The 56,708-nt window shown below is 68.8% G+C and carries 51 protein-coding genes and 1 pseudogene (2 of these 52 cut by a window edge); 35 read left to right on the forward strand and 17 right to left on the reverse strand.

The features are described 5' to 3' along the window. The 3 genes in view from ABD989_RS00530 to ABD989_RS00540 are tightly spaced (at most 15 nt apart) and all read right to left on the reverse strand, a layout consistent with a single transcriptional unit that may run on beyond the window. A protein-coding gene (locus ABD989_RS00530; RefSeq protein WP_345312040.1) for a thiolase domain-containing protein crosses the window boundary here: on the reverse strand, positions 1-218 show its 5' portion. The gene continues 952 nt to the left of window position 1, outside the view; the window shows 218 of its 1,170 coding nt (coding positions 1-218); the start codon lies at positions 216-218; its stop codon lies off the left edge, out of view. After that, positions 218-1,261 carry a thiolase domain-containing protein gene (locus ABD989_RS00535; protein WP_345312041.1) on the reverse strand — a complete coding sequence of 348 codons (1,044 nt, stop codon included), beginning with the start codon at positions 1,259-1,261 and terminating at the stop codon, positions 218-220. Before ABD989_RS00535 ends, ABD989_RS00530 begins: the two co-directional genes overlap by 1 nt. A gap of 15 nt (positions 1,262-1,276) precedes the next feature. Then, entirely contained in the window at positions 1,277-2,305 is a 1,029-nt protein-coding gene (locus tag ABD989_RS00540) for a Zn-ribbon domain-containing OB-fold protein (RefSeq protein ID WP_345312042.1), read from the reverse strand. A gap of 57 nt (positions 2,306-2,362) precedes the next feature. Between ABD989_RS00540 and ABD989_RS00545 the strand changes: the two genes are divergently transcribed. After that, positions 2,363-3,415 (forward strand): LLM class F420-dependent oxidoreductase, encoded by a 1,053-nt coding sequence (locus ABD989_RS00545; RefSeq protein WP_345312043.1) that lies wholly within the window; start codon positions 2,363-2,365, stop codon positions 3,413-3,415. Between the two features lie 229 nt (positions 3,416-3,644). Here the strand turns inward: ABD989_RS00545 and ABD989_RS00550 are convergent, their stop codons facing one another. Next, the gene (locus ABD989_RS00550) at positions 3,645-4,439 is read right to left on the reverse strand and encodes a crotonase/enoyl-CoA hydratase family protein (RefSeq protein WP_246993834.1); all 795 of its coding nucleotides are present in this window, start codon (positions 4,437-4,439) and stop codon (positions 3,645-3,647) included. A 57-nt stretch (positions 4,440-4,496) separates the two neighbouring features. Here ABD989_RS00550 and ABD989_RS00555 point away from each other — a divergent pair, with 57 nt between their 5' ends. Both ABD989_RS00555 and ABD989_RS00560 read left to right on the forward strand, forming a co-directional pair. Continuing rightward, a complete protein-coding gene (locus ABD989_RS00555) occupies positions 4,497-6,134 on the forward strand; it encodes an acyl-CoA synthetase (protein ID WP_246993836.1) in 1,638 nt (545 codons plus the stop codon). Positions 6,135-6,150: 16 nt separating this feature from the next. Then, positions 6,151-7,281 carry an NAD(P)H-dependent flavin oxidoreductase gene (locus tag ABD989_RS00560; protein ID WP_246996929.1) on the forward strand — a complete coding sequence of 377 codons (1,131 nt, stop codon included), beginning with the start codon at positions 6,151-6,153 and terminating at the stop codon, positions 7,279-7,281. A 162-nt stretch (positions 7,282-7,443) separates the two neighbouring features. On the opposite strand, the gene ABD989_RS00565 is transcribed toward ABD989_RS00560, so the two are convergent. The 3 genes from ABD989_RS00565 to ABD989_RS00575 are packed head-to-tail and all read right to left on the reverse strand — an operon-like array spanning position 7,444 to position 11,299. Continuing rightward, positions 7,444-8,967 (reverse strand): AMP-binding protein, encoded by a 1,524-nt coding sequence (locus ABD989_RS00565; RefSeq protein WP_345312044.1) that lies wholly within the window; start codon positions 8,965-8,967, stop codon positions 7,444-7,446. After that, positions 8,964-10,085, reverse strand: a complete 1,122-nt coding sequence (locus ABD989_RS00570; protein WP_345312045.1) for an acyl-CoA dehydrogenase family protein — start codon at positions 10,083-10,085, stop codon at positions 8,964-8,966. Before ABD989_RS00570 ends, ABD989_RS00565 begins: the two co-directional genes overlap by 4 nt. A 26-nt stretch (positions 10,086-10,111) precedes the next feature. After that, entirely contained in the window at positions 10,112-11,299 is a 1,188-nt protein-coding gene (locus ABD989_RS00575; protein WP_345312046.1) for an acyl-CoA dehydrogenase family protein, read from the reverse strand. Between the two features lie 92 nt (positions 11,300-11,391). Between ABD989_RS00575 and ABD989_RS00580 the strand changes: the two genes are divergently transcribed. From ABD989_RS00580 to ABD989_RS00635, 12 genes are all read left to right on the forward strand, one after another. Beyond that, on the forward strand, positions 11,392-11,580 hold the full coding sequence (locus ABD989_RS00580; RefSeq protein WP_345312047.1) for a ferredoxin: 189 nt from the start codon (positions 11,392-11,394) through the stop codon (positions 11,578-11,580). A 92-nt stretch (positions 11,581-11,672) separates the two neighbouring features. Then, positions 11,673-12,557, forward strand: coding sequence for a 3-oxoacyl-ACP reductase (locus ABD989_RS00585; RefSeq protein ID WP_345312048.1), 885 nt, complete (start codon positions 11,673-11,675; stop codon positions 12,555-12,557). Between the two features lie 75 nt (positions 12,558-12,632). After that, complete coding sequence (locus ABD989_RS00590; RefSeq protein ID WP_345312049.1) at positions 12,633-13,397, forward strand: MlaE family ABC transporter permease; 765 nt, start codon at positions 12,633-12,635, stop codon at positions 13,395-13,397. A gap of 3 nt (positions 13,398-13,400) precedes the next feature. Further along, positions 13,401-14,252: an MlaE family ABC transporter permease gene (locus tag ABD989_RS00595; protein ID WP_246993849.1), complete on the forward strand. Its 852-nt coding sequence runs from the start codon at positions 13,401-13,403 to the stop codon at positions 14,250-14,252. Next, the gene (locus tag ABD989_RS00600) at positions 14,249-15,427 is read left to right on the forward strand and encodes an MCE family protein (RefSeq protein ID WP_345312210.1); all 1,179 of its coding nucleotides are present in this window, start codon (positions 14,249-14,251) and stop codon (positions 15,425-15,427) included. Before ABD989_RS00595 ends, ABD989_RS00600 begins: the two co-directional genes overlap by 4 nt. Next, the gene (locus ABD989_RS00605) at positions 15,420-16,508 is read left to right on the forward strand and encodes an MCE family protein (protein ID WP_345312050.1); all 1,089 of its coding nucleotides are present in this window, start codon (positions 15,420-15,422) and stop codon (positions 16,506-16,508) included. The genes ABD989_RS00600 and ABD989_RS00605 overlap by 8 nt, the downstream gene beginning before the upstream one ends. Beyond that, complete coding sequence (locus ABD989_RS00610; RefSeq protein ID WP_345312051.1) at positions 16,505-17,788, forward strand: MCE family protein; 1,284 nt, start codon at positions 16,505-16,507, stop codon at positions 17,786-17,788. Before ABD989_RS00605 ends, ABD989_RS00610 begins: the two co-directional genes overlap by 4 nt. Position 17,789: 1 nt before the next feature. Continuing rightward, complete coding sequence (locus tag ABD989_RS00615) at positions 17,790-19,094, forward strand: MCE family protein (protein WP_345312052.1); 1,305 nt, start codon at positions 17,790-17,792, stop codon at positions 19,092-19,094. Then, the gene (locus ABD989_RS00620) at positions 19,094-20,380 is read left to right on the forward strand and encodes an MlaD family protein (RefSeq protein ID WP_246993854.1); all 1,287 of its coding nucleotides are present in this window, start codon (positions 19,094-19,096) and stop codon (positions 20,378-20,380) included. Before ABD989_RS00615 ends, ABD989_RS00620 begins: the two co-directional genes overlap by 1 nt. After that, positions 20,380-21,804, forward strand: a complete 1,425-nt coding sequence (locus tag ABD989_RS00625; RefSeq protein WP_345312053.1) for an MCE family protein — start codon at positions 20,380-20,382, stop codon at positions 21,802-21,804. Before ABD989_RS00620 ends, ABD989_RS00625 begins: the two co-directional genes overlap by 1 nt. Continuing rightward, complete coding sequence (locus ABD989_RS00630; RefSeq protein WP_345312054.1) at positions 21,768-22,745, forward strand: hypothetical protein; 978 nt, start codon at positions 21,768-21,770, stop codon at positions 22,743-22,745. Before ABD989_RS00625 ends, ABD989_RS00630 begins: the two co-directional genes overlap by 37 nt. Then, positions 22,742-23,371: a hypothetical protein gene (locus ABD989_RS00635; protein WP_345312055.1), complete on the forward strand. Its 630-nt coding sequence runs from the start codon at positions 22,742-22,744 to the stop codon at positions 23,369-23,371. Before ABD989_RS00630 ends, ABD989_RS00635 begins: the two co-directional genes overlap by 4 nt. 188 nt (positions 23,372-23,559) lie before the next feature. Here the strand turns inward: ABD989_RS00635 and ABD989_RS00640 are convergent, their stop codons facing one another. Both ABD989_RS00640 and ABD989_RS00645 read right to left on the reverse strand, forming a co-directional pair. Beyond that, positions 23,560-25,020, reverse strand: a complete 1,461-nt coding sequence (locus tag ABD989_RS00640) for an aldehyde dehydrogenase (RefSeq protein ID WP_345312056.1) — start codon at positions 25,018-25,020, stop codon at positions 23,560-23,562. 59 nt (positions 25,021-25,079) lie between these two features. Beyond that, on the reverse strand, positions 25,080-25,385 hold the full coding sequence (locus ABD989_RS00645) for an antibiotic biosynthesis monooxygenase family protein (protein WP_246993863.1): 306 nt from the start codon (positions 25,383-25,385) through the stop codon (positions 25,080-25,082). 64 nt (positions 25,386-25,449) lie between these two features. Between ABD989_RS00645 and ABD989_RS00650 the strand changes: the two genes are divergently transcribed. After that, positions 25,450-26,280, forward strand: a complete 831-nt coding sequence (locus ABD989_RS00650) for an alpha/beta fold hydrolase (protein WP_372493168.1) — start codon at positions 25,450-25,452, stop codon at positions 26,278-26,280. A gap of 19 nt (positions 26,281-26,299) precedes the next feature. Here ABD989_RS00650 and ABD989_RS00655 read toward each other — a convergent pair whose 3' ends face one another. Beyond that, the gene (locus tag ABD989_RS00655; RefSeq protein WP_345312057.1) at positions 26,300-27,829 is read right to left on the reverse strand and encodes a DHA2 family efflux MFS transporter permease subunit; all 1,530 of its coding nucleotides are present in this window, start codon (positions 27,827-27,829) and stop codon (positions 26,300-26,302) included. Between the two features lie 44 nt (positions 27,830-27,873). Then, a complete protein-coding gene (locus ABD989_RS00660) occupies positions 27,874-28,341 on the reverse strand; it encodes a MarR family winged helix-turn-helix transcriptional regulator (protein WP_345312058.1) in 468 nt (155 codons plus the stop codon). An 83-nt stretch (positions 28,342-28,424) separates the two neighbouring features. Here ABD989_RS00660 and ABD989_RS00665 point away from each other — a divergent pair, with 83 nt between their 5' ends. The 4 genes from ABD989_RS00665 to ABD989_RS00680 all read left to right on the forward strand — a co-directional run bounded on the left by ABD989_RS00665 (position 28,425) and on the right by ABD989_RS00680 (position 31,207). Further along, on the forward strand, positions 28,425-28,919 hold the full coding sequence (locus ABD989_RS00665; RefSeq protein WP_246993869.1) for a glutathione peroxidase: 495 nt from the start codon (positions 28,425-28,427) through the stop codon (positions 28,917-28,919). A 64-nt stretch (positions 28,920-28,983) separates the two neighbouring features. Then, positions 28,984-29,223 (forward strand): phosphoribosylformylglycinamidine synthase subunit PurS, encoded by a 240-nt coding sequence (gene purS / locus ABD989_RS00670; RefSeq protein ID WP_345312059.1) that lies wholly within the window; start codon positions 28,984-28,986, stop codon positions 29,221-29,223. 5 nt (positions 29,224-29,228) lie between these two features. Continuing rightward, on the forward strand, positions 29,229-29,909 hold the full coding sequence (purQ, locus tag ABD989_RS00675; protein ID WP_345312060.1) for a phosphoribosylformylglycinamidine synthase subunit PurQ: 681 nt from the start codon (positions 29,229-29,231) through the stop codon (positions 29,907-29,909). Positions 29,910-29,920: 11 nt separating this feature from the next. Further along, positions 29,921-31,207 carry a M18 family aminopeptidase gene (locus tag ABD989_RS00680; RefSeq protein ID WP_345312061.1) on the forward strand — a complete coding sequence of 429 codons (1,287 nt, stop codon included), beginning with the start codon at positions 29,921-29,923 and terminating at the stop codon, positions 31,205-31,207. On the opposite strand, the gene ABD989_RS00685 is transcribed toward ABD989_RS00680, so the two are convergent. Then, positions 31,185-32,477 (reverse strand): outer membrane protein assembly factor BamB family protein, encoded by a 1,293-nt coding sequence (locus tag ABD989_RS00685; protein WP_345312062.1) that lies wholly within the window; start codon positions 32,475-32,477, stop codon positions 31,185-31,187. The genes ABD989_RS00680 and ABD989_RS00685 overlap by 23 nt on opposite strands. Before the next feature lie 223 nt (positions 32,478-32,700). On the opposite strand from ABD989_RS00685, the gene ABD989_RS00690 reads away from it, so the two are divergent. The 4 genes from ABD989_RS00690 (at position 32,701) to ABD989_RS00705 (ending at position 38,128) form a co-directional block, all read left to right on the forward strand. Further along, a complete protein-coding gene (locus ABD989_RS00690) occupies positions 32,701-35,241 on the forward strand; it encodes an ATP-dependent Clp protease ATP-binding subunit (protein WP_345312063.1) in 2,541 nt (846 codons plus the stop codon). Between the two features lie 137 nt (positions 35,242-35,378). Continuing rightward, positions 35,379-36,329, forward strand: coding sequence for a hypothetical protein (locus tag ABD989_RS00695; protein WP_345312064.1), 951 nt, complete (start codon positions 35,379-35,381; stop codon positions 36,327-36,329). Between the two features lie 112 nt (positions 36,330-36,441). After that, positions 36,442-37,032 carry a hypothetical protein gene (locus ABD989_RS00700; RefSeq protein ID WP_345312065.1) on the forward strand — a complete coding sequence of 197 codons (591 nt, stop codon included), beginning with the start codon at positions 36,442-36,444 and terminating at the stop codon, positions 37,030-37,032. A 64-nt stretch (positions 37,033-37,096) separates the two neighbouring features. After that, entirely contained in the window at positions 37,097-38,128 is a 1,032-nt protein-coding gene (locus ABD989_RS00705) for an alpha/beta hydrolase (protein WP_345312066.1), read from the forward strand. 40 nt (positions 38,129-38,168) lie between these two features. Here ABD989_RS00705 and kstR read toward each other — a convergent pair whose 3' ends face one another. Next, on the reverse strand, positions 38,169-38,825 hold the full coding sequence (kstR, locus tag ABD989_RS00710) for a cholesterol catabolism transcriptional regulator KstR (protein WP_246993885.1): 657 nt from the start codon (positions 38,823-38,825) through the stop codon (positions 38,169-38,171). A 126-nt stretch (positions 38,826-38,951) separates the two neighbouring features. On the opposite strand from kstR, the gene ABD989_RS00715 reads away from it, so the two are divergent. The 7 genes from ABD989_RS00715 (at position 38,952) to ABD989_RS00745 (ending at position 47,639) form a co-directional block, all read left to right on the forward strand. Further along, complete coding sequence (locus ABD989_RS00715) at positions 38,952-41,099, forward strand: acyl-CoA dehydrogenase family protein (protein WP_345312067.1); 2,148 nt, start codon at positions 38,952-38,954, stop codon at positions 41,097-41,099. 75 nt (positions 41,100-41,174) lie between these two features. Then, positions 41,175-42,239 (forward strand): acyl-CoA dehydrogenase family protein, encoded by a 1,065-nt coding sequence (locus tag ABD989_RS00720; RefSeq protein WP_345312068.1) that lies wholly within the window; start codon positions 41,175-41,177, stop codon positions 42,237-42,239. Continuing rightward, positions 42,230-43,390 carry an acyl-CoA dehydrogenase family protein gene (locus ABD989_RS00725; protein ID WP_345312069.1) on the forward strand — a complete coding sequence of 387 codons (1,161 nt, stop codon included), beginning with the start codon at positions 42,230-42,232 and terminating at the stop codon, positions 43,388-43,390. The genes ABD989_RS00720 and ABD989_RS00725 overlap by 10 nt, the downstream gene beginning before the upstream one ends. Before the next feature lie 5 nt (positions 43,391-43,395). Further along, a complete protein-coding gene (locus ABD989_RS00730; RefSeq protein WP_345312070.1) occupies positions 43,396-44,367 on the forward strand; it encodes a bifunctional MaoC family dehydratase N-terminal/OB-fold nucleic acid binding domain-containing protein in 972 nt (323 codons plus the stop codon). Beyond that, positions 44,364-44,780: a MaoC family dehydratase gene (locus tag ABD989_RS00735; protein WP_246993895.1), complete on the forward strand. Its 417-nt coding sequence runs from the start codon at positions 44,364-44,366 to the stop codon at positions 44,778-44,780. Before ABD989_RS00730 ends, ABD989_RS00735 begins: the two co-directional genes overlap by 4 nt. Then, positions 44,777-45,958: a lipid-transfer protein gene (locus ABD989_RS00740; protein WP_345312071.1), complete on the forward strand. Its 1,182-nt coding sequence runs from the start codon at positions 44,777-44,779 to the stop codon at positions 45,956-45,958. Before ABD989_RS00735 ends, ABD989_RS00740 begins: the two co-directional genes overlap by 4 nt. Positions 45,959-46,031: 73 nt before the next feature. Beyond that, complete coding sequence (locus ABD989_RS00745) at positions 46,032-47,639, forward strand: AMP-binding protein (protein WP_345312072.1); 1,608 nt, start codon at positions 46,032-46,034, stop codon at positions 47,637-47,639. A gap of 28 nt (positions 47,640-47,667) precedes the next feature. Here ABD989_RS00745 and ABD989_RS00750 read toward each other — a convergent pair whose 3' ends face one another. Further along, positions 47,668-49,035 (reverse strand): cryptochrome/photolyase family protein, encoded by a 1,368-nt coding sequence (locus ABD989_RS00750; RefSeq protein ID WP_345312073.1) that lies wholly within the window; start codon positions 49,033-49,035, stop codon positions 47,668-47,670. A gap of 78 nt (positions 49,036-49,113) precedes the next feature. Here ABD989_RS00750 and ABD989_RS00755 point away from each other — a divergent pair. The 3 genes and pseudogenes from ABD989_RS00755 to ABD989_RS00765 all read left to right on the forward strand — a co-directional run. Next, a pseudogene (locus tag ABD989_RS00755) lies at positions 49,114-49,273 on the forward strand (hypothetical protein); the annotation flags it as partial. A 108-nt stretch (positions 49,274-49,381) separates the two neighbouring features. Then, positions 49,382-50,146 (forward strand): SulP family inorganic anion transporter, encoded by a 765-nt coding sequence (locus tag ABD989_RS00760; protein ID WP_345312074.1) that lies wholly within the window; start codon positions 49,382-49,384, stop codon positions 50,144-50,146. Between the two features lie 135 nt (positions 50,147-50,281). Next, the gene (locus ABD989_RS00765; protein ID WP_345312075.1) at positions 50,282-52,057 is read left to right on the forward strand and encodes a neocarzinostatin apoprotein domain-containing protein; all 1,776 of its coding nucleotides are present in this window, start codon (positions 50,282-50,284) and stop codon (positions 52,055-52,057) included. Between the two features lie 43 nt (positions 52,058-52,100). Here the strand turns inward: ABD989_RS00765 and ABD989_RS00770 are convergent, their stop codons facing one another. Continuing rightward, the gene (locus ABD989_RS00770; RefSeq protein ID WP_345312076.1) at positions 52,101-52,739 is read right to left on the reverse strand and encodes a hypothetical protein; all 639 of its coding nucleotides are present in this window, start codon (positions 52,737-52,739) and stop codon (positions 52,101-52,103) included. Continuing rightward, complete coding sequence (locus tag ABD989_RS00775; protein WP_345312077.1) at positions 52,736-53,368, reverse strand: DUF2461 domain-containing protein; 633 nt, start codon at positions 53,366-53,368, stop codon at positions 52,736-52,738. The genes ABD989_RS00770 and ABD989_RS00775 overlap by 4 nt, the downstream gene beginning before the upstream one ends. Positions 53,369-53,648: 280 nt before the next feature. Here ABD989_RS00775 and ABD989_RS00780 point away from each other — a divergent pair, with 280 nt between their 5' ends. Beyond that, the gene (locus ABD989_RS00780; RefSeq protein ID WP_345312078.1) at positions 53,649-55,025 is read left to right on the forward strand and encodes an HNH endonuclease signature motif containing protein; all 1,377 of its coding nucleotides are present in this window, start codon (positions 53,649-53,651) and stop codon (positions 55,023-55,025) included. A gap of 222 nt (positions 55,026-55,247) precedes the next feature. On the opposite strand, the gene ABD989_RS00785 is transcribed toward ABD989_RS00780, so the two are convergent. Further along, positions 55,248-56,708, reverse strand: partial view of an MFS transporter gene (locus tag ABD989_RS00785; RefSeq protein ID WP_345312079.1) — the 3' portion only. The gene runs 126 nt beyond the window's last position; only the last 1,461 of its 1,587 coding nucleotides appear in the window; its start codon lies beyond the right edge, outside the window — the gene reads right to left on this strand; it ends in the stop codon at positions 55,248-55,250.

Genomic DNA, 56,708 nt, shown 5'->3' on the forward strand with positions numbered 1-56,708 from the left:
ATGGCCTCGGCCATCGCCAGCTCGGGCATCATCGAGCCCTCGAAGAGGTCCGGCGCCTTGCCGATGACGATGGCGTCGATCTCGTCCATCGTCACCTGCGCGTCGACCAGCGCGCGGTCGATCGCCTCGCGGATCATGCCCGCCATGGTGACGTCGGTGCGCTTGGCCACGTACTTGGTCTGCCCGGTGCCCAGCACCGCAGAACGATTGCGTCCCATCAGTTCTCGCCTCCTGCGAGTGTCACGACCATGTTCTGCTGAAGCATCGGCCCGCTGCTGGCGTGCGCCAGCGCGGTCGTCGCCTCACCGGTGAGGATGGCCTGCGCGGCATAGCCGATCCGCTGCAGACCGTTGGAGAAGAGCGAGTTGCCGGTGAGGGCCCCGCCCGAGGGGTTGATGCGCACCGAGTCCGGGAGTCGCAGCGCGTTGCGCACGATCAGTTCCTGGTGGGTGTAGGCGGCGTCGATTTCGGCGACGTCCACCGCGCGGCTGCGATCGCCGAAGGCATTGTCGCCGGCCAGGGCCGTCGACGGCGACACGGTGAGGTCGCGGGCGCCGAAGGTGGGGCTGTCGATCCGGTGGTCCCAGCCGGTGATGAACGCCGGGTTGGCGACCAGGTCGCGGGCCTTCTCCTCGGTGGCGATGATGACCGCTGCGGCGGCATCCGCGTACGGCGCGATGTCGTGCGCACGCAGCGGAGCGGCCACGTAGTCCGTGGCCAGCAGTTCGTCGGCGTCGCCGCCGTGGGTGCGGGCGGCCACCTCGGCCATGTCCCGCTCGGTCCAGGTACCGGCGTCCAGTCCGGCGCGTGCCTGCAGGCCGGCCATCGACCGGGCGTCGGGCAGTAGGGGAGCGACCGTGTACGGATCGGTCTGCAGGGCGAGGGTCTTGTCCGAGTTGCCCGCGGAGGCCTTGCCGAAGCCGTAGGCCAGGGCGATGTCGACCTCGCCGGTCAGGATCTTGATCCACGCCTCGTACAGCGCCCAGGCGCCGTCCATCTCGACGTGCGACTCGTTGATCGGCGGCACGGCGCCGATGGCGTCGATCGCGGAGATGAACGAGAACGCCCGTCCCGCAAGGTAATCCGACGATCCGCTGCACCAGAAGTCGATGTCCGACCGGGTGAGGCCGAGCTCGGAGTAGAGGTGGTTGAAGCAGGGCATCAGCATTTCGACACCGTTGGTGGTGCCGGTGGTGGAGGGCACCTTGCGGCTGTGCGCAAACCCCACGACGGCGATCTTCGGCAGTTCTGACTGACTCATATGGGTACGCCTCCTCTACAGGTGGTTCCGGTACGACTCGAACGGCGCGTCAGGCTCGCCGCTCGGTGCGAAGTGACTGACATTGCGCAGCGTGTGGTCCCACTCGGACTCCGGACGCCACACGGCCTTGACGCGCATGCCCATGCGGACGTCCTCGGCGGGGGTGTCCAGGATCAGGTGCAGGAACGGGATGTCGGCGCCGTCGAGCAGCACGTAGGCGGCCACGTACGGCGGCTTGATCTGCTGGCCCAGGAACGGGACGTTGACGATGCAGAAGGTGGTGATGGTGCCGGTGTCGGTGAGCTCCACCTGTCCGGTGGTGTGCGAGCCGTCGGCCGGGCTGGCCACGCGCGGCGGGAAGTACACCTCGCCGGTCGCGACGCGGCCGCCGAGCAGCTTGCCGTTCTTGAGGCCCTCGAGGTACCAGGACTCCACCTCGGTGGCCGCGTGCATCACCGACAGCGCGATCGGGGTGGTGATGACGACGTTGCCGTCGGCGTCGGCGATCGGCTCGGCGTCGGGGCTGTTCACCGCGTCCGACGGTGCGTCGCCGGGCACGAAGGCGGCGATGTCGTCGATGCGGCCGGTGCGGACCGGGCGCCACGTGGCGTGCACGCGCATGCCGGTGGACATCTGCTCGGGGCCGTCGACGTCGACCACGTGCAGGAGAGCGCCGTCGGCGCCGTCGAGCTTGATCAGTGCGAAGGCGAACGGCTTCGAAAGCGCCTGTCCGACAATCGGTTCCGGCTGCCAGGACCAGCTGACGACGGTGCCGCTGTTGCCCACCTCGACCAGTTCAGTGGTGGGCTGGCCGGTGGCCGGGTCGAACTCGACCGGCGGGACCAGGGTTCGGCCGTCGGAGGTGCGTCCGCCGAGGATGCGGCCGTCGCGCAGGGCGAGGGCGAACGGCGAGAGCACCGGTCCGAGGGAGCGGGTGTAGTCGAAGGAGATGGCGAGCTCGGATTCGAGGATCTTCGTGGTGGGAAGGGGGACCTCGACCTGCGGGCTCGATGGCACGTGTGGTGTCGATGCGCTGGTGGTCACTTTTCGAATTAGAACAGGTTCTAGTATGGCGTGCAAGCACATCACCGGAGGATGAGAATGAAACTTGGTCTGCAACTGGGCTATTGGGGCGCGGGCCCGATGACGGAGGCCGCCGCGCTGATCCGCGCGGCCGAGGACGTCGGCTTCGATTCGGTGTTCACCGCGGAGTCGTGGGGCTCGGACGCGTACACCCCGCTGGCGTGGTGGGGCGCCGCCACCTCGCGGGTGCGCCTCGGCACCGCGGTGGCACAGCTGTCCGCGCGACCGCCGACCTCGTTGGCGATGGCCGCGCTGACGCTGGACCATCTCTCCGGCGGTCGGCACATCATCGGGCTCGGCGTCTCCGGTCCGCAGGTGGTGGAGGGCTGGTACGGCCAGCCCTTCGAGAAGCCGCTGGCCCGCACCCGCGAGTACGTGCGGATCGTGCGCGACGTCCTGGCCCGCGAGGCCCCGGTGACCAGCGCCGGACCGCACTACCCGCTGCCGCTGCCCGCCGACGCCGCCGGCGCCGCCGGACTGGGCAAGCCGCTCAAGCCGATCACCCACCCGCTGCGCGCGGACATCCCGATCTGGCTCGGCGCGGAGGGGCCGAAGAACGTGGCGCAGACCGCGGAGATCGCCGACGGCTGGCTCGTCATTTTCTTCTCCCCGCGCATGGCCGGCCAGTACAACGAGTGGCTCGACGAGGGCTTCGCGCGCCCCGGTGCGCGTCGTTCCCGCGAGGACTTCGAGGTGGCCGCCACCGTGCAGTGCGTCATCACCGACGACGTCGCCGCCGCGCTGGATCGCTACCGGCCGTCGACCGCCCTGTACGTCGGCGGCATGGGCGCCAAGGAGCGCAACTTCCACGCCGAGCTGTACACGCGGATGGGCTACGGCGAGGCCGTCGCCGACATCGGCCGTCTGTTCCAAGCCGGCCGTAAGGTCGAGGCGGTCGCCGCGGTGCCCGACGAGATGGTCCGCGAGACCATGCTGCTCGGCACCGCCGACGAAGTGCGCGCGCAGATCGGCGACTGGGAGGCCTCCGGCGTCACCACCCTGATGGTCACCGCCCGCGACATCCCCACCATCGAGGCCCTCGGCACCCTGGTCGACACCCCCGCTCCCTGAGCGTCACTCGCGCCCGCTCCCTGAGCTTGTCGAAGGGTCGTCTCGTCTCGTCATCAGTGGAGCGCGGAGCGGTCGAGCTGTCGGAATGGGTTCGCCCCGCCGGTCTAGACCGGCGGGGCGAACGGATAGCAGCGGCGCGAGCCGAAACCGGCGGCGCTTCGGCCCTTCGACAAGCTCAGGGACCGCAAGCTCGACCGGCGGGGTCAAGCTCAGCCGGCAGGGCGGGCGACTACTGGCCCGTGAAGACCGGCTTCTCCTTGTTGGCGAAGGAGCGGGGGCCGATCTTGGCGTCGGCCGACTGGAAGACCTTCGCGCCCAGCTCGGCGTCGATCTTGAAGGCCTCTTCCTCGTGCAGGCCTTCGCTGTCGCGGATGGTCTTGAGGATGGCCTGCACGGCGAGGGGGCCGTTGGCGGCGATCTGGTCGGCGATCTCCAGGGCCTTGTCCAGCGCGGTGCCGTCGGGTACGACGTAACCGACCAGACCGTACTCCTTGGCCTCGGCGGCGGTGATGTGCCGGCCGGTCAGCAGGATGTCGCAGGCGATGGTGTACGGAATCTGGCGAACCAGGCGCACGGCGCTGCCGCCCAGCGGGAACAGGCCCCACTTGGCTTCGGAGACACCGAACTTGGCGCTCTCGGCGGCGACGCGGATGTCGGTGCCCTGCAGGATCTCGGTGCCGCCGGCGATGGCCGGGCCCTCCACCGCGGCGATCAGCGGCTTGGTGAGACGTCGTCCCTTGAGGAGAGCGGGGAGCTTGGTCAGATCCCAGCCGCCCTTGGCGAACGAGTCGCCGGGCGCGGAACGGTTCATCGCCTTGAGGTCGGCGCCGGCGCAGAAGTAGCCGCCGGCTCCGGTCAGGATCGCGACGCGGATGTCGGGATCGGCGTCGACCTGGTCCCAGGCCGCTTCCATGATGCGCATCATCTCGCTGGAGAGCGCGTTGCGCGCCTCGGGGCGGTTCATCGTGATGATGAGAACGTGCCCGCGCTTCTCGACGAGGCACTCGGGGGCAGTATCGGACATGGAGACCTCCTTGGTCAATCACTTGCCGCGCACAGTAACACGTTCTAGTTTTAGTGCATGGCCTACACCATTGGGGACCTCTTCGAGCACGCCGTCGACCTGATGCCCGAGCGCATCGCGCTGGAATCGGGCGACCGCAAGCGCACCTACGCGGAGTTGGAGGAGCGCAGTAACGCGCTGGCGCACACCCTGCGTGAGCTGGGGGTCCAGCCCGGCGATGCGGTGGGCCTGTACAGCAGAAACACCATCGAAGCCGTCGAGGCGATGCTGGCCATCTTCAAGGCCCGCGCGGTGATGGCGAACGTCAACTACCGGTACGTGGAGCACGAGCTGGAGCACCTGTTCACCGACTCCGGGATGAAGGTGCTCATCCACGAGCAGCAGTACACCGACCGCGTGCTGAACGTGTTATCGAAAACGCCCACCGCGATCACCGCGCGCATCGTGATCGACGACGAGACCCCGGCGATCGACGACGACGGACACCGCTACGAGGACGTTCTCGCGCGCGGCCGCACGGACCGGGATTTCGAAGAGCGCACCAACGACGACCTGTACATGCTCTACACCGGCGGCACCACGGGTAAGCCCAAGGGCGTCGTCTGGCGGCAGGAGGACGTCTGGCGCGTCCTCGGCGGCGGCATCGACTGGTACAGCGGCCGCCCCATCGAGGACGAGTGGGAGCACGCGCGCACCGGCGCCGACTCCGGGCAGCTGGTGCGGTTCGCGATACCGCCGTTCATCCACGGCGGCAGCCAGTGGGCCATCTTCCAGTCGCTGTTCGCTGGCGGCAAAGCGGTGGTCTACCCGGAGTTCGAGCCGCACGCCATCTGGCAGGCCGTTGCCGACCACGGGGTCAACGTCGTCTTCATCACCGGCGACGCCATGGCTCGCCCGATGATCGACGCCCTGGACGAGCGCGACTACGACACCTCCACCGTGGTCTCGGTGGCCTCGTCGGCCGCGCTCTTCTCACCCGCGGTCAAGGACCGCTACCTCGAACGCTTCCCGAACGCGGTGATCGTCGACGCCATCGGCTCCTCGGAGACCGGTTTCGGCGGCATGGGCATGGCGGTCAAGGGCAAGAGCCGCGTCGGCGCGCCGACGGTCAAGGCCGACCCGGAGACCCACGTTCTCCGCGAGGACGGCACCCCGGTGACCCCCGGCAGCGGGGAAGTCGGCGTGCTGGCCCGCTCCGGCCACATCCCGCTGCGCTACCACGGCGATCCGGTCAAGTCCGCGAAGACCTTCGTGGTCTACGACGGCGTGCGGTACTCGCTGCCCGGCGACCACGCCGTCCTCGAAGCCGACGGCACCATCACCATGCTGGGCCGCGGCTCGGGCTCGATCAACACCGGCGGCGAGAAGGTCTTCCCGGAGGAAGTCGAGGCCGCGCTCAAGGGCCATCCCGCCGTGCTCGACACCGTGGTGGTCGGCGTGCCCGACGACCGCTTCGGCCAGCGCGTGGCCGCCGTGATCGCCACCCGCGACGGCGCCCGCCCGTCCCTGAACGACCTGAACGCGACCGTTCGCACCGAGCTCGCCGGCTACAAGTGCCCGCGCAGCGTCTGGTTCGTCGAGGTCGTGAAGCGCTCTCCCGCAGGCAAACCCGACTATCGCTGGGCGGCGGAGATCGCCGCCTCCCGCGACCCCGATGACAGCTCCACCCCCGGCAATACCGCAACGAAAGTGTGAAATGACCGCACCCAAGATCCGTACCGCACTCACCGAGAAGTTCGGCATCGACTACCCCATCTTCGGCTTCACGCCGAGCCAGGACGTCGCCGCGGCCATCAGCCGCGCCGGCGGCCTGGGCGTCCTCGGCTGTGTCCGCTTCAACGACCCGGGCGAGCTCGACGAGGTCCTCGAGTGGATGCACGAGAACACCGACGGCAAGCCCTTCGGCGTCGACGTCGTGATGCCCGCCAAGATCCCCACCGAGGGCTCCAAGGTGGACCTGGACTCGATGATCCCGCCTGAGCACCGGGCCTTCGTGGAGCGCACGCTCGACGACCTCGGCGTCCCGCCGCTGCCGGAGGGCGAGGACCGCATCAACACCGGCGTCCTCGGCTGGCTGCACTCGGTGGCCCGCTCGCACGTCGACGTCTCCATGGAGCACGCCCGCAAGTACGGCCAGATCAAGCTGATCGCCAACGCGCTGGGCTCGCCGCCCGACGACGTCATCGCGCTCTCGCATGAGAACGGCGTCGCCGTCGCCGCGCTGGCCGGCTCCACCCACCACGCGCTGAACCACGTGAGCGCGGGCGTCGACATCGTCATCGCTCAGGGCTACGAGGGCGGCGGCCACACCGGTGAGGTCACCTCGATGGTGCTGTGGCCCGAGGTGGTCGACGCCGTGGGCTCGGCCCCGGTGCTCGCTGCCGGCGGCGTGGGCAGCGGCCGCCAGATGGCCGCGGCGCTGGCGCTGGGCGCGCAGGGCGTGTGGATGGGCACCTACTGGCTCACCGCCGCCGAGTACAAGCTGGGCGCATCCGGCGACGGACCGTCGACCGTCCAGAAGGCGCTCCTGAAGGCCACCTCGCGCGACACCGTGCGCAGCCGGATCTACTCGGGCAAGCCCGCGCGTCTGCTCAAGACCAAGTGGACGCAGGCCTGGGAGGCCGAGGGTGCGCCCGACGCACTGCCGATGCCGCTGCAGAACCTGCTCGTCGGCGAGGCGCACGCGCGCATCTCGGTGAGCGACGACCCCGAGGTGGTCGCCATGCCGGCCGGTCAGATCGTGGGCCGCTGCAACGACATCGTGCCGGTGGCGGACATGATCGCCGACATGGTCGCCGAGTACACCGAGGCCGTGGCCCGGATGGACAAGTCGCTGGGCTGACACCGGTGGCGGGACCGTCGTTCCCGCGAGACGATTCCGCTCCCGCGGGCCTGGAGAAGGCCCGCGGGAGCGGAATGCTTTCGCGGCAACGGAGACGTCTCGCGGGAGCGGACCCTTCGATGGGCTCAGGGAGCGACGATGTGGCTCAGGGAGCGGGCGCGGTCAGAGCCACCAGTCGGGTTCGCCGAGGGTGGCGGTGAGGCCGGCGCGGGAGGTCTTGAACGTCGCGGTCTCGCGGAGTTCGTCCACCAGCCACACCTGCGTCGGGTGCTGCTTGGGCCCCAGATCATCCTGTGCCGCAAGGAAATCCAGGAAGTCGACGCGGTCCAGGCCGGGCGCGACGAGCAGTGCGCCCACCTCGTCGCCGATCTCGGCGGCGACGCCGAAGACCAGCGCGTGTTGCACCGCCGGATGGCGCTGCAGAACCCGCTCGATGGGCGCGGTGCCGAGATTCTCCCCGTCCACGCGCAGCCAGTCGCCGAGGCGGCCGGCGAAGTGCACGAAGCCGCCGTCGTCCACCCAGCCGAGATCGCCGGTGCGGTACATGCCGCCGCGGAGGCGGTCCTCGGTGGCCGCGTCGTCGCGGTAGTAGCCGTCGAACAGGCCCGGTCCGGAGCTGTTGACGATCTCGCCGACCTCGCCCACCGCGACCGGTCGGCCGGTCGCCGGATCCACGACGGCCACCGGCTCGCGCAGCGGACCGAGCGCATCGTCGGGCGTCTCCGGGGTCCGCGTGATCGCCACGCCGCCCTCGGTGGAGCCGAAACCGTCGATCACCCGGGCGCCGAAGCGACGGGCGAACTCGGCGCGATCGGCGGCGGTGGCCTCGTTGCCGTACATGATGCGCAACGACGTCTGCGCGTCGTCGGGCTGTTCGGGCGTGGCCAGGATGTAGTGCAGCGGCTTGCCGACGTAGTTCGCGTACGTCACGCCGTAGCGCCGGAGATCGGCGCCGAAACCACTGGCGGAGAAGCGCTTTCGCAGAACGATCGACGCCGCGCCTGCCGCGGCCACCGACCAGCCCGCGATCAGGGCGTTGGAGTGGAACATCGGCATGGCCAGGTGCACCACGTCGTCGGCGCCGATGCCGAAGCGGTGGGCGAGCATCTTCCCGGCGGCGGCGAACTTGCGCTGACTGCAGCGCACGGCCTTCGGGTCCCCGGTGGTGCCGGAGGTGAAGATCAGCATCACCAGGTCGTCCGGATCGGCCTGCGGCACCGCGGGCGGACCCGGCGGAACGTCAGCGGCGGCCGTCGCCAGCAGGTCCTGCCAGACGGGGCCGTCGACGTCGATCACCGGCACTCCGGAGGCGGCCAGGTCGTCGCCGAGCAGGTCGCGGGTGGACGCATCCACCAGCACCGCCTGGCAATCCGACCGCTTGACGTCGGCGATCAACGCCGCCCCGCGGCGGGTGGGATTCAGGCCCACCAGCACGCAGCCGCCGAACGCGGCCGCGCCGAACAGGTAACTGAACTCCGGGGTGTTCGGAAGGAGGACCCCCACGTGCGGGGGCCGAGCCGGGTGGAGCAGCGCCCGCAGCGCGACCACCCGCAGCGCACTGGCTGCCAGATGGTCGCGCCACGAGACGAACTCGTCGCCGGCGTGCACGCCGCGATCGGTGACCCCGACGAGCGGGGCCAGCAGTTCGGTCAGCGTGCGGCGGTCGGTGACCGCGGGCTCGTTCACCCGAGGGCGCCGGCCGCGATCAGGTCGCCCAACTGGTCCAGGACCACCGGGGCCGAGCCGTAGGTGAACTCGTTCGCCTTGGCGCGCAGGAAGTACCGGTGCGCCGGGTGCGAGGTGTCCAGGCCGACCCCGCCGTGCACGTGTACGGCGGTGTGGGCCACCCGGTGGCCGGCGTCGTCGGCCCAGAATTTGGCCGTCGCGACGGCACCGGTGATCTCGTCCGCGGTGCACTCGGCCTGCCCGGACATCAGCCACGCTGCCTGCGCGGTGCTCAGCGCGAGTCCCTGGGCGTCGATGTAGCCGTCGGCCAGACGCTGCGCGACGGCCTGGAACGAGCCGATCGGCCGACCGAACTGTTCGCGTTCGCGGGCGTAGACGGCGGTGGCCTCCAGCGCGGCGGAGACCGCGCCGGACTGATCGGCGGCCACGCCGAGGCGCAGCAGATCGGCCACGTGGGTCACGGTGGCGCTGCCGCCGGACAGCACATCGTCGTCGGACACCACGACGCCGTCGAACTCCACCGTGAAGGTCGGCAGCAGGCCGGTGCTCGGGGTGGCGACGAGGTTGACGCCGGTCGCGGCGGTACGGACCACGGCGACCACGGGGCCGTCCGGTCCCATGGCGTTGACCAGCAGTGCGGTCGCGGCTTCGGCGTAGGGCACGTTGACCTTCACGCCGGAGAGCACGCCGCCGGTGATCGTCGTCGACGGCTCCAGCGCGGACACGCCGAGGTCTTCCTCGAACGCGGCGCTGAGGATCACCTCGCCGGTGCACGCCGGGCGCACCAGTTCGTCGATGAGGGCGGCCGAACCGAAGCGGCTGGTCGCGGGCACGGCGGCGACCGCGTGCGGGCCGTAGGGGACGCGAGCCAGGTGCCGGCCGAGCGCGGTGGCCACCGCGACGGTCTCCTCGGCGCCGAGGGCGTCGTCGCCGCTCACCTCGGGGGCGGCGGCCAGGCCGAGCAGGCCCGCGGAGCCCAGTTCACGCCACAGCTGCTCGTCGATCGGCGCCCTGGCGGCTTCCAGTTCGGCGACGCGTTCGGCGGTGCTGACCGCGGCGGCGATGTCGGCGGCCAGGGGGCCCACCTCGCCGGCGGCTTCGGAAGGATTGAAGTCCATGATGTCTCTCTTCGCCTGGTAGGTGGTCAGCGTCGGGCCGGGGGCAGCTTCAGGGCCAGCATGCCGATGATGTCGCGCTGGACCTCGTTGGTGCCGCCGCCGAAGGTCAGGATCAGCGAGGTGCGCTGGAAGCGCTCGAGGCGACCGGCGACGTGCACGCCGGGGCTGCCGGCACGGAGCGTGGCGGCGGGGCCGACCACCTCCATCAGGAGTCGGTAGGCCTCGGTGGCGAACTCGGTGCCGAAGACCTTGGTGGCCGAAGCATCAGCCGGCGACGGCGAGCCGCCCTGCGCGGCGATCGAAGCGATCTTCCAGTTGATCAGCTTCAAGTACTCCACCTTGGCGTGCACGCGCGCGAGGTTGCTGCGCACCCACGGGGTGTCGATCAGCGCCTGGCCGTTGGCGGCCGTGGTCTTGCGGGCGAAGTCGATGGTCTCGCGCAGCGCCGTCTGGATTGGGGCGGCACTGCACAGCGCGACCCGCTCGTGATTGAGCTGATTGGTCACCAGCGGCCAGCCGCCGCCCTCCTCGCTGACGCGCGCGGAGACCGGGACGCGCACGTCCTGGTAGTAGGTGGCCGAGGTGTCGACGCCGGACATGGTGTGCACCGGGGTGTACGAGAAGCCTTCGGCGTCGGTCGGCACGATCAGCATCGACAGACCCTTGTGCTTGGAGGCCTCCGGGTCGGTGCGACAGGCCAGCCAGACGTAGTCGGCGTACGGAATCAGGCTGGTCCACATCTTCTGACCGTTGATCACGTACTCGTCGCCTTCGCGCACCGCCGAGGTACGCAGTGCGGCCAGGTCGGTGCCCGCGCCGGGCTCGGAGTAGCCGATCGAGAAGTGCAGGTCGCCGGCCGCGATCTTCGGAAGGAAGAACTCCTTCTGCTCGTCGGTGCCGTACGCCATGATGGTCGGCGCAACCGAGTTGATCGTCAGGAACGGCACCGGCGCGCCGGCGATGGCGGCCTCGTCGGTGAAGATCAGCTGGTCCATCATGGACCGGTTGGCGCCGCCGTATTCGGTGGGCCACCCGAGGGCCAGCCATCCGTCGGTGCCCATCTGTTTCACCACGTCACGGTAGGCATCGCCCTCACCGAGCTCACCCTCACCGCCGGTCAGTGCGGCGCGGCGCTCCGGGGTCATCAGACCGGTGAAATATGCGCGCAACTCGCGACGCAGATCCTCTTGCTCGGGCGTGTAAGCGATACGCATTCAGCATCTCCTGCTTGGCTAGTTCTGAAACACGTTCTAACGTGTAATCACGGGATCCGTCAACCGGGTTGGCGGGCGAGGAGAGGAAACCAATGCGAGTCAAGTGCGATTTCGACCTGTGCGAGTCCAATGCGGTCTGCGTCGGCATGGCGCCCGACGTCTTCGAGCTCGACGACAATGACTACCTGGTGATTTTGCAGGAGGAGGTGCCCGCCGAGCGCGAAGAGGAGATGCGTCAGGTGGTCGCGAGCTGCCCGCGGTCGGCGCTGTCGCTGGACTGATCGACGACGCTCTCCTTACCGTTCGGTAGGGGCAGAGGTGAGAAATGTGTTAGAACATGTTCTACTTCTGAGGGAGCGTTGAAAGGATCCACATGACTGAGTCGTTGTCGGGACGGGTTGCCGTCGTCACCGGTGCTGGTGCCGGACTGGGCCGAGCCGAAGCCATCGGCCTCGCGGCCGACGGAGCCACCGTGATCGTCAACGATCTGGCCTCCGCGCTGGAGGCCAGCGACGTGGTCGATGTGATCGCCGCAGCCGGCGGGACCGCGGTCCCGGTGGCCGGCGACATCGCCGAAGCGTCGACCGCCGACGAGATCCTGAAAGTCGCCACCGAGCAGCTCGGCGGCCTGCACATCGTCGTCAACAACGCCGGGATCACCCGCGACGCGATGCTGTTCAACATGACCGACGAGCAGTGGGACGCGGTGATCCGCGTTCACCTGCGCGGCCACTTCCTGCTGAACCGGAACGCCGCCGCCTACTGGCGGAACCTGTCGAAGGAGACCGGCGCGCCGGTTTACGGCCGTCTGATCAACACCTCGTCCGAAGCCGGGCTGCTCGGCCCCGCGGGCCAGGCCAACTACGGCGCAGCCAAGGCCGGCATCACCGCGCTGACCCTGACCGCTTCGCGCGCGCTGGAACGCTTCGGCGTCACCGCCAACGCGATCTGCCCGCGCGCGCGCACCGCGATGACCGCACAGGTCTTCGGCGACGCGCCGGAAGGTCGGGTCGACCCGCTTTCGCCCGAGCATGTGGTGACGCTGGTGCGCTACCTGGCCAGCCCGGAAGCCGCCGATGTCAGCGGGCAGGTATTCGTCGTTTATGGTCCCAAGGTGATGTTGATGGCGGCACCCACGGTGCGCGAGGTATTCACCGCCGACGGCGACCAGTGGGAGCCGGCAGCCCTCGGCGGCGAGCTCGCATCGTTCTTTGAAAGCGCTGACAAGCAGACTTTCTCCGCGCAAGATCTCATGTAATTCACACCAATCGACCGGACCGGCCAGCATCAACGTGCGTGGTAGGTTGACCTGCACGCATGCCAAGGAGGGGACTTGCTGAATCGACTTGCCGTCCCAATGGGCGGCGTGGGCGACTTCGTCGCCCTCTCCGTCGAATCAGCCCGCGAGCTCTTTCGTCGCCCCTTCCAGGCGCGCGAAACCATCGAGCAGGCGTGGGCTATCGCACGCGTTTCGCTGGTGCCGACCCTGTTGGTCGCGATCCCGTTCACGGTGCTGGTCAGCTTCACGCTGAACATCCTGCTTCGCGAGATCGGTGCCCAGGACCTGTCCGGCGCCGGCGCCGCGCTCGGCACCATCACGCAGATCGGACCGATCGTAACGGTGCTGATCGTGGCGGGCGCGGGCGCCACGGCGATCTGCGCCGACCTCGGTGCCCGCACCATTCGCGAAGAGATCGACGCCATGCGCGTGCTGGGTATCAACCCGATCCACCGCCTGGTGGTGCCCCGCGTGATCGCCTCGACCGGTGTCGCCCTGCTGCTCAACAGCCTGGTCTGCACCATCGGTATCGCGGGCGGCTTCGTCTTCTCGGTCTACCTGCAAGATGTGAACCCGGGTGCGTTCATCGCGAACCTGACCCTGCTGACCGGGCTCGGCGAGCTCATCATCTCGATGGTCAAGGCCGCACTCTTCGGTCTGTTCGCAGGCCTCGTGGCCTGCTACCGCGGGTTGAACGTCAAGGGTGGCGCGAAGGGCGTCGGCGACGCGGTGAACGAGACCGTCGTCTACTCCTTCATGGCGCTGTTCGTGGTCAATGTCGTGGTGACCGCGGTCGGTCTGAAAGTGACGATGGGCTGAACCATGGTGTTACCGGGTACTACAAGGTTTCTGACTGCGCGCGTCGCGCTCAAGCGCGCCGGCGACGACTGGAACAAGATCGGCGATCAAGCCCTCTTCTACTGGGATTCGATCGCGTCGATCCCGCGAGCGCTGCGTCTGTATAAGAAGGAGACCCTCCGCCTGATCGCGGAGATCTCGATGGGCACGGGTGCGCTCGCCATGATCGGCGGCACCGTGGTGGTCGTCGGCTTCCTGACGCTGTTCACCGGTGGCACCATCGCCGTGCAGGGCTTCAACTCGCTCGCCGACATCGGCGTCGAGGCGCTCACCGGCTTCTTCTCCGCGTTCATCAACGTCCGCATCGCGGTCCCCGTGATCGCCGGAATCGCCTTAGCGGCGACCATCGGCGCCGGTGCGACGGCACAGTTGGGCGCAATGCGCGTCAGCGAGGAGATCGACGCCCTCGAGGTCATGGCAATCTCCTCCATTCCCTACCTGGTGAGCACCCGGATCGTCGCGGGCATGCTCGCGATCATTCCGCTGTACTCGCTGGCGGCCCTCGCGTCGTTCCTCGCGAGCCGGTTCGCCACCGTGGTCCTCTACGGGCAGTCTTCGGGCGTCTACGACCACTACTTCTCCACCTTCCTCATCCCGTCGGACATCCTCTGGTCGTTCGTGCAGGCCATCTGCATGGCCATCGCCGTGATGTTGATCCACACCTACTACGGGTTCAACGCCTCCGGCGGCCCGGTCGGCGTGGGCGTCGCGGTCGGTAACGCGGTGCGCGCCTCGCTGGTCGTGGTCGTGGTCATCACCCTGCTCACCTCGCTGGCGATCTACGGCGCCGACGGCAACTTCAACCTGGCAGGCTGATCGCATTGAACAGTCGTTCTCACGGAGTCCGGAAGCTCGCCGCCGTCGTCATGGTCGGCCTGCTCATCGGCATCATCGTCGCCGCCTCGGGGCAGTTCCTCGGGTGGTTCGCCGACACCCAGAAGGTCACGCTGTACGCACCGCGCGCCGGTCTCGTCATGAGTCCGGCGGCCAAGGTGAAGCTGCGGGGCGTCGAGGTGGGTCGCGTCGCGACGGTCACCAACGACGGCGACCGCGCCGTCCTCGAACTGGACATGGCCACCAGCGACCTCAAGTACGTGCCGGCCAATGTGCGCGCCGACATCTCGTCGAACACCATCTTCGGCGCCAAGAACGTGAACCTGGTGATTCCCGACGAGGGTGCCGAAGGGCAGCTGCGCGGCGGCGACACCATCACCGCCGACCACGTGGTGGTCGAGCTGAACACCGTGTACCAGCAGCTGGTCAACGTGCTCGCCGAACTGGAGCCGGACAAGGTCAACGTGACCATGGGCGCCGTCGCCGGCGCGCTGTCGGGCAACGGTGAACGACTGGGTACGGCCCTGCAGGAGCTGAACCACGTCCTGGGCGAGACCAACAAGCACCTGCCGCAGCTGAATCGTCTGCTCACGCAGGCCGCGACCGCGACCAACGTGTACGCCGACGCCATGCCCGACCTGATGCGGACCATCGACAACGCGACCGTGATCGGCGATCTCCTGGTGGAGAACACCGCCAACTTGGACGCGCTGCTGATCAACGTGACCGGCATGGCCGACACCGCCAACGACGTGCTCGGCCGGTCCAAGAAGGACCTGATGGCCACGCTCACCGACCTGAACCCGGTGACCCAGCTGCTCGGCCGTCAGGCACCCGGCCTGCGCTGCTTCATCACCGCGTCGTCGGGCGCCGCCGACCTGGCCACCCCGCTGCTCGGCGGGCGCAACGGCATGCTGCTGCTCGACTCCGGTCTGATCCCGGGCCAGAATCCGTACCGCTGGCCGGAGGACCTGCCCGAGGTGCGCGGCGACGGACCGCCCACGTGCGAGGCCGGTCTGAGCGACGTGACCTCGAAGGAAAAGGTCGACTTCTACGTGATCGACAACGCCCCGCAGCCCTACCAGCCGCGGACCACCGCGAAGGTGCAGCCGTTCCGACTCTTCAATCTGCTGTTCGGGGGGCCGCAGCGTGGCTAAATCGACTTCGGGGACTCCGGACTTCGTCGACAAGCGGGCCCGGGCCTTCCGGGCCACCGTGGTCAAGCTGTTCAGCTTCGTCGTGGTGATGGTGCTGGTGATGGCCGGTCTGGTGATCGTCTTCAGCCGCTACCAGTCCGGCAGCTCGGACAACTACACCGCGATCTTCACCAGCGCCTCGGCCATGAAGCCGGGCAGTGACGTGCAGATTGCCGGCGTCGACGTCGGCATGGTCGACAAGATCTCGCTCAACCGCGACAACGTCGCCGAGGTCAAGTTCACCGTGAACGACGACTACCGGCTGCCCACGTCGGTGCGCGCCCTGGTCCGCTACCAGAACCTCACCGGCGATCGATACCTGGAACTGCAGCCCGGCAACGGGGCACCCGGCGAGTACCTGTCGGCCGGCGCGCAGATTCCGATCGAGCAGACCGAACCCGCGCTCGACCTGGACAACCTGCTTGGCGGCTTCAAGCCGCTGTTCCGCACCATGAGCGGCGAACAGGTCAACGAACTGTCGACGGCGCTGATCTCGGTCTTCCAGGGACAGGGCCCGGCGCTGCAGCAGCTGCTGTCGGCGACCGACTCGTTCACCAACACCCTCGCCGAGCGCGATGCGCTCATCGGGTCGGTGATCGACAATCTGAACACCACGCTCGGCCTGTTGCAGGCCGACTACACCGGTCTGGACCAGAGCGTCGACCGCCTCCAGCAGCTCATCTCCGGCCTGTCCGGCGACCGCGACGTGATCGGCCAGTTCATCACGCGCGCCGCGGACGCCACCACCGGCATGGCCGACCTGCTGCAGACCACGCGCCCGGACATCAAGGGCGCCCTCGCCGGACTCGGGGAGACCTCCAACGAAGCGTTGAAGGCGGAACCGTACATCCGCGAGATGCTGGGCGAACTGCCCGGCAACTTCAAGACGCTGTCCAATCTCGGTAGCTACGGGGCCTGGCTGCAGATCTACTTCTGCCGCATCCGCCTGCTCCTGCCGGGACCGGGGAACAGCCAGTACTTCTTCACCTCCATCGATGCGATGGGTGACAAGACCAAGGCAGGCGGGAGGTGCGCGACGTGACCGATCAACCTGTGAACAACGACGGGACGAACGACGAAGTGCCCGGCGATATGGGTGCACCGGCACCGAAGCGGCTCCGCCGCGAGGGCCCACGCTCGCGCGTCTCGATGGGCATCATCGGCGTCGCGCTCACCGCGGCGCTGGTGATCAGCGCCCTGCAGATGGATCGGCTGCCGTTCCTCAGCCAGGTGACCACCTACGACGCGGTGTTCGAGGACGCGGGCGGCCTGAACTCCGGCGACATCGTGACCGTGGCCGGCGTCAAGGTCGGTTCGATCACCGACATCGCCCTGAAGCAGACCTCGGAAGGCATGCGCGCGAAGGTCTCCTTCCTGCTCAACGACACCGTGGTGATCGGCGACCGGACGCGCGGGTCCATCAAGACCGAGACCGTCCTGGGTCGACGCAACCTGACGCTCACTCCACTGGGAGACAAGCGGCTGGAGCCGGGGAGCACCATCCCCATCGACCAGACCGTGGCGCCGTACTCGCTGACCGATGCGCTGGAGGACTCCGTCTCCACGCTGAACGACACCGACACCGATCAGCTCAACGAAGCGCTGCAGACCATGACGGCGGCGTTCTCCGAGACGCCCGCTGAGATGCAGGGCGCCCTCGAGGGCGTCGGCAAGCTGTCGGCGGCCATCGCCGACCGCGACAACTCGCTCAACGAACTCCTCGATCGGGCCGGCTCGGTCAGCGGCATCGTCGGCAAGCGCAGCGAACAGCTGCAGACGATGCTGCTCGACGCCAACGCACTGCTCGGTGAACTGCAGATGCGGCGCGACGCGATCCGCCAGGTGATCAGCGGTGCCGAGGCACTGGCTGCCGAGTTGACCGGTTTCGTGCAGGACAACGAGGCGCAGCTGACCCCGGTGCTGAACAAGTTCGGCCGGGTCCTCGACATCCTGAACGACAACGCCGACAACTTCTCGGCCGCGATCGACAACCTGGGTCCCTACGCCAACATCCTCGGCGAGGCCGTGAGCTCGGGTCCGTACTTCTCGTCGCTCGTGGGTCTGCCGACCTGGGGCGATTACATGGGCAGCTTCCTGCGCGTGCTGGAAGGCAAGTACCCGGAGGCCTTCGAGTACTTCACCAAGTACTCCGGCTTCCCGGGCTGGCCCGGCAACTGGGGTCAGGCGCCCGACCGCGGATCGCCCGACCTGCCCAAGCGTCCGACGCCGTCGAACGCACCGCCGCAGCCCAACGGCCCGCCCAAGACGACCACTCCGAAGTCTTCCGGCCCCCGGACGACCGCACAGACAGGAGGTCGCTGACATGGCAGTCACCGCAGGATTGCAGCGACTCTCCACCGTCCAGCGCGTCATCGCCGGTATCGCCGCCGTGGTGGTCGTGGCTCTCATCGCCGGTCTCGTGTGGTTCGGCGTGCAGAAGGCCACCACGCGCACCATCACCGCCTACTTCCCGTCGGTCACGGGTGTCTACACCGGCGACGCGGTGAAGGTGGTGGGCGTGCGTGTCGGCTCGATCACAAGTATCGAGCCGCAGAACCGCCAGGTCCGCGTCGAGATGCGCGTGGACAACGACGTGCCGCTGCCCAAGGACGTGCGCGCCGTGGTCGTCGCCCAGTCACTGGTCTCCGGCCGCTTCGTCCAGCTCACCCCGGGGTACGTCTCGGGGCCGGACATGGGCACCGGCGACTTCGACATTCCGATGGAACACACCGCTGTCCCGATGGAATGGGACGACGTCAAGGCCCAGCTCGACGAGCTCAGCCAGGCACTCGGTCCGCAGCAGGACGGCAAGGACGGCCCGGTGGACCCGGGTACCGCCGCCAAGCTGATCGACGTGGCCGCCGACAACCTCGACGGCAACGGAAAGGCCATGGCCACCGCCCTCCAGGAGATGTCCACGGTGGCCGGCACGATCGCGGAGAACCGGGACGACCTGTTCGGCACGGTGAAGAACCTGCAGAAGCTGACCGAGCTGCTGTCGCAGAACCAGGACCAGCTGGTCCAGTTCAACGGCCGGATGGCGTCGGTGAGCAGCGTCCTCGCGGAAAGCGAGCAGGAACTCGGCGACGCCATGGACAACCTCGACGAGGCCATGGGCGAACTGAAGACCTTCCTCGACAACAACACCGCGGCCATGACGTCGGTGATGGACAAGATGGTGCCGTTCACGGCCACCCTCAAGCGCAACGACGAAGGCCTGCGCGGCCTGCTGCATTCGGCACCGAATCAGCTCGCCAACTTCTTCAACATCTACAACCCGCTGACCGGATCGCTCGACGGCGTCTTCGGCCTCGGTATGGGCAACAACCTGATCACCCTGATCTGCGGTTCGATGGCCTCCACCGAGCGCCCGATGGACACCGACGCGGACATCGAGAAGTGCGTGGATCTGCTGGCGCCGATCATCGGCGACCTCGCGGTGAACTTCCCGCCCTTCATGGCCAACCCGCTGATCGGCCGCACCGCGACGCAGGACCAGATCACCTACCAGAATCAGAGTGTGAAGCAGCGCGCCCAGGCCGGCGTCCGCGGCCGCGACATCGATAACGCGAAGCCGTTCCCCGCCGACCCGATGCTGAAGCTGCTCATGCCGTTCGGGGGCAACTGATGAAGACCGGACAGAAACTGGTGGCGGCCGTGGCGGCGCTCGCGTTGATCGCGCCGCTGTCGGCCTGCGGTAGCGGGAGCCTGGTGTCGAGTGCGTCGGCGATCGGTGCGGAAGGCACCGGCGACGGCGCGTACGAGATCACCGCGCGCATTCCGTCGGCCGCGGGCCTGGTCCAGAACGCACCCGTGCAGATGGCGGACGCGACGATCGGCAGCGTCGGCGACATTCAGGTCGCCGACTGGCAGGCCAAGATCACCATTCGCCTCAACCGCGACGTGAAGATCCCCGAGGGTTCCTTCGCGATGATCGGCATGACCAGTGTGCTCGGTTCCTCGCACCTGGAGATCCTGCAGCCGGAGAAGACCGACGGCAAGTACCTGAAGCCGGGTCAGTCTCTGGACGCGCCCAACTGCCCGGTGCAGAACAACATCGCGGCGCCGGCCGGGAAGGCCGTGCCGGACATCAACTCCGCGCAGGAAGTGCAGGCGTGCCGCTATCCGACCACCGAGCAGGTCCTCAGCTCGCTGTCGGTGGTGCTCAACGGCGGCGGTCTGTCGCAGGCCGGTGAGATCGTCAGCGAACTCAGCGCGGCCTTCGCCGGCGGCGGCGACGACCTCGACCGGCTGATTCCGCGGATGACCACGCTGGTGACCGACCTGGACAAGCAGGCCGACAACATCATCAAGGCCACCGAAGGTCTCGATCGGCTGAGCGCGCAGATCAATGCGCAGGAGCAGACGGTGCAGCGCGCACTGGCGTCCGGCCCGCAGATCCTGCAGCTGCTGGTGGATCAGCGGAAGAACCTGGTGACCTCGCTGGAGTCGGTGGGCAACCTGTCCAAGACCGCCAACGAGATCCTCGAGGCCAACAGCGACGACCTGAAGGTCATCACGCCGAACATGCGCGAGCTGCTCGATCAGCTCGCCAGCACGGGTCCGGCACTGACCAACTCGCTGCGCATCCTGCTCACCTTCCCGTTCCTGCAGGAGAGCATCGAGGACGTGGTGAAGGGCGATTACGTCAACTCCGACCTGGTGTTGGACCTGACCTTCGATCGTGTGGACAAGACCATGATGGTCTCGATGGGCCTGACCGGCCCGGAGGGCCTGCTGGGCTCCTCGGCGGGCAGCGCCCGACAGTCGGCCAATCCGCTGACGGCGCCGTTCGGCATGGACCAGAAGAAGCCGAGCAAGAAGACGCCCAGCAAGACCCCGAGCTCGAAGACCCCGAGCTCGAAGACCCCGAGCTCGAAGAGCCCGACTACCAGTAAGAGCGGAGGCAACTGATGAAGATCACCGGCTTCGTCCGAGCTCAGCTGTACATCTTCGCGGTGGTCACCGTGGTGTCGATCGTCGCGATGGCGGTCTTCTACATCCGTATCCCGCAGATGTTCGGCGTCGGCAGTTACCGCGTGAACCTGCAGATGCCGTCCTCCGGCGGGCTGTACCAGAACGCGAACGTGAGTTTCCGCGGCGTCGACGTCGGCAAGGTGACCGGTATGTGGCTCACCTCCGACGGTGTGCGCGCCGAGCTGACCATCAATTCGGGCACCGACATTCCGGCCGATTCCGAGGCTGTGGTCCGCAGTATGTCGGCGGTGGGCGAGCAGTTCGTCGACTTCCGTCCGCCCCAGGACACCGACGGGGAGTACCTGCACAACGGTTCGACCGTCGAGGTCGAAGACATGCCGGTGGAGATCTCTTCCATGCTCGATCAGGCCGACGCGCTCCTGAACACGGTCAACGACACGAAGCTGCGCGCGGTGATGGACGAGGCCTTCCTGGCCTTCAACGGCACCGGTGAGTCGCTGCAGCGGCTGCTGGACTCGATGATCCTGCTCGCCGACTCGGCGGACGAGAACATCGACGAGTTCACGTCGCTCATCGACGAAGCCGGACCGATCCTGGCGACGCAGAATCGCACCGCCGACGAGATCCGGGCCTGGACCAGCAACTTGACCACGGTCACCGACCAGATCCGGGCGCACAAGGCCAACGTGACCGGCATCCTGCAGAAGGGACCGGGCACGGCCACCGCAGCGGGCAAGCTGTTCGGCGACATGAGCCAGTCGTTCCCGACGGCCGTGTCGAACTTGAGCGTGGACGCGCGCACGATGGCCGTCTATCTGCCGAATCTGCAGCAGACGGTGGTGCTCTACCCCCGCGTGCTGGCGGCGCTCATCACGGCCATCAACAACGGCTCGAGCGCCTACGGTCCGAACGTGAACTTCACGCTCGGCTTCCAGGATCCGCCCACCTGTACCGTCGGCTTCGTGCCGCGTGATCAGTGGCGCTTCCCGAGCGAACAGACTCCGCAGGATCTGCCGCCGGGGCTGCTGTGCCGACTCCCGCAGGACGCGCAGTCCACCGTCCGCGGTGCTCGAAACTTCCCGTGCGTGGAGTACCCGGGACGTCGTGCGCCGACGCCGGCCGAGTGCCGCACCGGCTTCAAGGCATCGCCGGAGGACAACGTGGCCTTCCCGAACGGTCTGCCGGGTACCGGATTGCCGAGGCAACCCGCAGGTCACGTGGTTCCGGGCAGCCCGACCTCCCATGACCCGACGCCCGCGACCTATGCGACCACGTACGATCCTGTGACAGGGGAATTCATCGGTCCGGACGGCAAGATCTACAACGCCGGACTGGGCGAGCAGGCAGGTTCTAAGAAGACCGAATGGTACGAGCTGATCACGAAGACGGTGCAATCCTGAATCCGGAGGAGCCGAAGCAGGGCGACGAGGGCACCGCAGAAGTAACGGACAGCGACGCGGCCGAGGTGGCTGCGTCCAAGCCCGCGGCGAAGCCGGTGGTGCGCAAGAGCAGTCCGCTCGGCCGCAAGGCCAAGCCTGCGGTTGCCAAGGCGTCTGGGGTGAGTGCATCGGAAAAGGCGCCGGCAGCCGAGGACACGTCCGCTGCGGAGGCACTGGCCGCGGAGGCTCTCGTCGAGGACGCTTCCGCCGCGAGTGCGGCCGCTGACGACGACTCCGCCGGGGACGACTCGGCCGAGGCCGCAGCCGTCGACGAGAGCGGCACCGGTTCTTACCGTGACAAGCGCGTGGACGCGCAGCGTCGTCGTACGGCGCGCGAAGCGGCGGACGCGGCCAAGGCCGCCAAGAAGAAGCCGGTGGCTTTGACCGCGGCCATCGGGGCCGGGTCCGCGGGTACGCGTCCGCTGAAGACGGTGGCGCTGATCTCCGGCGTGGTGCTGCTGGTCGCGGGAATCGTGCTGTCGGCGCTGTTCGCAGTCGGTTATCAGCGCATCGACCGAGACCGCGAGTTGCGCGCCGAGTACGCGACGTTTGCGCGGCAGGTGGTGGTGCAGATGACCACGCTGAACTCGGAGAACGCCGACGCCATGTACAAGTTGGCGCTGGAGAAGACCAGTGGCCGTGCGCAGCAGGTCTTCCGCGACAACATGAAGCAGGTCACTGACCTGATTCGCGAGGGCGACGCGGTCACGAACACCACGGTGCTGACCGACGCGGTCAGCAAGGCGACCGAAGACGAGGGCACGGTCCTGATGGTGGTCGGCTGGGAGTCGCGCTCCAAGGACGGAAAACAAGAGCCGCTGTACCAGACGTTCCGCTACAAGGTGGGTCTGACGCGCATCAACGGTGACGTGAAGGTCACCGATCTGGAGTTTGTCTGGTGACCGTACGCAGAGTGGCAGTAGCCGTGTTCACCGCGCTCGTCGTCGCATCCCTCGTCGCCGCCGCGGTGCTGGGCACGATGTACTACCGCGCGAACACCGAGGAGGAGGCCCGCGACAGCGCCCTGGCCGCGGCCCAGTTGTACGTCCAGAAGATGTTCGCCTGGAACGAGAAGACCATCTCGGACAACATCAACTTCATGATGGCGCACATGACCGGCACGGCGAAGGAACAGTACGAGCGCTACGTGATCGGCGAGCGCATCGCGGAGCTGGTGAAGGAACAGAAGTCGGTCGCCAAGGTCACCGAGCAGGGGGCCGGCGTCGTGACGAACACGTCCGACACCGCGACCGTGCTGCTGTTCATCAACCAGTCGGCCTCCAGCGCCACGTCGTCGGAGATCCAGACCAATCCGAGCCGTATCCAGTACACGATGGAACGTCGGGACGGGACCTGGCTGATCAACGACAGCCAGCTGATCGACGACCAGACGCTGATGGACGTGGTGGCCGAGCGCGACGGCAAGCCGGTGCCCTCGGAGGGGTTGATTCCGGCACCCGTGCCGTCGACCGCGGAGAGCCAGGCTCCGGAGAACACCCCGGCACCGGAGCCAGTGCCGACCGGCTAGCGGTTTCCGGCAGAACACTGCCCGATCGAAAGTTTTATGTCCCCGTAGGTACCTCAGAGGTGCCTCCGCGGACATAGAACTTTGCGGAGTGTCCCGTGCGTGCCGGCACGGGTCGAAATCGACGGGAAACACGAAGGGGGTCGACGGCGTCTGACGCCGTCGACCCCCTTCGGTGTCGGTGAGACCGCTTAGGACGTGTAGCCCATCGGCATCAGGATCGACTTGTGCTCCAGGTACGACTCCAGGCCCTCGCGACCGTTCTCGCGACCGATGCCCGAGGCCTTGTAGCCACCGAACGGCGACGACGGGTCGATGGCGTACCAGTTGATGCCCATGGTGCCGGTGCGGACCTGTTTGGCGATCTCGATGGCACCCGGCACGTCGGCGCTCCACACCGAACCGGCCAGACCGTAGTCGGAGTCGTTGGCGATGGCGATGGCCTCGTCGACGTCGTCGTAGGCGATGACGCTGATGACCGGGCCGAAGATCTCCTCGCGGGCGATCGTCATGTCGTTGGTGACGCCGGTGAAGATGGTCGGGCCCACCCAGTTCTCGGTGCCGATGGCCGGTGCGGCCACCTCGAGGACGGCGGTGGCGCCCTCGGCCTTGCCCTTGGCGATGTAGTCGGTGACCTTCTGGTGCTGACGGTCGTTGATCAGCGGACCGATCTTGGTCTCCGAGTCCTCGGGCAGGCCCGGGGTGAAGGTGGCGGCGACGTCGACCATGGCGGCGACGATCTCGTCGTGGCGCGAACGGGGCACCAGGACGCGGGTCTGCGCGACGCACGCCTGGCCGGAGTTCAGGATGCCGGAGAAGACCAGCATGGGAGCGGCAGCGGCGATGTCGACGTCGTCGAGGACGATGGCCGCGGACTTGCCGCCCAGCTCCAGCGAGCAGCGCTTCAGGTTCTCGCCGCAGCGCGCGGCGATGGCGCGACCGGCGGCGGTGGAGCCGGTAAAGGTGATCTTGTCGACCTCGGGGTGCTCGACGAGGGCCTGGCCGGTCGCGACACCGCCGGGCACCACGGAGATGACACCCTCGGGCACGCCGGCCTCGGTGAACAGCTCGGCGAGGACGTTGGCGTTGATCGGGGTCTCGGGTGCGGGCTTGAGGACCACCGAGCAGCCGGCGGCCAGGGCCGGACCGAACTTGTTGCACAGCAGGAACAGCGGCACGTTCCACGCGATGATCGCGCCGACCACGCCGACCGGCTCGCGGACCACCAGGGTCTCGCCGAACAGGCCGGTGCGCTTCTCTTCCCACTCGTAGGCCTCGGCGGCGTCGGCGTATCCGGCGAGGACACCGGTGCCGGCCAGCTGCTGCAGGGTGGCGACGTCGCCGGGGGTGGCACCCATCTCGGCGGAGATCAGCGCGCAGATTTCTGCCGAACGCTCGTTGATCAGGTCGGCGGCGCGGCGGATCACGGCGGCGCGCTCGGCCGGCGGGGTGTTGCGCCAGACGCCGGAGTCGAAGGCCTCGCGGGCCGCGCGCACGGCGGTGTCCACGTCCGTGGCATCGGCGCTGGGAACGCTGCCGATGAGCTCACCGGTGGCGGGGGAGAAGACTTCGAGGCGCTCAGCGGAATGCGGTGCCACCCAGCGACCGCCGAGATACAGCTGATCGGTCTTGATGGGGGTGATGACGGACATGCGTGCTCCTGGTATCGGGGGATGTCTCCCCCGATACTAGAACACGTTCTAGTGCAGGGTCAGGACTTGGGGCTCACGTCGAGCACCACATCGAACTCCAGCAGGTCAGCACCGGTGGCCACCGGCTTGCGATCGCCGGAGTGCGCGGCGCGGGCGTCGCCGCCGGCCCACGCCTGGAAGCTCTCCTCGTCGGCCCACTGGGTCACCACGAAATACCGGTCGTCGCCCTTGGTGGGGCGCAGCAGCTGGAAGCCGAGGAAGCCGGGTGCCTGCTCGACGACGCCCGCGCGCCCGGCGAAGCGCTTCTCGAGCTCGGCGCCGTGCTCGGCGGGGACACTGATCGCGTTGATTTTCACAATTGCCATGACTGCAGGGTACGCGGCGCGACTACCGGCGTCCGGGGCCGCGCGGCGACTAAGGTGTCATCCCGTGGATGAGACTCCCGGTCTGCCGGGTCATGGCGGCCAGTACGACTTACGCGGTCTGCTCGACCACGGCGGCGACGAGCGGGCCGGTTTCGAGCAGGGCTTCGGCGCCATCGTGCTGCTGCACGGGCTGATGGGTCGGGGCGCCACCTGGCGTCGACAGATTCCCTGGCTGCGCCGGTACGGCCGGGTCTTCACCTACGACGCCGCCTTCCATCAGGGCGCCGACCGCGTCGGCACGCCGACGGCCGAGGAGATGTCGACCGAGCGTTTCGTCGCCGACGTCGCCGAGGTGCTCACCTGGATCGACCGCGGCCCGGTGGCGCTGATCGGCCATTCGATGGGCGGCCTGCACGCCTGGTGTACGGCGGCTGCCTACCCCGAGTTGGTGGGCGCGCTGGTGGTGGAGGACATGGCTCCGGACTTCCGCGGGCAGACCACCGGCACCTGGGCGCCGTGGTTCGAGAGCTGGCCCGAGCGGTTCGCCGGCCTCGACGAGGCGGTCGCGCACTTCGGTCCGGTCGCCGGTCGGTACTTCTACGAGGCCTTCGACGACGGACGACTGCACGGCTCGATCCCGGTCTGGGCGGCCATCGCCGAGGAGTGGGGCGGCCGCGACTTCTGGACGCAGTGGGAGGCGGTGAGCGTGCCGTCGTTGCTGCTGGAGGCCGAGTACTCGGTGGCGCCCGCCGGTCAGATGCGGCAGATGGCCGAGCGCAATCGGCTCGCCACCCATCTGACGGTGCCCGGGGCCGGACACCTCATACACGACGACGCCCCGGAAGTGTTCCGGGGCGCCGTCGAGGCTTTCCTGTCGCGCGTCGGTCCCGTCTAGGACCTCGGCGCGGCGCCGATCAGTGCGGCAGCACCGGCGTCGCCGGGGCGTCGAGATCCACGTCCTCGGTCACCAAATCGGAGACCTTCCGGCGGGGCAGGAAGAACGCCGGGATGAAGCAGCAGGCCACCAGGACAGCGGCCACCAGGAAGGTGGTGCTGAAGCCGTTGGCCGCGTCGACCTTGGCGGCCTCGATGACCGGCTCCGGCAGGTTGACGCCCGGCATGCCGATGGACATCAGGATGCCGCGGGTGTCGGCCAGCAGCAGGCCGGTGAAGATCACCGTGATCACGGCGGTGCCGATCGACGCGGCGGTCTGCTGCAGGGCGTTCAGCATGGTGGAACCGTCGCTCACGTCATCGCCACGCAGAGAAGCCAGGGCGGCGGACATGATCGGCATCATGGTCATGCCCATACCCAGGCCCTGAATGAACAGGGCGCCGCACAGGTACACGTAGGAGGGCTCCGGCCCCACCGCGATGAACATGGAAACGCCGATGAGGATGAGCACGAGGCCGCCGAGGACGAACTTGCCCGGGCCCATCTTGTCGGTCAGCTTGCCCGCGATCGGCATGGTCAGCATGGCGCCGAGACCCTGCGGTGCCAGCAGCAGGCCGGCCATCATCGGGCTCTTCTCGCCGACCATCTGGAAGTACTGCGGGTACAGCAGGCCCGAGCCGAAGAAGGCGACGGCGAAGAAGGCCATGGTGATCACCGAGACGGTGAGCGTGCGGTTGCGGAACAGTCGCAGGTCCAGCAGCGGGTACTTGGCGCGCAGGGCCCAGAACACGAAGGCCAGGATCAGCAGACCGCCGACGATCATCGAGACGTAGACGCGCGGGGCGTTGAACGTGCCCTCCTCGGCCGACGAGGAGACGCCGAACAGGAACAGTGCCAGACCCGGCGAGAGCAGCAGCAGGCCGATGATGTCGAGCTTGCGGCCCGGGGCCTTGTCGTTGGTGGGCAGCACCATCCACGCGTAGACGAGGGCGATCAGGCCCAGCGGGATGTTGATCAGGAAGATCCAGTGCCAGGAGGCGACGTCGATCAGCCAGCCGCCCAGGATCGGGCCGGCGATCGGGCCCAGCAGCATCGGGATACCGAGGATGGCCATCACCGAACCGACCCGGTCGGGTCCGGCCGCGCGGGTCATGATCATCATGCCGATCGGCATGAGCAGACCGCCGCCGAGACCCTGAATCATGCGGAAGGCCACCAGCATGCCGATGTTGGTCGACAGCGCGCACAGCAGCGAGCCGAGCAGGAACAGCACCAGCGAGGCGATGTAGACGTTGCGCGTGCCGAACCGGGAGGCGGCCCAGCCCGCGGTGGGAATCACCGCGGCCAGCGCCAACGTGTAGCCGGTCATCGTCCAGGCGACGGTGGCCGGATTGTCCACGTTGAACTCTTGCATGAACGGCAGCTGCGCCACCGCCACGACGGTGACGTCCAGAATGGACATGATGGCGCCGAGAACCACGACACCGGCCACGATGAAGACATCGCGACCCAACTTGTCGGGCGCGACGGCCGGGGAGGCCTGGGACATGGGGATTCCTTAACGTCGAAGGGGGGTGAAGCGGGGAAAGCGGGTCAGGCGTGGTGGACCAGCGGCGGCGGCAGGTAGGCGGCGGCCGCGGCCACGGCCTGGTGCAGCCGGTCGCGGACGTCCTCGGGGATCGCCTGCAGCGGTGCCCGCACGGAATGGCTGTGCACTCGGAACTGCTCGGTCAGCAGGTCGTGACCGGAGCCGGTGAGGGACAGGCGCTTCACGCGGCGGTCCTGGGCGTCCTCGCGGCGGTCCACGAAGCCGAGGGCCACCAGGCGATCGGCGGCGCGGCCGGCCGCCGGGAGCGACAGGCCCACCTCGTCGGCCACCTCGTGGACCGGGCAGGCCTTGCCGCAGGCCAGGACGAACAGCATGCGCAGCTGGGACACGGTGAGTTCGGTGGCGGCGACGGCCTCGACGGCGGTCAGTTGCGCAGCGCTCAGCAGTCGGTCGATGAAGTCCGCCACGGCGGTGGCGGTCGCTTCGACGGCGGAGGTGGCGGGTGCAGACACCCGGATATGGTTACGCAGGCGCAACTATTGCTGCAACACAACCAATGGTGAGCTTGCTCACTGCACGGCTAGGCTTGTGCACCATGACGCAGAACACGCACGGCATCAAGGACATTCCGGTCACCGCCCTGGACGGCTCGGCGCTCGCGCTGGCCGACTTCCCGGGCCCGTTGCTGATCGTCAACGTCGCCTCCAAGTGCGGCCTCACCCCGCAGTACGCCAAGCTCGAGGAACTGGCGCGCACCTACGGCGACCGCGGTCTCACCGTGGTCGGCATGCCGTGCAATCAGTTCATGGGGCAGGAGCCCGGCACCGCCGACGAGATCGCCACCTTCTGCTCGGTGACCTACGGGGTCACCTTCCCGCTGCTGGCCAAGGCCGATGTGAACGGTGACGACCGGCACCCGCTGTACGCCGAACTCACCCGCGCGGCCGACGCCGACGGCGAGGCCGGCGACATCCAGTGGAACTTCGAGAAGTTCCTCGTCGGTGCCGACGGGCAGGTCCTGGGCCGCTTCCGTCCGCGCACCGAACCCGATGCGCCCGAGGTGATCGCGGCGGTCGAAGCGGCGCTTTAGTCGTCGGCCGGTCCATGCCGGTACAGTGAACGTCGTCGTACGAGCTGTGAGGAGCGGTGCCCAGATGGCGCGTGTAGTGGTCGATGTGATGCCCAAGGCCGAGATCCTGGACCCGCAGGGACAGGCGATCGTCGGTGCCCTCGGGCGCCTCGGATTCTCCGGCGTCGCCGACGTCCGGCAGGGGAAGCGTTTCGAGCTGGAGGTCGACGACTCGGTCGACGACGCCACGCTGGAACGCATCGCCGAAGAAGTGCTCACCAACACGGTGATCGAGAACTTCGCCGTCACCCGTATCGCGGAGTGACGACGATGAGCGCACGTATCGGAGTCATCACCTTTCCGGGCACGCTCGACGACGTCGACGCGGCCCGTGCCGTGCGAGTGGCGGGCGCCGAAGCGGTCAGCCTGTGGCACGGCGACGCCGACCTGAAGGGCGTCGACGCCGTGGTGGTGCCCGGCGGCTTCTCCTACGGCGACTACCTGCGCTGCGGGGCCATCGCCAGCTTCGCGCCGGTCATGGAATCGGTCGTCGAGGCCGCCCGCGGCGGCATGCCGGTCCTGGGCATCTGCAACGGCTTCCAGATCCTGTGCGAGGCCGGTCTGCTGCCCGGCGCGCTGACCCGGAACGAGGGCCTGCACTTCATCTGCCGCGACCAGTGGCTGCGCGTGGAGAACAACTCGTCGGCGTGGACCACCCGTTACGACGCCGGTGCGGAGATCCTGATCCCGCTCAAGTCGGGCGAGGGTCGCTACCAGGCCGACGAGCGCACGCTCGCCGAGCTGCAGGGTGAGGGCCGCATCGTCTTCACCTACGCGGGCGACAATCCCAACGGCAGCCAGCTCGACATCGCCGGCATCGCGAGCGAGAACGGGCGCGTGGTGGGCCTCATGCCGCACCCCGAGCACGCCATCGAGGCCCTGACCGGCCCGAGCGACGACGGCCTCGGCCTGTTCTACTCGGCCATCGACTCGGTGCTCGCGAGCGTCTGAGTCCGCAGAAGATGATCGCCACCTCCGCGAGCGCCGAGGGGCTCGGCGCCTTCATCGACGCGTCGCCGTCGCCCTTCCATGTGGTCGCGCGCGTCGCGGCCGAGCTCGACGCCGCCGGTTACGAGCAGCTGCTCGAGACCGATCCGTGGGATGCCACCGCGGCCGGTCGTCGCTACGTGATCCGTGGCGGCTCGATCATCGCCTGGAACGGCGGCGCCCTCGCGCCGCTGCGCATCGTCGGCGGTCACACCGACAGCCCCAACCTGCGGGTCAAGCAGCATCCGGACCGGTCCAGCGCCGGTCTGGCAACGGTGGCGCTGGAGCCGTACGGCGGCGCGTGGCTCAACTCCTGGCTCGATCGCGACCTCGGTCTGTCCGGTCGGCTGGCCTACGCCCACGACGGCGGGGTGGCCCACGCGTTGGTCCTGATCGACCAGCCGGTGCTGCGCGTGCCGCAGCTGGCGATCCACCTGTCCGAGGACCGCAAGGGCGTGCAGCTGGATCCGCAGCGGCACGTCGACGCGATCCGCGGAATCGGAGAGGCCCGGCCGCTCCTGGAGTGGCTCACCGAACGCGCCGGGCTGACCCCGGGCAGCGTCCTCGGTTGGGAACTGATGACCCATGACCTGGCGCCGTCGCAGCTGATCGGCACCGACCGCGACCTGCTCAGTGCGTCGCGGCTGGACAACCAGGGGACCTGCTACGCAGGATTGCGCGCGCTGCTCGACGCCGCGCCGGGTGACACCGTCCAGGATGAGAGCACCGCGATGCTGGCGCTCTTCGACCACGAAGAGGTCGGCTCCGGCTCTGAACGCGGCGCGGCGTCGGACTTCCTGGTGACCGTCTGCGAACGCCTGATCGGCGGACTCGGCGGCACCCGGGACGACTTCCTGCGGCTGATGGCCGCGAGCTTCCACGTCTCCGGCGACATGGCGCACGGCACCCACCCGAACTACCCGGATCGGCACGAGCCCGGCCACCGCATCGACCTCGGCGGCGGACCGGTGCTGAAGGTGAACCAGAATCTGCGCTACGCCTCCGATGCGACCGGCGAGGCCGAGTTCGCGCTGGCCTGCCGGGCCGCGGGCGTTCCGCTGCAGCGCTACGTGCACCGCGCCGATCTGCCGTGCGGCTCCACCATCGGACCGCTCACCGCGGCGCGCACCGGCTTGAAGACGGTCGACGTCGGGGCCCCGCAGCTGGCCATGCACAGCGCCCGCGAGCTCATGGCGGCCGCCGATGTGCCGATGTACTCGGCCGCGCTGCAGGCCTTCCTCACCCGGGGCGGAGCACGCTGAGCTCGGTGCCCTGCGTCAGCACCACGTAGCCGTTCACCGCGGCGGCGGTGCCGTTGATCTCGCGGTCCCAGGCGATGGTGCCGGCCGCGGCGTCGTAGGCGGTGAGAGTGGCCCGGCTCGCCATGAGCAGCGTCGACCCCGATGATCCCACGCAGCGCAGCAGGTCCAGATTGTGCTCGGGGTCGGTGATCGAGGGCGGTGCCATCGAGCCGAGCGCGGCGCCGTCGCGCAGGTCGAAGAAGCGGCGCGACCGGTCCTTGCGCGCGAAGGCGACGATGTCGCCACAGGCGCGGGTGTTGCTCTTGGACAGTTCCGGGTCGGCGATCTGCCACAGACCCTTGCCGGTGGCCGGGTCGATCACCTCGTAGTGTCCGGAATCCTCCATCATCGCGGCCGCCCCGGTGCCGGCCAGGACGGGCAGCACCGAGTCGCCGCTGACCACGGTCATGCTGCGCGCGGTGCGCACCGGGGTGGCGGCGACGCTGCGGTCGGTGCGCGGATAGACCTGCACCTGACGTCCGTCGGGGCCGTTGCTCACGGTCAGCACGCCGCTCTCGTACACCCGGACGTCACACTGCTCGCACGCGAGCAGGTCGGCGCCGGTGGTCGGGTCCAGCACGAAGCCGCGTCCGTCGGCGGTCGTCACCACCAGCAGGCCGCCGTTCACGGTGGCTTTCGCGGCGGAGGCGAAGGCGCGTTCCCAGCGGGCGTCCCCGGCCGGGGTGCGCAGGGTGACCTGCCTGCCGAACTGGTTGATCCGCAGGAAGTCGTTGCCGACCGCGGTGACCTGCACGGTGTCGTCGAGCGGGCCGGCCTCCTGCGGGGTGCCCTCGTCGTCGATCAGGTAGAAGCCGTTCGGGCGGTCGCCGAGCTTCACCGCGCAGCCGACGCGGCGGTCCCCGGTCAGCGCGCAGTCGCCGAGCCCGGCGCGGACCGGCGTCGTCCACCGTTGGTCGCCGGTCACCCCGTCGACGAGCGTGAAGGACCGTCCCAGGCCCGACGGGTACGACAGCAACCAGTCGGCGCCGCGCTGATCGGCGACGGTGATCGGGCCGGAGCCGGTGTAGCCCGGCAGCGACTGATCGTCGACGGTCCATGCCGTCTCGGGTGCGGCGGAGTAGTCGCGCAGCAGGCCGTCGTCGCCTCGATGATCCTGCTCGGTCGGGCCCCACAGGACGGCGCCCGCGATCACCACCAGCAGCAGGGAACCGAGGATGCCGACCGCGGCGATACCGGGCCGACGGCGGGAGGAATAGTCCGAACGCGACATGGGTTCAGTCTTTCACGGCCCTTCGGGGCCGCAGCTTGAGTGTCGTTCGCTCAGGGCGTACGCGGTCGGGAACATCGCCCGGGCGTGCAGCGTTGGAGATCACAGACCCACCGAAGCGAGCTGCGACGGTCGTCCCCGGTGATCTCGCCGCGGCGACCGGGGTGATGACCACTACAGTGGAGGCAGATGGCTCGCTGCCGGGGCCAGCAACACAAGGAGAACAATGTTCGAACGGTTCACCGACCGCGCGCGCCGGGTCGTCGTCCTGGCGCAAGAAGAAGCGCGGATGCTCAATCACAACTACATCGGCACCGAACACATCCTTCTGGGTTTGATCCACGAGGGTGAGGGTGTCGCGGCCAAGGCTCTCGAGTCGCTGGGCATCTCGCTGGAGGCCGTCCGCAGCCAGGTGGAGGAGATCATCGGACAGGGCCAGCAGGCGCCGTCCGGGCACATCCCCTTCACCCCGCGGGCCAAGAAGGTCCTCGAGCTGAGCCTGCGCGAGGCGCTGCAGCTGGGCCACAACTACATCGGCACCGAGCACATCCTGCTCGGCCTGATCCGCGAGGGCGAGGGCGTCGCCGCCCAGGTCCTGGTGAAGCTGGGCGCCGACCTCAACAGCGTTCGCCAGCAGGTGATTCAGCTACTGTCCGGCTACCAGGGCAAGGAGCCCGAGGCCGCGGGTACCGGCGGGCGTTCGTCCGACGCGGGCACACCGTCGACCTCACTGGTGCTGGACCAGTTCGGTCGCAACCTGACCGCGGCGGCCGGCGAGGGCAAGCTCGACCCGGTGATCGGGCGCGAGAAGGAGATCGAGCGGGTCATGCAGGTGCTGTCCCGCCGCACCAAGAACAACCCGGTGCTGATCGGCGAGCCGGGCGTCGGTAAGACGGCCGTCGTCGAGGGCCTGGCACAGGCGATCGTCGCGGGCGACGTGCCCGAGACGCTCAAGGACAAGCAGCTCTACAGCCTGGACCTGGGTTCGCTCGTGGCCGGTAGCCGTTACCGCGGCGACTTCGAGGAGCGCCTGAAGAAGGTGCTCAAGGAGATCAACACCCGCGGCGACATCATCCTGTTCATCGACGAGCTGCACCAGCTCGTCGGTGCCGGCGCCGCCGAAGGCGCGATCGACGCCGCGTCGATCCTGAAGCCGAAGCTGGCGCGCGGTGAGCTGCAGACCATCGGCGCCACCACGCTCGACGAGTACCGCAAGTACATCGAGAAGGATGCCGCGCTGGAGCGTCGCTTCCAGCCGGTGCAGGTGGGCGAGCCGTCGGTGGAGCACACCATCGAGATCCTCAAGGGTCTGCGCGATCGCTACGAGCAGCACCACAAGGTCTCGATCACCGACTCGGCGCTGGCCGCGGCGGCGACCCTGGCCGACCGGTACATCAACGACCGCTTCCTGCCGGACAAGGCGATCGACCTGATCGACGAGGCGGGCGCGCGCATGCGTATCCGCCGGATGACCGCTCCGCCAGACCTGCGCGAGTTCGACGATCGCATCGCCGACGCGCGTAAGGAGAAGGAGTCGGCGATCGACGCGCAGGACTTCGAGAAGGCTGCGAGCCTGCGCGACAAGGAGAAGCAGCTGATCTCCGAGCGCGCCGAGCGCGAGAAGCAGTGGCGTGCGGGCGACCTGGACGTCGTGGCCGAGGTCGACGACGAAGAGATCGCCGAGGTGCTGGGCAACTGGACCGGTATCCCGGTCTTCAAGCTCACCGAGGAGGAGACCACCCGCCTCCTGCGCATGGAAGACGAGCTGCACAAGCGGATCATCGGCCAGGAGGACGCCGTCAAGGCGGTCTCGCGGGCGATCCGTCGTACGCGTGCCGGTCTGAAGGACCCCAAGCGTCCGTCGGGCTCGTTCATCTTCGCCGGCCCGTCCGGTGTCGGTAAGACCGAGCTGTCCAAGGCGCTGGCCAACTTCCTGTTCGGCGAGGACGACGCGCTCATCCAGATCGACATGGGCGAGTTCCACGACCGCTTCACCGCGACGCGGCTGTTCGGTGCCCCTCCGGGCTACGTCGGCTACGACGAGGGCGGCCAGCTCACCGAGAAGGTGCGGCGCAAGCCGTTCTCGGTGGTCCTGTTCGACGAGATCGAGAAGGCCCACTCGGACATCTACAACACCCTGTTGCAGGTGCTCGAAGACGGCCGCCTGACCGACGGTCAGGGCCGCACGGTGGACTTCAAGAACACGGTGCTGATCTTCACGTCGAACCTCGGAACCCGCGACATCTCCAAGGCCGTGGGCATGGGCTTCAGCAAGGACGACGGCACCGGCTCGAACTACGAGCGGATGAAGCAGAAGGTCAACGACGAGCTGAAGAAGCACTTCCGCCCGGAGTTCCTGAACCGTATCGACGATGTCATCGTGTTCCACCAGCTGACGCAGGACGAGATCATCAAGATGGTCGATCTGATGATCGGCCGCGTGGAGCAGCAGCTCAAGGCCAAGGACATGGACCTCGAGCTCACCGAGAAGGCCAAGAACCTGCTCGCGAAGCGGGGCTTCGATCCGGTGCTGGGTGCGCGACCGCTGCGTCGCACCATTCAGCGCGAGATCGAGGACCAGCTCTCGGAGAAGATCCTCTTCAACGAGATCGGCGCCGGTCAGATCATCCTGATCGACGTCGAGGGTTGGGACGGCGAAGGCGACGACGACGGCGCCAAGTTCGTCTTCTCCGGCACGCCGCGTCCGCGCGAGGTGCCCGACGTGCCCGCCGAGCTGACCGAAGCGGCAGAGGGCGAAGCGGGCTAGAGTCCGCAGCGCTGACCACAGCAGTATCCGAAGGGCCCGGCGGTTTCTGCCGGGCCCTTCGGCATCGCGGGGCGGGCGTTATGCGACGATCGGACCGGAGCGCAATCGTTGCGCTGACAACAGTGGGGAGAGATCGCATGACCTATGGCCCGCCTCCGGGACCGCAACCCGGCCCGAATCCGTTCGGCGGTCAACCGCCGCAGCAGCCGATGCCCGGTGGTATGCCGCCCGTGATGGCCGGCGGGATGTCGCCGGCACCTGCGGCGAGCGCGGCGCTGCTGGCGCCGGTCGGCCCGGCGTCGAGCCGCCGGTTGGTCGTCGGTGTGGTCGCGGCGATCGCGGCCCTGCTGCTGATCATCGGCAGCTTCCTGACGTGGGCCTCGGCCAGCGAGAAGTTCTCCGAGAGCTTCGGCGGCGAGACCATGACCGCGGAAGTGTCCGTGGCGGTGAGCGGGATGGGATCGGTGGATTTTGAACAATCCTTCACCGGCGTTCCCGAATCGCTGCAGGGCGAGATCGGCGACGAGGCAACTGCCGAACAGACCGAGGAACTGGAAAGTGAAACCGCGGTGCCTGGCGTCTGGACGGTCATCTTCGGCGTCATCATCGCGGTCGGTGCAGCTCTGATGCTGGTGCGTCGCTTCCCGGGTATCGGCGCGATCGTCACCACGGTCGGCGGCGTGGCTGCGTTCATCGCCGCCATCGTCTTCATCGCGGATCCGTTCGGTGCGGTGGTCAGCGGTGAAACCGGGGACATGGATTCGGCGGACGTCTCGGCCGGATTCGGCCTCTGGTTGGTGCTGGTCGGTGCGATCTTCGGTCTGCTGGCCGGGGCCGCCATGCTCGCCCTCACCCTGGCTCCAGCCAAGTTCGACGACGCCGGAACCGCGTTCCCCGCAGGCCCGGGCGGCTTCCCGCAGCAGGGTGGCTTCCCGCAGCAGCCGCAGAGTGGTTTCCCTCCGCAGCAGCCGGGCTTCCCCCAGCAGAGTGGCTTTCCGCAGCAGCCGGGTGGCTACCCCCAGCCGGGCGGCGGCTACCCGCAACAGGGCGGATTCCCCCAGCAGGGTGGATTCCCGCCCTCCCACTGAGGATCGATTCCCCGCGACTCGATTCCGTGCGACAGTGATGCGTCTCGGCGGGCCCGGCAGAGTTTCTGCCGGGCCCGTCGGCATCGCCGGTGAATGTGCGACGATTCTGCCCATGAGCGACCGCCCCGCTGTTCGTTACTCGCGCCGCCGCATGTTCGGTGGCCTCGTCGCTCTCGCCGCGGCGGCTCTGCTGATCGTCGGCAGCTTCCTGACCTGGGCGTCGGCCAGCCAGCCGTCGGCGGAGGAGTTCGAGGAGGTGCCCATGACGGTGACCACCTCGGCCACGATCAGCGGCATGGGCTCGGTGTCGCTCGATCTCGAGGTGGCCGATGCGCCGCCGAGCTTCCCGCAACTCGATGGGGCCTATCTCGATCAGGAGGCGTCCGAGGGGGAGGAACACACCCGGATGTCAGGTATCTGGACGGTGGTCTTCGGGGCGCTCATCGCGGTCGGTGCGGTGGGGCTGCTGGTCCAGCGTCTCGCCGGTGCGAGCGCGTTCCTGGTCTCGCTGGTGGCGCTCGCCGCCTTGCTCGCGGTGATCGTCTTCTTCACCGATCCGCTGGCCGCGGTCACATCCGGGTCGATCGGCGACAGTGCGTCGGGCGATTTCGCGGCGGGTGTGGGGCTCTGGCTGGTGCTGATCGGTGCGGTGCTCGGCCTGGTGGCCGGTGCGGTGAGCGTGCGGCGGCCTCGGGTCGCGTAACTGGCACCGGGACACCGCCCTGTTATTCTTGGGACCGTTGTTACTGATGTGACAGGAGTCTTGTATGCGTGCGGTGATCCGGAGTGCGGTTGCGGCGGCGGCGGTGCTGCTCGTGGTGCCGGGGGTGGCCGCCGCCGATCCGCAGTCGCCGGAGCCGTCGGTGTCCGCACCGCAGACTGCCGAGGGATCGTCGCGGATCGTCGGGACGCATGCTCCTGCGCCGCAGCAGGAGACGATCGTGGTCTACTCGGCCGCAATGGACCGGAACATCCCGCTGACGGTCTTGCGCCCGCGCGACACCGCGAAGCCTGCGCCCGTGCTGTACCTGCTGAACGGTGCGGGCGGCGGCGAGGACGATGCCAGCTGGGCGGCGAAGACCGACTACACGAAGTTCTTCGCCGATAAGCACGTGAACGTGGTGACCCCGATCGGTGGTGCGTTCTCGTACTACACCGACTGGCAGCGCGACGATCCGGTGCTGGGCCGCAACAAGTGGCAGACCTTCCTGACGCGCGAACTGCCGCCGCTGCTGAACCGGGAGCTGGGCACCACCGGCGCGAACGCGGTCGCCGGTATCTCGATGGCCGGCACCTCGGTGCTGAACCTGGCCATCGCGGCTCCCGAGCTGTACCGCTCGGTGGCGGCCTACAGCGGATGTGCGCGCACCAGTGACCCGCTGGGCCAGGCGTACATCCGCACGGTCGTCGAGGATCGCGGCGGTGCCGACGTCACCAACATGTGGGGGCCGCTCGACGGTCCCGGCTGGCGCGCCAACGATCCGTACTTCCAGGCCGACAAGCTGCGCGGCACCAAGGTCTATCTGACCACCGGGACCGGGCTGCCGGGCGAGTACGACCGACTGGGCACCCGCCTCATCCAGGGCGATCCGCTGGTTTTGGCCGATCAGATGCTGCTCGGCGGGGCCATCGAGGCCACCGTCTTCACCTGCACGCAGCAGATGGGCGAGGCGCTGGCCCGCGCCCGGGTCGACACGACGCTGATCCAGCGTCCCACCGGTACGCATTCGTGGGGGTACTGGGAGTCCGACCTGCACCGCACCTGGCCGTCGATCGCGGCCGATCTGCAGCGCCGCTGACCTCAACCCGCAACGGGAGGGCTGCGCCGCGGCTGTCGGGTCAGCGGTCGAGCAGCAGGCGGACGGTCTGCGCCATCCGGTTGGTCACGTCGGTGGCCGAGGCCCGGCGGGTGAGCCACTGCACCAGGTTCGACATCCACACGTCCGAGATCACGCGGGCCACGGCGAGCTCGTACTCGGTCGGCTGGCCGGATTCCCGGTCGGGATCCATCATCGCCCCGGCCAGCAAGCGGTCGATGGTGGTGGCGACGCGATCCACTTCGCCGGCCGCGGAGGCGTCGGCGAACATGAAGGCGCGGGTCATGGCCTCGGTCAGCAGGGGATCGCGCTGCATGGCGTAAGTGATCATGTCGAGTACGTTGCTGAGCCGCTCGATCGGGGTGTCACCCGGCAGGGCGGTCCGATCGACGCGGCCCTCCACGCGTTCGAGTTCCCGGGAGAGCGCGGTGACCAGCAGATGCACCTTCGACGGGAAATAGCGATACAGGGTGCCGACGGCCACTTCGGCCTTGTCGGCGACGGCACGCATCTGCACGGCGTCGTAGCCGCCCTTGGAGGCCAGCGCCAGCGTCGAGTCCAGAATGCGCCGTCGCCGTTCCCGCTGTGCCGCGGAGCCGACCTCTGCGCCTGAGGTCGGCGCGACGACCGGGGGTGCCGGGGTCGTCGTGTCGGCGTCGCCGGAAACTGATGCTGCCATGCAGGCAATCCTTCACTCGCTGGGACCGTGGGGGGCGGTTGGCACCGCCCTAGGTATTGGTGTACACCCTATCTAAGTAGAACAGGTTCTAATTGTTGGTCACAAGCGCAAAACGAAGGAACTGCCGTGACAATCGCCACCACCCTTGAGCAGCAGGCCGTGATCAAGGCCATTTCGGGCTGGGCCCAGGCGCGTGACGTGCGCGAGCTGGTGCGCGCCGATGTCGACAAGCCTACGGCGTCGTGGCGTCCGCTGTGGGCGCAGATCGCCGATCTCGGTGTTTTCGCTGCTGGCGTGTCGGAGGAGCACGGCGGTGCCGGCGGCACCTTCGCCGATACCGCGGCCATGCTGTCGGCGAGCGGCGTGGAGCTGGTGCCCGGTCCGCTGGCGGCGACGGCCGCGACTGCCGCTGCGCTCGCCGAGCAGGGTCTGCCGGTGGCCGAGGCGCTGATGTTCGGTGAGCGCCCGGCGGTGATTCCGGCGTTCGCGGTGGCCGCGGGTGCGCCGCTGACCGTCACCGACGGGGTGGCCGACCTGGGGGCGGTGCCCGGGTTCGTCGACGACGCCGTGATTCTCGCGCCGCTGGACCTGACCGGTGGTTGGTGCGTCCTCGACCCGTCGGCAGGCGGCGTGCGGGTGCGCAGCGCCGAGGTCGGTAAGACCGTCGACGGCACCGTGGCGCCCGTGCACGTGATTCTCGAGGGCGTGGACACCGGCTCGGTGATCTCGGTGGACGACGGTGACCGCCTGCACGCGCTGCTGATCGGCGCGCTCGCGGCGTACCAGGCGGGCGTCGCCCGCCGCACGCTCGACCTGGCGGTGGACTACGCGAAGGTGCGCACCCAGTTCGGTGCGCCCATCGGTTCGTTCCAGGCCATCAAGCACATCTGCGCGGACATGCTGTGCCGCGCCGAGCAGCTGGCTGCGGCGTCGTGGGATCTGGCGACCGCACTCGACGATCGCGACGCGGACCAGGTGCGGCTGAGCGCGCTGGCGACGGCGGCGCTGACCGCCGATCTGTCGGTGGCCAACGCCAAGGATGCGATCCAGATCCTCGGCGGCATCGGCTTCACCTTCGAGCACGAGGCGCACCTCTACCTGCGGTCGGCGCTGGCCGTGCGCGCACAGCTCGACAGTGGCACCCCCGCCAAGCTCGCCCTCGGCGAGCTGGGTCGGGCCGGCGCGCGTCGCGAGTTCGCTGTCGACCTGGCCGACGTCGAATCCCGTCGGCCGGAGATCGCCGCGCTGGCCGCCGAGGTGGCCGCAGCGGGTGAGGCGTCCTGGCGTTCCGAGCTGGCCCGCACCGGTCTGCTGATGCCGCACTGGGACGCGCCGTTCGGGCTGTCCGCCGATCCCGCCCTGCAGTTGCTGATCGACGCCGAACTCGATCGCGTCGGCGTCCGTCGCCCGGACCTGGTGATCGCCGGGTGGGCGCTGCCGACGATCCTGGAGCACGGCACCGACGAGCAGCGCGAGCGCTTCATCGCGTCGACGCTGGCCGGCGACATCACCTGGTGCCAGCTGTTCAGCGAGCCCGAGGCCGGCAGCGACCTGGCATCGCTGCGCACCAAGGCGGTCCGGGTGGACGGCGGCTGGGAGCTGACCGGTCAGAAGATCTGGACCTCGCAGGCGCACGACGCCCAGTGGGCCGTCTGCCTGGCGCGTACCGACGCGCAGGCGCCCAAGCACAAGGGCATCACCTACTTCCTGGTCGACATGGCCGCCGCCGGCCTCGACGTGCGGCCGTTGCGCGAGATGACCGGGCGCGCGCTGTTCAACGAGGTCTTCCTCGACAGCGTCTTCGTGCCCGATGCCGACGTGGTGGGCGAGGTGAACAACGGCTGGCGGCTCGCGCGCACCACGCTCTCCAACGAGCGCGTCGCGATGGGCGGTGCCGGCCTGGGCAAGGAGGTCGACGCCCTGCTGCGCCAGCTCGACGCCGATCAGACCGTGCTGTCGGAGCGGTCGGCGGAGACCCTCGGCGGCCTGATCGCCGACGCGCACATCGGGCGCGTGCTCGACGCGCGAGCCCTCACCCAGCGTCTGTCGGGCACCGATCCGGGTGCCACCTCGAGCGTGCGCAAGCTGATCGGCGTGGTGCACCGCCAGTCGGTGCCGGAGTTCGCGCTCGACCTGCTGGGGCCGGCCGCGCTGGTGCCGGGGGAGGCCAGCGAGCTCTTCCTGCTGAATCGGTGCCTGTCGATCGCCGGCGGCACCACGCAGATCCTGAAGACGGCGGCGGCCGAGCGGATTCTGGGTTTGCCCCGGGGATGACCCGGTGAAGTAGAACCTGTTCTAATATGGAACTTGTTCTTGTTTTGTGCGCGGATGGTTTGAACGGAGGAACGGGTGGACTTCACCCTGGAAGCGGCGGCAGCGGCAGTAGCCGAGGCGACGCAAGAGGTAGTGGGCCGATTGGCCCCCGACTGGACCGACAAGTTCGACGCTGACGGTTTCGACCGGGCGGCGTGGGAGGCGTTCACCGGCGCCGGGCTCACCGTGCTCGCGCTGCCCGAGGCACTGGGCGGTGACGACCTGCCGCTGGACGCGCTGGCGCCGCTCGCCACCAGTGCGGGCCGTGCCGCAGCGGTGACGCCGCTGGTCGGAACGCTCGCCGCCACCGCGTGGCTCGGGCAGCATCCGGCGGCCGCCGAGCGTGTGGCCACCGAAGACGGCTGGTACGCCGTCGCCGTCGCCGAACGCGGGCAGGCGCTCGGTGCGCCGTCGCGCATCACGCTGCGCACCGACGGTGACGCGAGCGTGCTGACCGGCGTCAAGACCGGCGTCGCCTTCGCGGAGGGCGCCGCGGCGCTGCTCGTCGTGACCGCCGACGAGGTGGTCCTGGTCGATCCGCAGGCCGCCGGCGTCACTCTGACCAAGACCCCGACCTCCTCGGGGGCGGCCGAGTTCACCGTGACCTTCGACGAGGTCGCCGTGACCGCCGACGACGTGCACGACGGCGCGGAGCTGCTCGCCGCGGACTACCGCGCGCTGCTGGCCGCGTACTCCGCCGGTCTCCTCGCCGGAGCCATGGCGATGACGGCCGAACACGTGACCGTCCGCGAACAGTTCGGCAAGCCGATCGCCGCCTTCCAGGCGGTGGGGCAGCAGCTGGCCGACATCTACGTGGTCTCCCGCACGCTCGACTTGATCGCCACCTCGGTGGCGTGGCGTCTGTCCAACGAGCTCGACGCCGCCGCCGATCTGGCGACCGCCGATTACTGGGTGGCGGCGGAACTGCCGAGCGCGCTGCGCACCATGACGCACCTGCACGGCGGGATCGGCGTCGACATCACCTATCCCCTGCACCGCTACTTCTCGCTCGCCAAGGACCTGGCGCGCGTGGTCGGCGGTTCGACCGGCGCGCTCGACTTGCTCGCCGACGTCACCGTCGAGGAGGCGGCATGTTCCTAGACATGACCGACGCGCAGCGGGCGCTGCGCGACGAACTGCGGGAGTACTTCACCGGGCTGATCAGCGCCGACGACGAAGTCACCATGCGCACCGAGCGGCACGGCGAGGCCTACCGCGGCATCATCAAGCAGATGGGCGCCGACGACCGTCTCGGCGTCGGCTGGCCGGCCGAATACGGCGGCAAGGGCTTCGGCGAGTTCGAGCAGCAGCTCTTCACCAACGAGGCCGTCCGCGCCGATGTGCCGCTGCCTTCGGTGACCCTGCAGACCGTCGGGCCGACGCTGCAGCAGTACGGCTCGCAGGAGCAGAAGGACAAGTTCCTGCCGGCCATCCTGTCCGGCGACGTGCACTTCGCGATCGGCTACACCGAGCCCGACGCCGGCACCGACCTGGCCTCGCTGACCACCCGCGCCGTCCGCGAGGGCGACGAGTACGTGGTGAACGGCCAGAAGATCTTTACCACCGGCGGCCACGACGCCGACTACATCTGGCTGGCGGTGCGTACCGATCCGGACGCGCCCAAGCACAAGGGCATCTCGATCCTGATCGTCGACACCACCGATCCGGGGTTCTCGTGGACGCCGATCATCACCGCCGACGGTGCGCACCACGTCAACGCCACCTACTACAACGACGTCCGGGTTCCGGCGTCGATGATGGTGGGCGAAGAGGGTGGCGGCTGGAAACTGATCACCACCCAGCTCAACCACGAGCGCGTCATGTTGGGGCCGGCCGGCCGCATCGGCGGACTCGGCGACCGCATGCGCGAATGGGCGTCGACCGCGACCTACGACGGGGCCCCGGTGATCGAGCAGCAGGCCGTGCGGCGCGTCGTCGCGCAGATCGGCGCGTACGAGCGGCTCAACGAACTCCTCAACTGGCAGGTGTCCGCTTCGGGTGAGGTCTCGATGGCCGATGCGTCGGCCACCAAGGTCTTCGCCACCGAACGCCTCCAGGTGATCTACCGCCTGATCGACGACGTGGTCGGGACCTACGGCGACTTCGCCGATCCGGTCACCGCGGCATTCGTGGAGTGGCTCGACCTGCAGGCCAAGCGCAACGTGGTCATCACCTTCGGTGGCGGCGTCAACGAAGTGATGCGCGACCTGATCGCGACGGCCGGTCTGGGCCTGCCGCGGAACAAGAGGTGACCGGGATGGACCACGACCAGATCCGCGCAGCCGCCGCCGACCTCAAGGCTGCCGGGGCCAGCGCCCCGCTGCGCGGGCGCGACCCGATCAACCAGCCGATGATCCACAACTGGGTCGAGGCGATGGGCGACGCGAACCCGATCTACGTCGACGACGAGGCCGCCCGCGCCGCCGGGCACCCCGGCATCGTCGCACCGCCGGCGATGGCGCAGGTGTGGACCATGCGCGGCCTGCACGGTGTGCGCGCCGCCGACGATCCGCTGGGTCGGGCCACCGAGCTGTTCGACGAGGCCGGCTACACCTCGGTGGTGGCCACCAACTGCGACACCGTCTACCACCGGTACACCCGGCCCGGCGAAGAAGTGACGCTCTCGGCCGAGCTCATCGACGTGACCGGACCGAAGCAGACGGCGCTGGGCGAGGGCTGGTTCTTCACCACTCGCAACACCTGGTCCGTCGGCGACGAAGTGGTCGCCGTGATGGAGTTCCGGATCCTCAAGTTCCGGCCCGGCTCGGCCGCACCGGCGAAGCCCGCGGCGCCGGAGGGCCTCGAGCCAGCGAAGCTGCTGCGTCCGTCGGTCTCCCGCGACACCGCGTTCTTCTGGGAGGGCGTGGCCGCCCAGGAGCTGCGCATCCAGCAGCTCGAGGACGGCTCTCTGCACCATCCGCCGATCCCGGCCACCTGGAAGCCCAAGGACGCCGACGGCCAGTACCCCGGCACCGACTACGTGGTCGCGGCCGGCACCGGCACCGTCTTCAGCTTCGTGGTCCACCACGCGCCCAAGGTCCCCGGCCGCGCACTGCCCTTCGTGGTGGCGCTCGTCGAGCTCGACGAGGGTGTGCGCATGCTCGGCGAGCTGCGCGGCGTGGACCCGACCGAGGTGAAGATCGGCATGCCGGTACAGGTGGAGTTCCTCGACTTCGACGCCACCGACGATGCCCCGGCCTGGACCCTGTACGCATGGAGTGCGCGATGACCGACACCATCCACACCGGCCGGATCTCCGTGGGAGATGTCTTGCCGCCGTTGACCATTGACGCGACGCCGACGTTCGTCGTCGCCACGGCGCTGGCCACCCGGGACTTCCAAGACGTCCACCATGATCGGGATCTGGCGCACGCGAAGGGGTCCAAGGACATCTTCGTCAACATCCTCACCGACACCGGTCTGGTGGAGCGCTTCGTCACCGACTGGGCCGGCCCGCGCGCGCGGATCGGCTCCATCAAGCTCAAGCTCGGCGTGCCCTGGTACGCCTACGACAGCCTGACCTTCACCGGCGAGGTCACCGACCTCGACGGCGACGTCGTCACCGTGGCGGTGACCGGCACCAATTCCCTTGGCAAGCACGTGATCTCGACGGTCACCTTCTCCCGGGAGGGGGACCGATGAGCGATCGCACTCTGTCCGGCAAGGCGGCCATCGCGGGGATCGGCGCGACCGACTTCTCCAAGGACTCCGGTCGCAGTGAGCTGCGGCTGGCGGCCGAGGCGGTCAACGCCGCGCTCGCCGACGCGGGGCTCACGCCCGCCGACGTCGACGGTCTGGTGACCTTCACGATGGACACCAACGCCGAGATCGCGGTGGCCCGCGCCGTCGGGATTCCAGAGCTCAAGTACTTCTCCCGCATCCACTACGGCGGCGGCGCCGCCTGTTCCACCGTGCAGCAGGCCGCGATGGCCGTCGCGACCGGTGTGTGCGACGTGGCCGTGGCCTACCGCGCGTTCAACGAGCGGTCCGGGCTGCGCTTCGGTCAGGTGAACTCGGCCGTCGCCAACCAGGAGAACTCGTCGGGCACCGACAACGCCTTCTCGTACCCGCACGGCCTGTCGACGCCGGCCGCCTTCGTCGCGATGGTGGCGCAGCGGTACATGCACGAGTACGGCGCCACCAGCGAGGACTTCGGCCGGATCGCCGTCGTCGACCGCAAGCACGCGGCCGTCAACCCGAACGCCTTCTTCTACGGCAAGCCGATCACCCTGGCCGATCATCAGGCCAGCAGGTACATCGCCGAGCCGCTGCACCTGCTCGACTGCTGCCAGGAGTCCGACGGCGGCGTGGCCGTCGTCGTGGTCTCCCCGGAGCGCGCCAAGGATCTAGCGAAGCGTCCGGTGACCATCGCCGGCGCCGCGTCGGGCAGTGGACGAGACCAGTTCATCATGACCAGCTACTACCGCGATGAACTCGCCGGGCTGGAAGAGATGGGTCTGGTGGGCCGGCAGCTGTGGGCGCAAGCGGGCATGAGCCCGTCCGACGTCGACCTCGCGATCCTGTACGACCACTTCACCCCGTACACGCTGATGCAGCTCGAAGAACTCGGCTTCTGCGGACGCGGTGAGGCCAAGGACTTCGTCCGCGAACCGGGCGCCCTCGAAGTGGGTGGACGACTGCCGCTGAACACGCACGGCGGACAGCTCGGCGAGGCCTACATCCACGGCATGAACGGCATCACCGAGGCGGTCCGGCAGTTGCGTGGCGACTCGGTGAATCAGGTCGACGGCGCGTCCGCCGCCCTGGTCACCGCCGGTACCGGCGTGCCGACCTCCGGCCTGATCCTGACCGTCGACTAGCCCACACCGTCGCACCACTCCCACCACCGCACCGGCCTGCAGGCCAGGCGCTCTTCCGCAAGGAGAAAGTTCCATGAAGTTCAATCTCGCCACCGTCTTCGAGACCGTCGCCGACGCGGTGCCCGACCGCGACGTGCTGACCTACGAGGGCATAGGCATCACCTATGCCGCCATGGACGCGCAGACCAGCCAGGTGGCGCACCTGCTGGCCGCGCACGGTATCGGCCGCGACGACAAGGTGGCGCTGTACCTGAAGAACAGCGTCGAGCACGTCGCCGCGTTGCTGGGCATGCTCAAGATCGGCGCCGTACCGGTCAACGTGAACTACCGCTACACCGAGCCGGAGCTGGAGTACATCTTCGACAACTCGGACTCGGCGGCGATCATCGTCGAACTGCCCGAGCACCAGGCGCTGCTGGCGAAGGTGCTGGACAAGCTGCCGGAGCTGCGCGTGATCTTCGTGATCGGCGAGGTCACCGAGGAACTGAAGGCCGCCGCCGGCGACACCATCGGGCTGGTCGACTTCGCGGACTGGACCGAGCAGTCGACCGAACGCGACTTCCCCGAGCGCAACGGCGAAGAGCTGTACCTGATCTACACGGGTGGCACCACCGGCTACCCGAAGGGTGTCATGTGGCACCACGACGACTTCTTCCGGAAGCCGATCTCCGGCGGCAACCCGTACGGACCGGCCCGCGAAAGCTACGAGGAGCTGGGCCGCGAGGTCGCGAACTTCCCGTCGCTGGCCTTCCTGATCGCCGCCCCGCTGATGCACGGCGCCGCGTCGTACTCGCTGTTCACCTTCCTGTCGCTGGGCGGCCGCCTCATCCTGGAGCGCGACTTCGACCCGGAGGCGATCGTCGGGAACATCGCGCGCGACCAGACTCAGATGATCCTCATCGTCGGCGACGCCATGGGCATGCCGCTGGTGGAGGAGATGGAGCGTCGTCAGGAGGAGCTCGACCTGTCGTCGCTGTTCATGATCGCCTCGGGCGGCGCCATCTGGAGCCAGAGCGTCCGCGATCGCTTCACCAAGATCAAGCCGGAACTGGTGCTGCGCGACAACTTCGGCGCCTCCGAGTCGGGCAACGACGGCGAGATCTCGCTGGACGAGAACGGCAACCTCAAGATGCCGCCCACCGACCGGATGATGGTGGTCAACGAGAAGTTCGAGCGCATCACCACGCCGGGCGAGGTGGGCTACATCGCACGCGTCGGCAACATCCCGCAGGGCTACTACAAGGACCCGGAGAAGACCGCCAAGACCTTCCCGACCATGGCCGACGGCACCCGCATCTCGGTGCTCGGCGACATGGGCTACGTCCACGAAGACGGCAGCACCGTGTTCCTGGGCCGCGGCAGCCAATGCATCAACACCGGCGGCGAGAAGGTGTACGCCGAAGAGGTCGAGGCCGCACTGCACGGTCACCCGGACGTCGCCGACGCCCTCGTCGTGCCGGCCCCGGACCCCAAGTACGGCCAGCGCGTCGCCGCCGTGGTGCAGCTGCAGCCGGGCGCCGCGGAGCCGACCCTGGAAGAGATCCAGGAGTTCTGCCGCCAGACGCTGGCCCGCTACAAGGTCCCACGCACCCTGGTGGTGGTCGACGAGGTGCGCCGCACCCCGGCCGGCAAGGCCGACTACCGCTGGGCCAAGGCTGCCGCGGAGGCGGTCGAGGCCTAAGCGGTCGACGTCTGAGCAGGTGTGACTCTCAGCGGCCCTTGATCGTTGCGTAACGGTCGAGGGCCGCGAGTCGTTCGGTGGCATGGTCGACGATCGGCGCCGGGTAGCCGGGTGCGCCGGAACCCGGGAGGTGGACCCGACCGCCTGCGATACCGCGCAGCTCGGGGACCCAGCGGCGGACGTAGTCGCCGTCCGGGTCGAACCGTCGCCCCTGGGTCACCGGGTTGAAGACGCGGAAGTAGGGCGCGGCGTCGGTGCCGGAGCCGGCAGTCCACTGCCAGCCGTGTTGGTTCGAGGCCAGGTCGCCGTCGACCAGGTGCGTCATGAAGTGGCGGGCCCCGCGCCACCACGGCAGGTGCAGGTCCTTGGTGAGGAACGACGCCGTGATCATCCGGACGCGGTTGTGCATCCAGCCTTCCGCCAACAGCTGCCGCATGCCGGCGTCGACGATGGGGTAGCCGGTGCGGCCGGTGCACCAGGCCTCGAAGTCGCGGTCGGCGTCCGGCCCGGAGTCGTGCGGGAGGGCGTCGAACCGGGCGTCGTAGTTGCGGCGGGCCGTCTCCGGCCGGTGGTGCAGGACGTCGGCGTAGAAGTCCCGCCAGGCCAGTTCGCTGCGGAAGGTCGCGGCGTCGTCGCCGGTCGCGTTCCGCAGGTCGTGCAGCAGCGTCCGCGGGTGCAGGCAGCCGAATTTCAGGTAGGCCGAGAGGCGGCTGGTCGCATCCAGGTCGGGGCGGTCGCGGTCGGTCGCATACCCGGGAGCGTCCGTCGTGTCGTCGAATCCGGTGCGGAAGTCGGCCCAGCGCGCGCGGGCGGCCGCTTCACCGGGGACGGGCAGGGTCGCGTCGACGTCGACCTCCGGCAGCGGGTCGCGGGGCGGCGGCGGCGTCAACCAGTGCAGCGTGTCGGCGTCGGTGTCGGCGGGTGCGCGCCAGCCGTGGTCGTACCAGGCACGACGGTACGCGGTGAACACGCGATACCCGCCGCCCGACGAACTGCGCACCCGGCCCGGAGCGACGGCGTACGGCGATCCGGTGGCGACGAGCTCGCGGCCGTTCTCCGCCAGCGCGGCGGCCACCGCTGCGTCGCGACGGCTGCCGTAGGGGCCGTAGTCCGCGCTGACATGGACCTCGCGCGCGCCGACCTGTGCGGCCACCGCGGGCACCACGTCGACCGGATCGCCGGTGGCGACCAGCAGACGTCCGCCGAGGTCGTCGTCGAGGGCGCGCAGGCAGCCGGCGAGGAAGGCCACGCGGGCCGCGCCGGACGGGCGCAGCAGCGCCGGATCGAGGACGAACAGCGCGAGGGCGTCGCCAGTCGTTTCGGCGGCCGACAGCAGCGTCGGGAGATCGCGCAGGCGAAGGTCGCGGCGGAACCAGATCACTGCGGGGGCGGCCATGGAAGCCATTGTTCCCTGACTCGCCCTCGGTGCGGCGATCGGTGCGCTGCCGCCGGGTCGGTGCGGCAGGATCAGGGCATGACATCCGGGAGCGCCGCGCTGCGCGGGATCGCTCGGGCGCTGCCCGGTGTCGAGACCGTGCGCGTGTACCGGCGCGGGTGGCTGCGCGGCGACCTCGCCGCGGGCATCGCGGTCGGCGCGCTGCTGATCCCGGCCGGCCTGGGTTACGCCGAGGTGGCCGGCCTGCCGCCGGTGACCGGCCTGTACGCGACCATCATCCCGATCCTCGTCTACGCCGTGCTCCTTCGCCGCGCGGGCCGGGCATTCGGTCGACGGCAACCACGAGATGAGTGCGGTCGGGGCGTCGAACGTGGCCGCGGGCTTCTTCGGCGGCTTCCCGATCTCGGCGTCGAGCTCCCGCGCCGCGGTGGCCGAACAGTCCGGCGCCAAGACCCAGCTGACGGCGCTGATCGGTGCGGCGCTGCTGATCCTCGCGCTGGTGCTGGTCCCCGGTCTCGCCGAATACTTGCCGTCGGCCGCGCTGGCCGCGGTGGTCATCACCGCCGCCCTGGCGCTGGTCGACGTCCGCTCGGTGGTGGAACTGTTCCGGATCGACTTCGTGGAGGGCGCGATCAGCGTCGTCGCCTTCATCTATGCGGTGTCGCGGCCCTATCGTGCCGAGCTGGGCTGGGTCCCCGGCCTGCGCGGCTACCACGACCGGGCGCGCCACCCGGAAGCCGAACTGATCCCGCACGTGCTGCTGTTGCGGTTCGACGCGCCGCTGTTCTTCGCCAACGGCGCCCGGTTCGACGACTGGGTGCGTGACGAGTACCGGTCTGCTCGGTCGGCCGGCCGCGAGATCACCGCCGTGGTGCTGGCCTGCGAGCCGATCACCCACATCGACTCCACCGCGATCGACGAACTGGTGGAGCTCGACGACTACCTCTCCAAGCACTCCGTCGACCTGGCGTTCGCCGAGATGAAGGATCCGATCCGGGAGCAGTTGGAGCGCTATCGCCTCAAGGTCGACGGCAAGCCGCGCTTCGGATCCAGCCAATTCGCGCCCACCGTCGACGCGATGGTCGACCGGTTCGACGACGGCCCCGCCTGACCCTTCGAGCGGTCGCTCCGGGGCTCGGTTCGACACCCGATGTTAGGTCATGCTTATATTCATTTGGTTAGGCAAGCCTGGCTTCGTTCGACGTTCTGGTTTCGGACGGTGAAGAGCACCTTGGAAGGTCCATACATGCGCACGTCATTGCTGGGGTCGGTCGCGGCCCTCGGGGTTGCGGCACTCATCGGTCTCACGGTCCCCGGCGTGGCGAGCGCGGACCCCACCGCGCCGCGATCCGGATCGCCCCGGCAGTCCGCTCCCGCGCCGAAACCCGCTCCGGTCGCACCCAAGCGCTCGGCCGTCGACGGGCCGATCGTCGCCTACCGCGACGGCGTGCCGGTGGTGCTGCCCAAGCACTTGACCGCCGCCGGGCAGGCCTCCTTCCTCGACGGCCTGCGCGCCCAGCTCACCGAGCAGGGCATGGCGCTGTATCAGCAGCTCATGCAGTTCCTGCCGATGGGCGGCGGCGGGAACGGGCCGTCCCGTGGGACGCCGGTGCTCACGGTCACACCGTCGTCGTCGATCGCGCCCGGTTCGACGGTCGCCGTCTCCGGATCCGGCTATCGGCCCGGCGAGGACCTCTACGTGGTGCAGACCGTGGCGAAGCCGAGCTCCGGATACCCGTCGACCTACGCCGACGGCGGCGCCAAGCTCACGGTGCGCGGTGACGGCACTTTCGCCGCCACGCTGAAGATTCAGCGTTCGTTCAACGGCGTCGACTGCTCGGCGACCAAGTGCTTCGTCGCCAGCATCACCGCGTTCCCCAAGCTCACCGACCGCACGCAGGACGCGTGGGTGCCGATCACCCTCACCGGTGCCGGTGCCGGTGCCGAGCAGCCTGATACCGCGCCGGCCGCCCAGGGGCCGGCGGCTCCGGCTCCCGGTGCTCCGGCGACCGGTCGGCCGGCGGTTTCGCTGAGCAAGTCCACCGGACTCAACCCGGCCGGGGACACCGTCACCGTGACCGGCCGCGGCTTCGGTACCTCCGGGCCCGGCGTCTATGTGGGCATCGCGCAGACCGACCAGCACTCGTCGACCGACGCGTCGGCCTTCGGTCCGGGCACGGTGTTCGTCTCCACCGCGAACGGCAAGCTGTCCTCCGACGGCTCGTTCTCGGTGCAGTTGCCCGTTGCGGCGCGGTTCGGCAAAGCCGACTGCACCAAGAACGCGTGCGCCGTGTACACCCTCGCCGCCCACGGTTCGACGGATCGCAGCCAGGACACGTCGACCGGTGTCTCCTTCGCCGGTGGCCCGTCCGCCGGAGCGGATGCGCCGGCGGCGTCACCCGCCGCTGAGCCTCCGGCCGCGGCCGGGACGGCTGCGGTGAGTCTGTCCACCACCAGCATTGCTTCGACCGGCGCCACCCCGATCACCGTCTCCGGCAAGGGCTTCTCGACCGCTGGCCCGGGTGTGTACCTCGGTGTCGCCGAGACGGCGCGGTACTCCACCACCGACGCGTCGGCGTTCGGGGCCGTGACCTACGTGCGGCCGGACCAGATCGGCGCCGACGGTTCGTTCACCGTGACGCTCGACGTCGAGCCGGTCTTCGCCGCCGGCAACTGCGTCGAGAACCCGTGCGCGATCTACACGATGGCGGCGCACGGATCGGCGGACCGCAGTCAGGACACCGCGACGCCGTTGACCATCAAGGGGGCGGACGCCGGTAAGCCTGCAGAGGGGAAGAGCGCAGAGGGGAAGACCGCAGAGGGGAAGACCGCGTCCGACAAGGCGGCGAACGCCGCTTCGTCGCCCGGCTCGGCGTCGACCGAACCCGACGTCCAGGCCGTGGCCGCGACGTCGACGACCGATGACTCGGTGAGTCCGTGGATCTGGGGCGCCGGCACGGCTGCCCTGGTGGTCGCCGCTGCGCTCGGCGGCCTGCTGCTGGGACGCCGCACTTCCCGGTAGCCCGCCGCTCCGGCGGCCTCACCCGCCCGGAGGCCAGCGAACTTCAGGAGAAGGCCTGCGCGTCGCCGGGGGCGAGGTCGTTGCCGAGAGCGGCCAGGATCCGGTCGCGCACGTCCTGGGCGGCGCGCTGGTGGCGGCTCAGTGCGAGCCAGTGCTGGTCCAGGGTCGACGTCCGCTCCTCGCGGAGAACGGTGTGCATACGTGCCAGCAGCGCCTGGTAGCCGCGGCGCAGCCACTGGTCGGCCAGCGACCGAGCGAGGACGGGCAGGTCCGCCTCGGTGGGGAGCGGCCACGGATGGAGCGGGTTGGGGGAGGCGATCTCCATGAGGAGATACGCGAACCGGTCGTCGTGCTCGGTGAGGTCGAAGGCGGTGACCAGGTCGGCCGCCGACACCGGTGTGCCGTCGGCGACGGCGCCCGCGAGGCGGCGGAACACGGTGCCGTGGTCGGGCAGATAGAACAGTGGCGCGTCGGCCGGCAGCCGATCGGGACCGATGAGGGCGTGCACGATGGCTGTGGCGGTCGACGGCGGCGCCCAGACCAAAGCAGTGAGGAACTCGCGTTCCAGGGTGATCGTCGCGTCGATCTCGTCGACGTCGACGGGTACACCGAAGGTGTCGAGGTCGTCGTGGCCGGCGACGGTCTCCAGTTCGGGCCGGGGCTGCGGGACGGCGTCGGTCACGTCTGTCCGTGCCGGGCGGCCCAGTCGATCAGCGGTGTCACGGCGCGCCAATCGATGCGGATCTTCTCGACGAGGGCAGGCGTGTGGATGTCGTCGTCGAAGCCGTAGCTGCGCATGGCGGTCAACGACTTGTATCGCAGCAACTCGATGCGCGGATGGTCCTTGGCCCACCCGCGCGGCGCGGTCTTGAGCCGTTCGCCGGAGATCTCCCAGCCGGTGCGGCGCAGGCGGGCGAGGATCTTCTCCAGCTCGGCGCCGTAGCGTTTGTGGTCGATCGCGGTGCGGATCGCCGCTAACCGATCGGCACTCGCCTCGTAGAACCCGCCGCCCACGCGGAAGCCTGGTGCGGCGAGCTCCGCGTAGTAGCCGGTGGCCGGGGCCTTCGCGACGAACGCGCCCTGGTGGGTCTTGTACGGTGTCTTGTCCTTGGAGAAGCGGACGTCGCGGTGCGGCCGGAAGATCTTCGCGGTGCCGAACTCCTCGGCCAGCTCATCGGTCAGTGCGATCATCGGCGCGCGCACCGCCGACTGATAGGTCGTCTTGTTCGCCTCCCAGTAGACCTTCGAGTTGTCGATCTCCAAGTCGTCGTAGAAGTCGAAGGCCGACTCGGGGAACCCGTCGAAGCTCATGCGTCGAGGCTACTTCCAGCCGTCGATCCGCGGCTCGGAGTGTCGACAGTGGCGCCCCCATGTGCCTCGCAACAGTCATTTGTGCAGGTGAACGGCTTGGGGAATTGTTCGAAAAAAGTTTCGACGAACTGTTGTGCTAACTCAATATGAGGCGTACCTTGGAGTTAGACGATGCGGATACCTCTGCCCGTCTGCCGAATCGAGTGGCTGCTCTGACCGACCGTCACCGCAGCTCGACCGGTTCACCGCTGTACCCGTACTCCTGACCGGAGGTGCCGAAGTGGACGCAGCAGGCTTGACCGAACTCGCCGACTTCATGGTCGACGATGTCACCGACAACGACGGTGTCGACAATCTCGCGCGCTTCCTGGCGCGAGTGCGCGCGGTGGACGACGACCGCGAGCTGCTGGCGGTGGCCGCGGCAGTGCTGCGGCTGCGCAACGTGGTCGATTACTCGGTGGCCGCGGTGTGTGCAGCGATCGAACGGAGTGGACTGCCTGCCCGCAAGCATGTGCGGTCCTCGGCAGCGATCATGACCGAACTCGGTGCGGCCCCGGCGGTCGCGCATCGCGCGGTTCGTATCGGGTGGGCGATCGCGGATGAGGGCCTGCGTGCGGTGACCCGCGGGATCCGCGACGGTGCGGTGTCGGCGGAGAAGGGCGACGCCGTCGTCACCGGTGTCGGCCATGTCGAAGGTCGCGTCGTGGATCTCTCCGAGGAGGATCGCGCGCGGGTGGTGCACTCGTTGATGGTGCAGACCACTCCGGCGCGGGTGAAGGAGAAGGCCCGCGCTTGGGCGATCAAACTGGCGCCGGTCGAACTCGCTGAGGGGCCGGTGCCGGTCGCGGAGCGTGACGATCTGAACGAGATGACGATGGATCGGACCGACGACGGTCGCGTGGCGGTCACCATCGACCTGGACACCGTGGCCGCGGAAGAACTGTTCGCGGCGCTGGATCCGCTGACGCGGCCGGTGCCGGAGCCGGACGGCTCGAACGATAAGCGCTCGGCCAAGCGTCGGCGCGCGGATGCGATGACCCAGGTGGTCCGCACCTATCTCGCGCACTCCGAACGCCCGGAGAGCGGGGGAGTACTCCCGCACGTGACTCTGTCGGTGCCGGCGGCGGTGGTGATGAACGGGCAGGTACTCGATTCGATTGCGGGACAGACCATCTCAATCCCGTTCGCCGATGCTGATACCCCGGTGCCGTGGCTCGGTTTCGGCGGACCCGTGTCCGCGCGGACCGCGGAACTGATCATGTGTGAGGCCTCGGTGGCGGTGGCGCTGATGGACGAGAACGGTGTGCCGCTCAATGTTGGGCGCGAGAAGCGGCTGTTCACCCCGGGGATTCGCAAGGCGCTGGTGTTGCGTGACCGCGGGTGTGCGTTCCCCGGCTGCGGTGCGCCGTCGTCGTGGTGCGACGGCCACCATGTGGAGCACTGGGAGCACGGTGGGCAGACCTGCCTGGATAACGGCGTCCTGCTCTGCCGTCGCCACCACATGCTGATCCACCAGAGTGGGTGGGAGGTGTTCATCGGGCACGACCGCCACCCCTGGTTCGTGCCGCCGGCCGACCCGGACCACCCGAAGCGCTTCCGCGAACCGATCCCGTCGAATGCCCGGCGCACGCTGACGTTATTGCCCGGCGCGGCCTAATTCTGCCGCCTGCCTGCGACGCCTGTTTCACGATCTGACGTCCCAGCAGCCCCAAAGGGGCTGTCCACCAACGACTCTCGTCTCAAGCGAGATCTAGTACGTATCTGAATGCAGTGTCGGGAGAGGTTTCCCGGTGCGATGTGTTGTTTGAGAATTCCATACTGTGCCCGCCATCAGGTGGGCCTGGAGTGGTCGCGGTGACCACTCCAGGTCTCGCCGGTTTCAGGCTGCGTCGGACGACTCCACGATCGGCTCGGCCTCGATCACTTCGCGCGGGGCGAACCAGCCGAGGAAGACTCCGCCGGCGATCAGGATGGAGCCGAGGACCAGGCAGGCCTGCTGCATCGGCGGGATGAAGGCCTGCTCGGAGCCCAGCCGGATCATCTCGGCCAGCTGGGCTGCGCCCGGCGGCAGCTGGTTGGCCACCTCGACGGCACCCGCGAGGGATCGGGTGATCGCGTCGGCGGCCTGGTCGGCGGCGGCGGGGTCGCCGAACGCGGCGAGCTGGTCGCGTGCGGCGGAGGCGGTGGGGCCGATCCGGTCGGAGTACCCGGCGGCCATCAGGCTGCCCGCCAAAGCGATGCCGATGGCGGCACCGAGCTCTCGGGCGGTGTCGTTCACGGCGGAGCCGACGCCCTGGTTCTCCAACGGGGTGTTGGACATGATCGCGGTGGTCGACGGCGCCGTCGCCAAGCCGATGCCCACGGCGCAGACCGAGAGCATGATGGCGAGCTTCCAGTACTCGTCGGGATCGAAGATGCCGATGGAGAGAACGCCGAGGCCGGCGCAGGCGATGCCCACGGCCAGGACGATCCGGAGCGAGTGGAAGCGGACGGCCACCCAGTTGCCCACCAGCGCGAAGACGCCGACGCCGACCACCATCGGGATCAGCGCGAACGCCGACTTGAGTGGCGAGTAGCCGAACACCAGCTGCACCAGCAGCAGGATCAGGTAGAAGACGCCGAACGAGGCGAAGAACTGCAGCGCCACCGACAGCGAGCCGGAGGCGAAGGCGCGGTTGCGGAACAGTCGGACGTCGAGCAGCGGCGAAGTGCGCCGCAGCTCGATCAACACGAATACGACGCCGAGGATCAGGCCGCCGATCAGCGTGACCAGGATCAGCGGATCGGACCAGCCGCGGGTGGGCGCCTCGAGGAGGCCGAACACCACGCCGGCCACCGCGAGCATCGAGGTCACCGAGCCGATGATGTCGAAGGCACCGGGATCGTCGTCCTTGGAACTGCCGATCGTGACGGTGAGGAGCAGCGTGGCCAGCGCCGACACCGCGAAGGTGACGAACACCGAATGCCAGCTGAAGAACTCCAGCAGCACGCCGGTCACGAAGAAGCCCATGATCGCGCCAACGCCGGCCACCGCCGCCCAGATACTGACGCCGATGGCGCGCTGTTCGCGCGGAACGCCCGCGGTGATCAGCGACAGCGTGGTCGGCATGATCAGCGCGGCGCCGATGCCGGCGAGGAAGCGGGTGGCGATGAGCTCACCGGGCGTGTTCACCCAGATCGCGGCCAGCGAGGCGATACCGAAGATCACCAGGCCGACCATGAGGACACCGCGGCGCCCGAGGCGGTCACCGATGGCGCCGGCCGGGAGCAGCAGGGCGGCCAAGATCAACGTGTAGCCGTCGATGATCCAGGTCATCTGCGAGGAGGAGGCCTCGAGATC

The organism is Gordonia alkaliphila (assembly GCF_039542465.1).
In the GTDB taxonomy this organism is placed as follows: domain Bacteria; phylum Actinomycetota; class Actinomycetes; order Mycobacteriales; family Mycobacteriaceae; genus Gordonia; species Gordonia alkaliphila.

Bases quoted from the DNA above. Each gene is read 5' to 3' on its own strand.
- ABD989_RS00725 (WP_345312069.1), top strand. From the start codon at position 42,230: ATGTTCCTAGACATGACCGACGCGCAGCGGGCGCTGCGCGACGAACTG.
- ABD989_RS00595 (WP_246993849.1), top strand. From the start codon at position 13,401: ATGGTGTTACCGGGTACTACAAGGTTTCTGACTGCGCGCGTCGCGCTC.
- ABD989_RS00700 (WP_345312065.1), top strand. From the start codon at position 36,442: ATGAGCGACCGCCCCGCTGTTCGTTACTCGCGCCGCCGCATGTTCGGT.
- ABD989_RS00575 (WP_345312046.1), bottom strand. From the start codon at position 11,299: ATGCGTATCGCTTACACGCCCGAGCAAGAGGATCTGCGTCGCGAGTTG.
- purS (WP_345312059.1), top strand. From the start codon at position 28,984: ATGGCGCGTGTAGTGGTCGATGTGATGCCCAAGGCCGAGATCCTGGAC.
- ABD989_RS00750 (WP_345312073.1), bottom strand. From the start codon at position 49,035: ATGGCCGCCCCCGCAGTGATCTGGTTCCGCCGCGACCTTCGCCTGCGC.
- ABD989_RS00775 (WP_345312077.1), bottom strand. From the start codon at position 53,368: ATGAGCTTCGACGGGTTCCCCGAGTCGGCCTTCGACTTCTACGACGAC.
- ABD989_RS00630 (WP_345312054.1), top strand. From the start codon at position 21,768: ATGGTACGAGCTGATCACGAAGACGGTGCAATCCTGAATCCGGAGGAG.
- ABD989_RS00640 (WP_345312056.1), bottom strand. From the start codon at position 25,020: ATGTCCGTCATCACCCCCATCAAGACCGATCAGCTGTATCTCGGCGGT.
- ABD989_RS00760 (WP_345312074.1), top strand. From the start codon at position 49,382: ATGAGTGCGGTCGGGGCGTCGAACGTGGCCGCGGGCTTCTTCGGCGGC.
- ABD989_RS00555 (WP_246993836.1), top strand. From the start codon at position 4,497: ATGGCCTACACCATTGGGGACCTCTTCGAGCACGCCGTCGACCTGATG.
- ABD989_RS00620 (WP_246993854.1), top strand. From the start codon at position 19,094: ATGAAGACCGGACAGAAACTGGTGGCGGCCGTGGCGGCGCTCGCGTTG.
- ABD989_RS00570 (WP_345312045.1), bottom strand. From the start codon at position 10,085: ATGGACTTCAATCCTTCCGAAGCCGCCGGCGAGGTGGGCCCCCTGGCC.
- ABD989_RS00690 (WP_345312063.1), top strand. From the start codon at position 32,701: ATGTTCGAACGGTTCACCGACCGCGCGCGCCGGGTCGTCGTCCTGGCG.
- ABD989_RS00550 (WP_246993834.1), bottom strand. From the start codon at position 4,439: ATGTCCGATACTGCCCCCGAGTGCCTCGTCGAGAAGCGCGGGCACGTT.
- ABD989_RS00545 (WP_345312043.1), top strand. From the start codon at position 2,363: ATGAAACTTGGTCTGCAACTGGGCTATTGGGGCGCGGGCCCGATGACG.
- ABD989_RS00625 (WP_345312053.1), top strand. From the start codon at position 20,380: ATGAAGATCACCGGCTTCGTCCGAGCTCAGCTGTACATCTTCGCGGTG.
- ABD989_RS00585 (WP_345312048.1), top strand. From the start codon at position 11,673: ATGACTGAGTCGTTGTCGGGACGGGTTGCCGTCGTCACCGGTGCTGGT.
- ABD989_RS00665 (WP_246993869.1), top strand. From the start codon at position 28,425: ATGACGCAGAACACGCACGGCATCAAGGACATTCCGGTCACCGCCCTG.
- kstR (WP_246993885.1), bottom strand. From the start codon at position 38,825: ATGGCAGCATCAGTTTCCGGCGACGCCGACACGACGACCCCGGCACCC.
- purQ (WP_345312060.1), top strand. From the start codon at position 29,229: ATGAGCGCACGTATCGGAGTCATCACCTTTCCGGGCACGCTCGACGAC.
- ABD989_RS00645 (WP_246993863.1), bottom strand. From the start codon at position 25,385: ATGGCAATTGTGAAAATCAACGCGATCAGTGTCCCCGCCGAGCACGGC.
- ABD989_RS00740 (WP_345312071.1), top strand. From the start codon at position 44,777: ATGAGCGATCGCACTCTGTCCGGCAAGGCGGCCATCGCGGGGATCGGC.
- ABD989_RS00705 (WP_345312066.1), top strand. From the start codon at position 37,097: ATGCGTGCGGTGATCCGGAGTGCGGTTGCGGCGGCGGCGGTGCTGCTC.
- ABD989_RS00655 (WP_345312057.1), bottom strand. From the start codon at position 27,829: ATGTCCCAGGCCTCCCCGGCCGTCGCGCCCGACAAGTTGGGTCGCGAT.
- ABD989_RS00685 (WP_345312062.1), bottom strand. From the start codon at position 32,477: ATGTCGCGTTCGGACTATTCCTCCCGCCGTCGGCCCGGTATCGCCGCG.
- ABD989_RS00730 (WP_345312070.1), top strand. From the start codon at position 43,396: ATGGACCACGACCAGATCCGCGCAGCCGCCGCCGACCTCAAGGCTGCC.
- ABD989_RS00580 (WP_345312047.1), top strand. From the start codon at position 11,392: ATGCGAGTCAAGTGCGATTTCGACCTGTGCGAGTCCAATGCGGTCTGC.
- ABD989_RS00615 (WP_345312052.1), top strand. From the start codon at position 17,790: ATGGCAGTCACCGCAGGATTGCAGCGACTCTCCACCGTCCAGCGCGTC.
- ABD989_RS00735 (WP_246993895.1), top strand. From the start codon at position 44,364: ATGACCGACACCATCCACACCGGCCGGATCTCCGTGGGAGATGTCTTG.
- ABD989_RS00765 (WP_345312075.1), top strand. From the start codon at position 50,282: ATGCGCACGTCATTGCTGGGGTCGGTCGCGGCCCTCGGGGTTGCGGCA.
- ABD989_RS00745 (WP_345312072.1), top strand. From the start codon at position 46,032: ATGAAGTTCAATCTCGCCACCGTCTTCGAGACCGTCGCCGACGCGGTG.
- ABD989_RS00695 (WP_345312064.1), top strand. From the start codon at position 35,379: ATGACCTATGGCCCGCCTCCGGGACCGCAACCCGGCCCGAATCCGTTC.
- ABD989_RS00535 (WP_345312041.1), bottom strand. From the start codon at position 1,261: ATGAGTCAGTCAGAACTGCCGAAGATCGCCGTCGTGGGGTTTGCGCAC.
- ABD989_RS00680 (WP_345312061.1), top strand. From the start codon at position 29,921: ATGATCGCCACCTCCGCGAGCGCCGAGGGGCTCGGCGCCTTCATCGAC.